This is a genomic window from uncultured Sphingomonas sp. (genome assembly GCF_964243315.1).
Classification (GTDB): Bacteria; Pseudomonadota; Alphaproteobacteria; order Sphingomonadales; family Sphingomonadaceae; genus Sphingomonas.
The window spans coordinates 1-53,302 of the sequence record NZ_CAXTEM010000013.1 but is presented as its reverse complement, the minus strand read 5'-3'; the positions used below and the strand labels follow the sequence as shown (position 1 = coordinate 53,302).

Here is a 53,302-nt window from a genome sequence, read left to right as displayed (position 1 = left end):
TCCAGGGCGGGACGATCGGAGGCTCCGCCGAATCGAGCGCCTCCGGGAGCAGTCGGTCGGTCGGCTCCCATTCCGCGCGGACCGCGCGGACAATCGCGGCGCGGTCGATCGCGCCATTCAGCGCGGCACGATTGGCGGGATCGCCGAGGAACCCCGTGCGGCTCGCGATCGCGAGACCGAACACCCCCGCTGCCGGATCGATTCGAACGTTGGTCGGCGCGATCGTCGCATAGGCGAGCAACGGCCAGTCGACGAAACTGCCCCCCGCGACCAGATCCGATTCGCGGCCGGCGAAGCGCATGATCGCGCGCGATGCCCGCTCGCCGATCAGCCGGACATCCTGCTCGGGCGGTGTTTCGCGCCGATCCTCGGGATCCGCGCGATTGGGATCGAAGGCGGGGCGGAGCAACGGACTGCGCCCGGCGATCGCGATCCGCATCGGACCACCGCCGCCGGTCGCCCGATTGCGAAACAACGCGAGTTCGGGCTGGGCGAAGAGCTTGAGGAGGTCGGGCCGCGGGCGTTTCAGCCGGATTTCGATGACCTGCGGGGTCATCACGACGATCTCGTCGACCGCGGTCAGGAAGGGCCGGAGCGGGTTGTTCGATCGCGAGGCGAGCTGGCGTTCGAGGATCTCGACGACCTGCGTCGCGGTTACCGGCTCGCCGTCAGCCCATTGCGCCTCGCGCAGGCGGAAGATGTAGCTGGCGCCGTTATCGATCACGATCCAGCGTTCGGCCAGCCCCGCCTCGATCTGCCCGCCGGCATCGTAGCGGACCAGCCCTTCCGCGGTGGCATCGGCAAGCAGCCGCGCGGGCGTATCGGCGACGCCGCGCGCCGGGTCGACCAGCACCGGAGGCTCGCCGAGCGCGCTGACGATCACCGGCCCCGTGTCGGCGCGACGATTGCAGCCGGCGACCGTCAGGCCGGCGACGGCGACGAGCGCGATGGTGCGGACGGCGGGACTCGAACCCGCACTCCAGGGGAAGCGGATTTTAAGTCCGCTGCGTCTACCGGTTTCGCCACGTCCGCACACCCGCGCTACGAAGACGAGCGGGTGAGCGAGGTCAAGCCCGCTTCCGCGGGGTCAGTACCGCTGACCTCGCATCCTCAGACGTTGAGGCGCGCGCGCATTTCCTTGCCGGGCTTGAAATAGGGGACGCGCTTGGCGTCGACGTCGACGATCTCGCCGGTACGCGGGTTGCGCCCGGTGCGGGCGTCGCGGGCACGCGTCGAAAACGCGCCGAAGCCGCGGAGTTCGACCCGGCCGTTGGCGGCGAGCCGCCGCGTGATCTCGTCGAAGAAGGTGGTGACGATGGCTTCGATGTCTTGCGCCGCAAGATCGGGATGTTCGCTCGCCAGTTTCTGGATCAGCTCAGAACGAATCATCGAAGGGCCCCCGCCGGTTGTTAACGTGACGATCGTACGCGCCACCCCCCGTGGCGAATAGGATCGAACCGACATGTTTCGGTCTAGCGCAAACAAACGGCCGATGCGAGACTATCCCGCATCGGCCATGTTGCTTACTTCTTGTCGGCCTCGGTCCGCGCCTTCAGCGCTTCGCCGAGGATGTTGCCGAGCGTCGCGCCCGAGTCGGACGACCCGTACTGCGCAACTGCCTGCTTCTCTTCGGCGATCTGCATCGCCTTGATCGAGAAGGTCGGCTTCTTGGACCGATCGAAGCCGGTGACCATCGCGTCGAACTTCTGCCCGACCTGGAACCGCTCCGGACGCTGCTCGTCGCGGTCGCGGCCGAGATCGGTGCGCTTGATGAAGCCGGTCGCGCCGTCGTCGCCCTGCTGGACTTCCAGACCGGCGTCGCGGACCTCGAGAACGGTGACCGTGACGGTCGCGTTCTTGTTGAGGCGATCGCCTGCCGCTGCGGTGCCGCCGGCCGCGGGGCCGCCGCGCTCGAGCTGCTTCATGCCGAGCGAGATGCGCTCCTTCTCGGCGTCGATGTCGAGCACCACGGCCTGGACGGTCTCGCCCTTGCGGTGGAGGTTGAGCGCGTCCTCACCCGACACGCCCCAGGCGATGTCGGACATGTGGACCATGCCGTCGACGTCGTTGTCGAGGCCGATGAACAGGCCGAATTCGGTGGCGTTCTTGACTTCGCCTTCGACGGTCGAGCCGACCGGGTGCGCCGCGAGGAACGCATCCCACGGGTTCGCCTGAGCCTGCTTGAGGCCGAGCGAGATACGACGCTTTTCCTGATCGACCTCGAGCACGACGACATCGACTTCCTGCGAGGTCGACACGATCTTGCCCGGATGGACGTTCTTCTTGGTCCAGCTCATCTCGCTGACATGGACCAGGCCTTCGATGCCCGCTTCCAGTTCGACGAACGCGCCATATTCGGTGATGTTGGTGACGCGGCCCGACAGCTTGGCACCGACCGGATACTTGGTCGACGCGCCGTCCCACGGATCGCTCTCGAGCTGCTTCATGCCCAGCGAGATCCGCTGCGTGTCCTTGTTGATGCGGATGATCTGCACCTTCACCGTGTCGCCGATGTTGATCATCTCGGACGGGTGATTGACGCGCTTGTAGCTGAGATCGGTGACGTGGAGCAGGCCGTCGATGCCGCCCAGGTCGACGAACGCACCGTAATCGGTGATGTTCTTGACCACGCCGTCGATGATCTGGTCCTCGTGCAGCGACTGGATCAGGCCCGAACGCTGCTCGGCGCGGGTCTCTTCGAGCACCGCGCGACGCGATACGACGATGTTGCCGCGCTTGCGGTCCATCTTCAGGATCTGGAAGGGCTGCGGGATGTCCATTAGCGGGGTGACGTCACGCACCGGACGGATGTCGACCTGCGAGCCCGGCAGGAACGCCACGGCGCCGCTGAGATCGACGGTGAAGCCGCCCTTCACGCGGCCGAAGATCACGCCCTCGACACGTGCGGTCTTGGCGAATTCGGTTTCCAGCTTGTCCCAGGCGGCTTCGCGACGGGCGCGATCGCGCGACAGCATCGCTTCGCCGTGCATGTTCTCGACGCGGTCGACATAGACTTCGACTTCGTCGCCGACCTTCAGCTCGGCCTTCTGACCCGGTGCGGCGAATTCGCGCAGCGGCACGCGGCCTTCGGACTTCAGGCCGACGTCGATGACGGCGAGATCATTCTCGATGGCGGTAACGGTGCCGTGGACGACGCGACCTTCGAAGCTGTCGGCGCCGCCGAACATCTCGTCGAGCATCGCGGCGAAATCGTCACGGGTGGGAAGGGCTTGGGTAGCCATATAAGAACTGTTTCCTAAACGGTATTTCCGGCCAGCCGGTTGGATCCGGCGGTCTTGGCCTACATTGTCGCGACGGCCGAATACCGCACGCGACATCCTGGCGAACGGATAGGCGGAGGACCTCGACGCTGGTGGCGAAAAGGGCGCGTGAGTTTACGGCTCCGCACCTTCCTCCGCGGGCACCAGCCCGTCGGACCGGCGGCGCATACTCCCGACCTCCGCATAAAGCAAGATGGCGTGGGTGATCGTGCCCCTCAGCGAGCGACGCGTCGCCAGGGCAATCGTCTGGTCTCCACCAGCGAGCGCCAGGCCCATTCCACGGGCGCGATCGCGAAGCGGCGGAACCATAGGATCACCGCGAGGAGCAGCACCGCGTCGACCGCGAGCGCCACCAGCATCAGCTGCGCCCAGCCGAGTCGCGCATACCAGCCGAGCGCGAAGGGCGGGAAGATCAGCCACAGGCAGATCAGCGTCTGCGCGACGTAGATCGTGAGCGCGGCGCGCCCGGCCGCCGCGAACGGGCGAAGCAGGCGCGCGCCGCCGGCGGTCGACACCAGCAGATTGACCAGCGCGAGGTGGCCGAGAGTCGTCGCCAGTCGCGCGATCTCGTAGGTCGCCCAGATCGTCCGCGGCGCGTCGGCCGGCCCGATCGTCTCGGCGGCGCCGACGATGCGCAGGGGCAACCCGATCGCATAGCCCCCGATCATCGCCGCAAGATACCAGCGCCGCGAGCGGCTACCCTGCAAGATGCGGAGCTTGAACAGCGCGGCGCCGATCAGCATCACGCTGGCGGACTGCCAGACGAAGAGCAGCTCGATGCCGTCGCGCTGGAGATCGATGAAATAGCGCCACGCGGCCTGCGCCCAACTCGCAAAGCTTTCGGTCCGCGCCGCGTCTTCGCGGGCGATGTCCGCCTTCGTTCGTGCGCGTTCTACCGCGATCGCGCGTTGCCGCGTGGCCTCGCGGGATGCGATCCGGCGATCGTCGGCGGATGGCGTGGCTTGGGCCTGGATCTGCGCGACCTGCGCACGCGTCGCTTGCGTCTGCTGATAGGCGATACCCGAGACCGACAACTGCCACAGCGCGCAGACCAGCCCGATCGCGAGCAAGGCGCGCGGGGCCAACCGGCGGAACAGCACCGCGATCGTCGCCGCGATCGCATAGGTGTGGAGGATGTCGCCCGGCCACAGCAGCACGAAGACATGGACGAGGCCGAACGCGAAGAGCACGAGGTTCCGCGCGCCATAGCTGCGGCGGACCGCGGGCTCGTCCATCAGCCGGTCGGCGCGATCGGTAAGGATGACCATTCCGGCGCCGAACAGCAGCTCCAGCACCCCCCGCGCGGTGCCGGCGGCGACCACCTCGCGCAGCCACCAGGCGACCCGGTCCGCCTTCGTCCAGCCGAGATGGCGGATGTCGAGCGACGCAGCGACGATCGACCCGCCCATGTCGGCGACGTTCATGAACAGGATGCCGAGGATCGCCAGCCCGCGCAGGATGTCGAGCACCGCGATTCGCGGCGCGCCGTCGGGTTCGGGTGAGGTAGGGGAGGGTGGCCTCAGTCTACAGCCTGTCGTTGCCGGACGCGGTCCTCGACCAGCGCGACCGCGCGCTGGATCGACGCCTCGATCGACAGGAAGCTGGTGTCGAGCAGGACCGCGTCGGTCGCCATGACCAACGGCGCGGTCGAGCGGCTGCTGTCGCGGGCGTCGCGGGCTCGGATGTCGGCGAGCACCTTGTCGAAGCTGAGCGTCGATCCGTTGGCGTGAAGCTCGGTATGCCGCCGCCTTGCACGGATCTGCGGGGTGGCCTTCACGAACAGCTTGGCGTCGGCGCCGGGTGCGATCACCGTGCCGATGTCGCGGCCGTCGAGCACCGCGCCGCCGGGCTGGTTGGCGAACCGCTTCTGCCGGTGGATCAGCGCCGCGCGCACCAACGGGTGCGCCGACACGATCGAGGCGAGCTGCCCGGTCTCGTCATCGCGGAGCGACGGGTCCGCGAGCAGCAGGTCGTCGAAGCCGCATGCCGCGACCGCATCGGCTTCCTTGCTGGGGTCCAGCTCCATGCGCTGCACGGTGGCAGCGACCGCGCGGTAGAGCAGTCCGGTATCGAGGTGGGGCAGTTGGTAGCGGCGGGCGAGCGCCCGGGCGATGGTGCCCTTGCCGCTCGCCGCGGGGCCGTCGACTGCGATGATCAATTTACGCTTCCACCCGAGTTGCCCGTCGCCGTCGTCAGCGCGTCGAGCGACCGGTAGAATGCCGGGTAGCTGGTCGCCACGGGCGCGATGTCGTCGATCGTGACCGGCGCGCGGGCGTGAAGTCCAGCGACGCTCAGGCTCATTGCGATGCGGTGGTCGAGTTTCGCGGCGATCCGAGCGCCACCGGGGATGGCCTCGCCGCCGGTGCCGGTGATCGCCATACCGTCCTCGAACTCCTCGCAGGCCACGCCGCACGCGGTCAGCGCCGCGTGCATCGTCGCGATCCGGTCCGACTCCTTCACCCGCAATTCGTGCGCGCCGCGCGCGACGGTGCGGCCCTCCGCAAAGGCGGCGGCGACGAACAGCACCGGATATTCGTCGATCATGCTGGGCGCGAGATCGTGCGGGACCTCGATCGCATTGAGCGGCGCGTGACGGACGTGGAGATCGGCGACCGGCTCGCCGCCGACCTCGCGGCGATCGAGCTCGACGATGTCGGCGCCCATCATCCGCAGCGCGGCGATCAGCCCGGTGCGCGTCGGGTTGAGCCCGACATTGGCGACGACGACGTCGGACCCCGGCACCACCGACGCCGCGACCAGCCAGAAGGCGGCAGACGACGGATCGCCGGGCACGGTGATCGATTGCGGCGTCAACTCCGCCTCGCCGGTCAGCGAGATCACCCGGCCTTCGGCGCCGGATTCGACCGTCAGCGTCGCGCCGAAGCCGCGGAGCATCCGTTCGCTGTGATCGCGGGTGGCGATCGGCTCGATCACGCGCGTGATGCCGGGCGTGTTGAGCCCGGCGAGCAGTATCGCAGACTTCACCTGCGCCGATGCGACCGGCAAGGTGTAGGCGATCGGCACCGCGGGGCAGATCCCGCGCATCATCAGCGGCAGGCGCCCGCCGGGGCTCGCGGTGATGTCGGCACCCATCAGGGCGAGAGGATCGATCACCCGGCCCATCGGCCGCCCCGACAGCGAGGCGTCGCCGACGAAGGTCGCGGTGATCGGGTGGCTCGCGACCAGCCCCATCAGCAGCCGCGTCGACGTCCCCGAATTGCCCATGTCGAGCGCGGTCGCGGGCTGGAGCAAGCCGCCGACCCCGACGCCCGAGACTCGCCACACCGCATCGCCGCCGCGCTCGATCTGCGCGCCCATCGCGCGCATCGCCGCGGCGGTGGCGAGCACGTCCTCGCCCTCGAGCAGCCCGTCGATCCGGCTTTCGCCGACCGCGAGCGCGGACAGCATCAGCGCGCGGTGGCTGATCGACTTGTCGCCGGGCACCGTGACGCGGCCGGTCAGCGGGCCGCGTGCAGCGATGTCGAGGGAGTGGGGAGCGTCGTGCGGCATCGCGGCGGGGCTTTGACAGCCGGCTCGCGCTATGGCAAGGCGCGCCCCACTTCGCAGGGCAGGGGTTCTCCTATCCTGTCGAAACCCAATTCCGAAAGGCACGACACGGCATGATCAAGCCGGAATGGGGCACGAAGCGTACGTGCCCGAAATGCGCGACGCGTTTCTATGACCTCGAAAAGGACGACCCTGTCGGCTGCATCAACTGCGGCTATGCGTGGCAGCCCGAACCGATCCTGAAATCCAAGCAGCCGCTGCCGTTCGAGGTCGCCAAGCCGGACAAGGAGCCGGATGCCGATCTGGAAGGCGAGGACGAGGATCTGCAGGTCCCGGCCGAGGACGAAGAGCCGTCGGCGGACGACGAGGTCGATCTCGGTGGCGACGACGATCTCGGGGTCGAGACGTCGAACGACGAGGACGAGCACTAAGTTCGTTCGGACTATCCAGGTACGGCAGGCGGCGTTCGCGCCGCTTGCCAAGCCCGGCGCGCCTCGCTAGGGGACGCGCCTTCCCGGGAAGGTTGGGGGCCGTAGCTCAGCTGGGAGAGCGCTGCAATGGCATTGCAGAGGTCAGGGGTTCGATCCCCCTCGGCTCCACCATCCCGCGATTTTTCAGGCGATTGACTGCACTGTCGTCACCCCGGGCTCGATCCGGGATCGTGCTGGCGCGTGCGAAAATGATTGAGCGGGACTCCGGATAAATTCGCTGGTCATCCCCTTTGAGCATGTCGGTGAGATGTCGCGATCCCCACGCGACCTATTTGTGCTCCCGCGAAGGCGGGAGCCCAGTACTGGGTCCCCGCCTTCGCGGGGACACAAGGGGGTTTCGGTCGGAACGGTATAAGCACCGGCTAAGTCCGGCGGGCGGCGTGAGCGGCGGCGATCTGGCCCAACGCCGCGATCCTCGCCTTGCTCCCGGCGCTGCTTGCGCCGAAGGATGCCGCGATCTTCTGGTGACAAGGAACGCGCGATGGCCGGGATGCAGTTCGACGATGTCATCCTCGGGCGCAGGAGCATCCGGGGCTACAAGCCCGATCCGGTGCCGCGTGCGCTGGTCGAGGAGATCATCGCGCTCGCGATGCGGTCGCCGTCTTCGATGAACACCCAGCCCTGGAGCTTCTATGTCGTGACCGGCGAGCCGCTCGATCGCATCCGTGCGGGTAACACCGAGCGGATGACCGCGGGCGTGCCGCAGTCACGCGAGTTCCGTACCGGCGAGGCCTTTGCCGGCCATCATCGGGAGAGGCAGGTGGGGGTGGCGAAGCAGCTGTTCGCGGCGATGGGGATCGCGCGAGAGGACAAGGCGCGGCGCGACGACTGGGTGTTGCGCGGTTTTCGTCAATTCGACGCGCCGGTGTGCGTGATCATCACCTACGACCGCGTGCTCGACGGCAGCGACGACACGCCGTTCGATTGCGGCGCGGCGGCGACCACGCTGGTCAATGCCGCCTGGTCGCGGGGAATGGGCGCTGTGATCAACAGCCAGGGAATCATGCAGTCGCCGGTGGTGCGCGAGCATGCCGGGATCCCCGACGATCAGGTGATCATGAAGAGCATCGCGCTGGGCTGGCCCGATCACGACTTTCCCGCGAATGCAGTGGTGTCCGAGCGCAAGTCGATCGCGGATGCCGCGGTGTTCGTCGGCTTCGGCGACTGACAAGCCGGATCAGAGGCGCTCGCGTGGAACGACCTCGACGATCTGGTCGCCATCCTGCAGCTTGCCGGCTTCGATCTCCCAGAACCCGAAGCTCCGATCGCCGCGGTAGATGCGGTGGCCGAGCCCGGTGCCGATCTGCGCCAGCGGGCGGCCGACCTCATCCGCGGTCACCGCGCGCTGGCGCAGCGCGACCTGGCCGCCCGTGGCGGCGAGATCGGCCATATATTCGGCGATGTGCGCGCCCTGCGTCGATCCCGCGAGCAGCAGACCGGCAAAGCTCGCCGGGTTGATCACGGTGCTGGCGCCGGCCTGATGCGCGATCGGTTCATTGTCCTCCGATCGGATCACGACGCTGATCGGCACGGTCGGCGCGAGGCGGCGGGCGGTGAGCACGATCAGGATCGAGGTGTCGTCGCGGCCCGCGGCGACGATGATCGATCGCGCGCGGGCGACCTGTGCCGCCTCCAGTGCCGCATTGCGGGTCGCGTTCCCCTCCATGACCGCGACGTCGCAGGCTTCGGCGGCGCGCAGTGCGGCGGCATTCTCGTCGATGACCACGATCGTCTTGGGATCGGTGCCGCGCTTGATCAACTCGCCGACGGCCTCGGATCCGCTCAGGCCATAGCCCGCGACGATGATGTGGCCGTCGAGGTTGCGCTGGATCATCGTCATGCGCCATTTCTCCCAAACCTGCTTCAGCAGGAAATTATACGCGGTGCCGAGGAAGATGAGCCACACGAACAGGCGGATCGGCGTGACCACGAAGGTGTCGAACATCCGCGCCTGCTGGGTCACCGGCACGATGTCGCCATAGCCGACCGTGGTGACCGTGATCATCGTGAAGTAGAGCACGTCGAGGAAGGTGATCGGCGCGCCGTTCGCCTGGCGGAGCCCGTCGCGATCGAACCAATGGACCGCCAGCGCGATACCGATCAGCGCGAAGGCGAGGACGATCCGCCACGACACGTCGACCCAGGCGGGGGTCCGGTCGCGACGCCGCAACGTATAGTGACGAGGCTCGAGTTGGCGACGGCTGTGGCGCATGCCGGCTAGCGAACCGCGAGGACCGCGACCGCATCCTCTCGCCCCGCAAAGGCAACGGTCTCGCCCTTCTCAGCGCCGATCAGCGCGCGGGCGAGGGGCGCGGAGAAGGCGAGCCGATCGGCCTTGGGATCGGCTTCGTCATCGCCGACGATCGCGATCGTGCGGGGCTTGCCGGCAAGCAGGATGTCCACCGTCGATCCGAACCCGGCGGTGCCGTCGGTCGGCGGCGCGGTGAGTTGCGCGGTCGCGTGGCGCGTCTGCCAATAGCGCAGGTCGCGCGCGATCCGTTCGCGGTCCTCGGCGTCCTCGGCCGCATCGCGTGCTGTTTCAAGAGTGGCGATGCGCTCTCCGATCATCTCCATGCCACGCTCGGTGACCAGATTGGGGCCGGCGGGGATCGGCAGTTCGAAGCGGGGCTCCTTGTGCTCCTCATCGCTTTCCCGGCGGAATGCCACGCTCATCTTGCCAATGTCCCCATCATCGTCGCGTCGGCGATCGTCCCATTGTCGGACGGTACGATCTTAACCATTATTAACGCTAGTCGATTTCCTAAACGCGGCGTTAACACCTCGCCATGACCAGACGCCTAGTGCTTTCCAACGAAGCTGCCCGCCATCCGTTTCGCGCGTCGCTGCCGCCGCCCGTCATCCTGCGTGATCGGCGGAACGACGATGGCGATTGGAAGCTGTTCCTGTTGAGCTTCGCCGCGTTCTTCACCTGCTTTTACACGCTGATCGCCTGATCAGTCGCAGGCGAGGTGAAGGCGTTGGGCGATCCATGCCGAAATCAGGCACATCGCCGCGACCACCAGCAGCATGTTCTCGGGCGTGACGCCTAGGTAGCTGATGCCGATGACCGCGATCGAGCCGATCGTCATCGCGCCCGAATTGACGACGTTGTTCGCCGCCACCGTACGCGCGGTCTGGTCCTTTTCGACCGTGGTCGTCAGGAAGGCGTAGAGCGGCACCACGAACATCCCGCCGGTGATCGCGATCGCGGCGAGCGTCAGGATGATCGGCACCGCACCGGGCTGCGCCATGAAAGCGGAGAGGCCGTAATAGGTGCCCGTCGGCGCCGGGGTCCACGCCCGCGCGAGGATCGAGAACAGCACGATGAACCCGCCCATCGCGATCACCGATAGGGGTGAATAGCGCGCCGAGATGCGGCCCTTCAGCATCGTGTTGATCACGACCGAGCCGATCGCCACCCCGACCGAGAACACCGCGATCGTCAGGCTGGCGACGCGCTCGTCGGCGCTCAGCACGTTCTTCACCAGCGGGGGGAACACGATGATCAGCATCGCGCCGATCGTCCAGAAGAAGCTGATCGCGCAGATCGCCAGGAACAGCCGGGGGATGTGCATCGTCGCGCCGATCAGCCGCCACGATGCGGTGAAGGGATTGTAGTTGAGCTTGAGTTTCGGCCCCTCGCGCGGGGCGGGGGGGACCATGCGGCCGATGAACCAGCCGGCGACCGCGATCAGGATCACCAGCGCGGCGGCGATCTCGATCGAGACCCAGCCCGCGACGACGGTGCCCATCAGGATCGCGAGATAGGTGCCCGCCTCGACCAGCCCGGTGCCGCCGAGCACGTCGCCGGGGGGCAGATGCTGCGGCAGGATCGCGTATTTGATCGGGCCGAAGAACGTCGAATGCGTGCCGAGCAACAGCACCGCGCCGAGCATCAGCCCGATGCCGAGGTTGGTGTGCCCGGCCTTCGCGACCATCAGCCCGGTGGCGCCGAGCAGCATGATCGCGATCTCCGCGGTCTTGACGATGCGGATGATGCGGGCCTTGTCGTGGCTGTCGGCGAGCTGCCCGGCGAGCGCGGACAGCAGGAAGAACGGCAGGATGGCGATGCCGGTCGCGATCGCATTGAAGTTCGCTTCCACCTTGGGATCGTTGAAGATCTCATAGGTCGCGAACAATACCATCGAGGTCTTGAAAAGATTATCGTTGAAGGCGCCGAAGAATTGAGTGGTGAACAAGGGCAGGAAGCGGCGTTGCTTCAGCAACCCTAAGGCGTTGATCATGACGGGAAACGGCCTTGGTCGTGGCAGGATTGTCGTCCGTGATAGCCGAGCTTTGGTGGTGAACCAATGTCCAAAAGCGGTTCCCGCCGCGGCGCCTGGCGGGTAAGGGGGGATAATGTGGACGCTTCCCAATCTGCTGACCCTGTCGCGCATCGTCGCGGTGCCGCTGCTGGTCGGCCTGCTGTGGTGGCCGCATTGGGAGGCGGGCTTCGGCATCGCCTTCGCGCTCTATTGCCTGATGGGGATCACCGACTATTTCGACGGCTACCTGGCACGGGCGCAGGGTACGGTGTCGAAGCTGGGCGTGTTCCTCGATCCGATCGCGGACAAGATCATGATCGCCGCGGTGATCCTGATGCTGGTGTCGGCGCGCCACGACGACACCGCGTCGATCACCGGCGTGCACGTGATCGCGGCGCTGATCATCCTGCTGCGCGAGATCGCGGTGTCGGGCCTGCGGGAGTTTCTCGCCGGGCTGCAGGTGTCCCTGCCGGTGTCGCGGCTGGCGAAGTGGAAGACCGCGCTGCAGCTGGTCGCGTTCGGCGCGCTGATCCTTGCGGGCGCGCTGCCGATGCTGGTCTGGATCAAGCAAGTCGGGCTGGTCTGCCTGTGGGCGGCGGCGGTGCTGACGGTGCTGACCGGGTGGGATTACCTGCGCGCCGGCGTGCAGCATATGGACTGATCATGGCGACACGGATGCTGTATTTCGCGTGGGTCCGCGAACGGATCGGGGTCGGCGAGGAGACCGTCGACCCGCCCGCATCGGTGAGCGACGTGGGCGCGCTCGTGGCGTGGCTGGCGACGCGGGACGAGGCGCATGCAGCGGCGTTCGCGGATCCGGCGCGGTTGCGTGCGGCGGTCGATCAGGCGTTCGTGGCGATGGATGCTCCGATCGCAGGCGCGCGCGAGATCGCGATCTTCCCCCCGGTGACCGGCGGATGATCCGGATATCGGTGCAGCCCGAGCCGATCGACTTGGCCGCAGAGATCGCGGCGGCCGAAGCGGCGGGGGCGGGGGCGGTCGCGACCTTCACCGGCATCGTGCGCGGCGACGACGGCGTCGAGACGCTGGAGCTGGAACATTATCCGGGCGCCACCGAGGCGGCGTTACGCTCGGTCGCCGAGGGCGCCGTGACGCGCTGGTCGTTGAGCGGCGCGACGATCGTCCACCGCGTCGGGCCGATGCGACCGGGCGAGCGGATCGTCTTCGTCGCCGCTGCGGCCCCGCACCGTGGTGCGGCGCTCGACGCGTGCGCGTACCTGATCGACCGGCTGAAGACCGATGCGCCGTTCTGGAAGCGGGAAAGCCGAGGGGGAGCCGCGACCTGGGTCGAGGCGCGGGTTGGGGATCATGACGCGGCGGCGCGGTGGGGGGATTGAAGGGGTAGCCTCTCCCCAATCGTCCGTCATCCCCGCGTAGGCGGGAATCCATACTGGCTATCGTTAGCAATCGATGCGGGTAGCTTCGCCAGTATGGATCCCCGCCTGCGCGGGGATGACGGGAGGAGTAGGGCATTCGTGTCCCAGGAGAGGGGGCACCGGCCGTGACCAGCGCCCCATCACCCTCAGAGCGTTGGCACCAGCACGCCGTTGACGACATGCACGACGCCGTTCGACTGGCGGACGTCGGCGACTTCGACATAGCTCTTGTTGCCGGTCGCACTGGTCAGCGTGACGACATTGCCGGTCATCGTCGCTGTGATCGGCTGGCCTGCCACAGTGGTCAGCGTCGCGGTGCCGTTGCCGGCCTTGATCTGCTCGATCAGCTGCGCGGCCGATACGTTGCCGGCGACGACGTGGTAGGTCAGCACCTTCGTCAGCGACGCCTTGTTCTCGGGCTTCAACAAGCTCTCGACCGTGCCCGGCGCGAGACGGCTGAACGCGTCGTTGGTGGGCGCGAATACCGTGAAGGGGCCGGGGCCGGACAGCGTCTCGACCAGCCCGGCTGCCTTCACCGCGGCGACCAGCGTCGTCAGGTTCGGCGCGGCCGAGGCGTTCTCGACGATCGTCTTGGTCGACAGCATCGCGGCGCCGCCGACCGTAGGGTTGCCGCTGGCGGACGCGGTGTTGGTGGTGGCGGCGTCCGGCGACGTGGCGGGCATGCTGCTGTCGCCGGCGGTCGTCGACGTGGCGGTGTCTTTGGTGCCCATCGTCGTGCAGGCCGCGAGCGCCATCGCAGTGGTAACGGCAAGAAGGTGCTTGGTCGACATCATCGCAAATCTCCATTGACTGCCGGCGTCTTCGCGCCTGGGCAATGCAGGTACGGGGCGACACCGCGATAGTTGCGTTAGCCGTCTCACGTCAGGGCAGGCGCGCCTCCGCCAGGATGTCGGCGAGCAGCTGGAAGTCGCGTTCGCGCGGGGAGGCACGGCGCCATACCAGCGCGATATGGCGCATCGCGTTGGGCGCATCGAGCGGCCTTGCGATGACGTTGGTATGGTCGAGGATCCCGCCCTTCAGCGCCATCTCCGGCAGCATCGTCACGCCCAGGCCGTTATCGACCATCTGCACGATGGTGTGCAGCGACGTGCCGAGCATCGTCGCCTCGGCGCGCAGTTCCGGCCGGTTGCACGCCGACAGCGCGTGGTCCTTCAGGCAATGTCCGTCCTCGAGCAGCAACAGCCGGGTCTCGTCGATCAGCGCCGCGGGGATCATCGGCGGTGCGCTCGCCATGTCGGGGGGCTGGTAGGCGACGTAGAGGCGGTCGTCGAACAGCGCCTGGCTCGCGACCTCGCCGCACGCGAACGGCAGGGCGAGCAGCACGCAATCGGTGCGGCCGTTGTGCAGCCCTTCGCAGGCGGGGCCGCTGGGTTCCTCGCGCAGGTAGAGTTTGAGGTCGGGATAGTCGGCCCGCAGTCGGGGCAGGATCCGCGGCAGCATGAACGGCGCGATCGTCGGGATCACGCTCATCCGCATGTCCCCCGACAGCGGCCGTCCGGCGGCACGCGCCATGTCGCCCAGCTCCTCCGCCTCGCGCAGCACGCGTCGCGCCTTGTCGGTCATCGCCTCCCCCAGCGGGGTGAAGCGGACCACGCGGCGGGTGCGTTCAACCAGCGTCACCCCGATCAGAGTCTCTAGCTCGCGCAGCCCCGCCGAGAGGGTGGACTGGGTGACGAAGCAAGCCTCTGCGGCACGCCCGAAATGGCCGTGGTCGCGGAGCGCAACCAAATATTGGAGCTGTTTCAGCGTGGGCAGGTAGGTCGCGGCCATCGGGCCGGTCCCTAGATCATCCAGCGTGGTGGCGCATCACCGCATTCCACAGGCCGAACAGGCTGGTGATCGTCAGGATGATGCCGACCAAGAACATCAGCCGCTTGGGCGCGATGCGTTTCGCGAGGATCGCGCCGACGGGGGCGGCGATCGTGCCGCCGATCAACAGGCCGACCGTGGCGATCGTGAACGCCGCCCAGCCGAGTTGGGTGATGAAGGTGATCGAGATGGTGAGCGTGAGGAAGAACTCGGCGGTGTTGACGGTGCCGATGGTGGTCCGCGGCGATGCGCCCTGGACCAGCAGGTTCGACGTGACCACCGGTCCCCAGCCGCCGCCGCCGGCCGCGTCGAGGAAGCCGCCGATCAGCCCCAACGGCTCGACGATCTTGGGCTCGCGGATCGTCGGCGGGTAGCGCAGCGAGCGCCACAGCAGATAGACGCCGATCGCCGCAAGGTAGGCGAGGATGAACGGCTTCGCGACCGCAGCGTCGATGTTCGACAGCAGATACGCACCGCAAATGCCGCCGATCACGCCGGGAATCATCAGCCGCAGGAACAGCGTCCAGTTGACGTTGCGGTGAAGCGCGTGACTGATCCCCGACACCGCCGTCGTGAAGGTCTCGACGGTGTGCACACCGGCTGACGCCGCGGCCGGCGGCACCCCGATCCACAGCAGCATGGTGTTCGAGATCACCCCGAACGCCATGCCGAGCGCACCGTCGACGACTTGCGCCGCGAAGCCGACCGCAATGAACGGCAGCAGGGCGGAAAAGTCGAAATTGCTCAGCGCGTCCAAGTCGATCTCCCGGTGACCGTGTCGATGTGGCGCACCCGAACAAATCCGACAACAAAGATAGACTTTACTCGGTCGCGTTCGTGCGAGGCCCGCTTCTAGTAATCCGCCCTTCTAAGGACTAAATCCCGCACTTGCGCGTAGGGGACCGCCGATGGCGAATCGTTTGACTGCCTATCTCGATTCGATCCGCGCGCGCGATCCGGCCCCGCATTCCCGTCTCGAGGTGCTGACCTATCCGGGGGTCTGGGCTCTCGCCTGGCACCGGGTGGCGCACCGCCTGTACACGGCACGGCTGTTCTTCCTGGCGCGGCTGGTTAACCACCTGTCGCGGATGACGACCGCGATCGACATCCATCCGGGCGCGACGATCGGGCGCAACTTCTTCATCGACCACGGCTTCGTGGTGATCGGAGAGACCGCGGAGATCGGCAACGACGTCACGATCTACCAATGCGTCACGCTCGGCGGCACCAGCCCCGACAATGGCGTCGCGGGCAAGCGCCACCCGACGCTGGCGGACGGGGTGATCATCGGATCGGGCGCGCAGGTGCTCGGGCCGATCTACGTCGGCCCCAGGTCGCGAGTCGGGGCCAATGCGGTGGTGACGAAGGACGTGCCGGAAGGCGCGGTGATGGTCGGCATTCCGGCGCGCGCGACGATGGTCGAGGGCACCGCCGCCCCGTCGCGCTTCCTCCCCTATGGGACATCATGCAGCGAGATGTTCGACCCCGCGACGCAGAAGATGGAGCTGATGCGCTGCGAGCTGGAGACGATGCGCAAGCGGCTCGATGCGCTGCTGGCCGAGAGCAACCCCGACGCCGATCGGGAGCGCGACCGCGCCTGATGGGAACCGTCACGCCCTTTCCCGCCGCGGCCGGCACGCCGACGCAGACGGGCTTCGACCGCGCCGAACTCACCCGCATCCTCGACCTGTACGGTCGCATGGTCGCGGCTGGGCATTGGCGCGACTATGCGATCGAGCTCGGGCGCGACGCCGCGGTATTCGCCGCGTTCCGGCGTGCGGCAGAACGGCCCGAGTTTCGGATCGAGAAGCGCCCGGCGCTGCGCAACAAGCAGGGGATGTGGGCGCTGATCGGGGAACAGGGCGTGGTGTTGAAGCGCGGGCACGAGCTGGGGCCGGTGCTGGCGCCGGTGGAACGGCGGTTGATGAAGGTGGTGGGGGATTGAGGGAGTGGGGACTTGCGGCCTAGCTGTGTCTCACCCTCAAGTTCCTACCACCGCGGCGCAGGCCGGGGCCCTGTCGCGAAGGTCGAGGTAACGTAGCGTAGCCCCTGCCAAATGGCGTCTCCCACCCGGGCCCCGGCCTCCGCCGGGTAGTGGTAGGGCAGGGGGATATCGAGAGGTGGCGAGCCTCCCGATCCTTAACCCGCCATCAGCAGCTTGCCGATCAGCATCCCCTGCTCGGCACCCGATTGCGGCACGATCTCGCCGCTGCGGTCGGTGATCTGCTCCCAATGCGCCGCGACGCCTTCGGGGGACAGATCGTCGCCGGTCAGCAGCTTGCCCTGGGTCAGCGTGACGTACGACGCCTGGAACACCCCGGCACCGGCACCGATGATCGCGTTCGACGGTGCATCCTCCGACACCAGGAACAGCGCTGCGGGCATCACCTTTTCCGGGGCGAAGGCGGCGAAGGCTTCCGCCGGGAACAGGTCTTCGGTCATCCGCGTGCCGGCGACAGGGGCCAGCGTGTTCACCTTGATGTTGTTCTTCGCGCCTTCGAGGTACAGCGTCTTGGTCAGCCCGGCGAGGCCGAGCTTGGCGGCACCGTAATTGGCCTGGCCGAAATTGCCGAACAGCCCGGTAGACGACGCGGTCATCAGGATTCGGCCGTAATTCTGCGCGCGCATCGTTTCCCAGCACGCCTTGGTCGCATTCGCCGATCCGATCAGGTGGACCTTCACGACGAAGTCGAAATCCTCAGGCGTCATCTTCGCGAAGCTCTTGTCGCGAAGCACCCCGGCATTGTTGATCAGGACGTGGACGCCGCCCCAGGCTTCGGTGGCCTTGGCGACCATCTCGACCATCTGGTCATAGTCGGCAACGTTGCCGCCGTTCGACATCGCGGTGCCGCCCGCCGCCTCGATTTCCTCGACGACCTTCAGCGCCGCATCGGAATGACCGGTACCGTCGCGTGCGCCGCCGAGGTCGTTGACCATGACCTTGGCACCGCGGCGGGCGAGTTCGAGCGCATAGCCGCGGCCCAGTCCACCGCCCGCACCGGTGACGATGGCGACACGCCCCTCGAAGCTGATGGCGTCGACACGATTGGACATAGGAAAAGGCGCTCCTTCACGCGAAGATGGAGCGCCTTCCCTAATCGGTATCGAGCGGCGTGCAACCGCCCGGCTAGCGCGTCACCAGGGGCGCCCGCCAATCGGCCTTAACGGCCGCCGCGCTGCATGCACTTGTCGTACTGACCCTTCTTGCAGATCGGGTACTTCGCCATCGGTGCCGGGGCGGGATAAGCCTCGGCCGGGGTCGGTGCTGGACGGAAGGTCGGGGTCACGCCGGCCTGTGCCGTGCCGGTGATCGCCGAGCCCGAGGGTGCGTAGCCGCCGGCGGGCGTCGGTGCGCTGGCATCGGCTGCCGCGGGCGCGGTCGACGCTGCAGGCGCGGTCGTTGCCGGATCGGCGGCGGCGGCGGGATCGGCTGCCGGTGCTGCATCCGTCGTCGTTGTCGCAGGCGCGGCGGCATCGGCGGGCGCGGTCGCCTGTGCCGGATCCGCGGCTGGATCAGCCGTCGTGGTCGTGGTCGGCGCGGTCTGCGCGGCGGGGTCCGCAGGCGTCGTCTGGGCGATCGCTGGGATCGCGATAACGGCTGCTGCGGCAAGCAGGATGAACTTCATGCCAGTCTCCTAAATCTCTTGCGCGAAAGCGTCTGCGCCCCCGCCCAACGCACGTCGCCCCGGATGGCTCCGTCGTTTCGCAGCCGATTCAAGTCAGGGTCTGTTTGGAAACGCGCAAGCGCGTTTCGCGGTGCCAGCCCGCTCCCCCTCCCGGCCTCCCATCAGAATACCGTGTGGGAGGTCGGGTGGGGGAGCGGGCCGGCACCGCCTGCGAAACTCGCTCTTTCGCGAGTTTTCAAAGAACCTCTGACGTCATGCTCCCGAATCGAGCGCATAGCCGGCGGAACGGACGGTGCGGATCATGTCGGGGCGATCGCCGGTGTTGATCGCCTTGCGCAGCCGGCGGATGTGGACGTCGACGGTCCGGCTCTCGATATCGCTGTCGTGGCCCCATACCGCGTCGAGGAGCCGTTCGCGGGAGAACACCCAGCCGGGATGTTCGAGGAAGTGCTTGAGCAGCCGGAACTCGGTCGGCCCGAGCGGCACGACCTCGCCCGATCGGCGGACCTTGTGGGCGACCGTGTCCATCTCGATGTCCGCATAGATGAGGGCCTCGCCGGCCAGCCCAGGACGGACCCGCCGCAGTACCGCGCCGACCCGCGCCACCAGTTCGCGCGGGGAGAAGGGCTTGGTGACGTAATCGTCGGCGCCGGTCTCCAGCCCGCGGACCCGGTCTTCTTCCTCGCCGCGCGCGGTGAGCATGATGATCGGCACGTTGGCGGTCTCGGTCATCCGCCGCAGCCGGCGGCAGACCTCGATCCCAGACAGCCCTTCGACCATCCAGTCGAGCAGGACGATGTCGGGCGCATTCTCCTTGGCGAGCAGCAGGGCTTCCTCGCCGTCGGGAGTCTGCACGATGTCGAAATCCTCGCGCTTGAAATGATAGGTGAGCAGCTCCGCCAGGGCGGCGTCGTCCTCGACGAGAAGCATGCGGGCACGGGCCATGATCGTTACTCCCGGTTGTCGCTGCCGCCGCGGTCGCGGTCGGCCATCTGGGTGCCGGTCGCCGCGAAATAGACCATCTCGGCGACGTTGGTGGCGTGATCGCCGATCCGTTCGAGGTTCTTCGCGACGAACAGCAGGTGCGCGACCTGGCTGATCGTGCGCGGATTCTCGACCATATAGGTGACCAGCGTGCGGAATATGCTGTCGTAGAAATCGTCGAGCGCGGCGTCGCTTTCGCAGACCCGCACCGCGGCCTCCGGATCGCGCGCGGCGAACGCGTCGAGTGCGCTGCGCACCATCGCGCTCGCGATCGAGGCCATTGCGGGCAAGGTCGAGATCGGCTCGATCCGATGTTCGCTCTCGATCAGCGGCACCCGCTTCGCGATGTTCTTGGCATAGTCGCCGATCCGTTCGACCACCGCGGCGATCTTGAGCGCGGCGACGACCTCGCGCAGGTCGACCGCCATGGGCGCCCGCAGCGCGATGATCCGCACGACGAGCCGTTCGACCTCCGCCTCGATCGCGTCGATCGCCTTGTCGTCCGCGCGCACCTTGCGAGCGAGTTCCGGATCGGGGCGCTGCAACGCCTTCATCGCCTGTGCGATTGCATCTTCCGCCAGCCCGCCCATCTGCGAGATGAGCCCGCGGAGCTGGCCGATATCGGCGTCGAAGGCCTTCACGGTGTGTTCCATATTGGTGGTCCTGCTCAGCCGTACCGGCCGGTGATATAGTCCTTGGTGCGTTCCTCGCGCGGATTGGTGAAGATGTCCGAGGTCGCGCCGAATTCGATGAGGGTGCCGAGATGGAAGAACGCGGTGCGCTGGCTGACCCGCGCCGCCTGCTGCATGTTGTGGGTGACGATCACGATCGCGTAGCGGCCCTTCAGCTCGTGGATCAGCTCTTCGATCTTGGCGGTCGCGATCGGATCGAGCGCGCTGCACGGTTCGTCCATCAGGATAACCTCGGGATCGACCGCGATCGCGCGGGCGATGCACAGCCGCTGCTGCTGTCCGCCCGACAAGGCGGTGCCGCTGTCGGTGAGCCGGTCCTTCACCTCGTCCCACAGGCCGGCGCGGCGGAGCGAGCGTTCGACGATGCCGTCGAGATCGCCCTTCGACGCGGCGAGGCCGTGGATGCGCGGGCCATAGGCGACGTTCTCGTAGATCGATTTCGGAAACGGGTTGGGCTTCTGGAACACCATGCCGACCCGCGCGCGCAGCTGCACCACGTCCATCGCGGGCGAATAGATGTCCTCGCCATCGAGGTGGATCTCACCTTCGACACGGGCACTGGCGACGGTGTCGTTCATGCGGTTGAGGGTGCGCAGGAAGGTGGATTTGCCACAGCCCGACGGACCGATGAACGCCACCACCTCGTCCTGGGTGACGTCGATCGACACGTCGTCGATCGCGCGCGTCGCGCCGTAATAGACGCTGACGTTGCGCGCGGTGATCTTGGGGGAGGAGGTCACCAGCGGGTCTCGAATCTGTTGCGGAGATAGATGGCCAGCCCGTTCATCGCGAGCAGGAACACGAGCAGGACGATGATCGCGGCCGAGGTCTTCTCGACGAAGCCGCGGCTGACCTCGTCGGACCACAGGAAGATCTGCACCGGCAGCACCGTCGCGGGATCGTCGAGGCCGCCGGGCGGCGCGGCGATGAAGGCGCGCATGCCGATCATTAGCAGCGGCGCGGTCTCACCCAACGCGCGCGCCATGCCGATGATGGTGCCGGTAAGGATGCCGGGTAGCGCGAGCGGCAGGACGTGGTGGAACACCACCTGCACCGGCGACGCGCCGATGCCGAGCGCGGCATCGCGGATCGAGGGCGGCACCGCCTTGATCGCGTTGCGTCCTGCGATCACGATCACCGGCATCGTCATCAGTGCGAGCGTCAGCCCGCCGACCAATGGCGCGGATCGAGGCAGGTGGAAGGTGCCGAGGAACACCGCCAGCCCGAGCAGGCCGAAGATGATCGAGGGCACCGCGGCGAGGTTGTTGATCGACACCTCGATCAGGTCGGTCCAGCGGTTCCGTGGGGCATATTCCTCGAGATACAGGGCGGAAAGCACCCCGATCGGAAAGGCGAGCGCGAGCGTGACGATCATCGTCAGCAGCGATCCCTTGAACGCGCCCCAGATCCCGACGCGCGTGGCGTCGGTCGAATCCGCGCCGGTGAGGAAGCCCGCGTCGAAGCCCGAGGACAGCAGCCCCCGCACCTTCAGCCGCGCCACCGCCGCCTCCGCCGCGGGATCGCCGTCGTGCTTGGCGGCGATGTCGATCGGGCTCGATGCCGGGACCTCGATCGTCGCGCGGCGATCGAGCAGCGAGGGATCGCGCTTGACCGCGTCGCGCACAACCAGCCACGCGCCGTCGGAGATCATCTCCGCGCCCTCCGGGCCGAGCGCCTCGCCCGCGGCGGCGTCGACCGCGTTCTCCAGTCCCGCACCCGCCAGCGCGAGATCGGCGCCGCGCCCGGCGAGCCGGCTGCGGTCGATCGGCAGCTTCGCCGCGGCGAGATCGATCGGCAGCGCGATCCGGGTCTCGCGGAACCCGCTGGCGCCTTGCAGCAGCATCGACCCGAGCAGGAAGGCGAGAAATCCTGCAGAAAGCCACACTGCCGCGAGCCCCATCAGCTTGAAGCGGCGCTCGGCGGCATAGCGCGCGCGAATCCGCTTTTGCAGCGCCGCGGTGCGCCAGTCGGTAGGTGCGCGAGGAGCCACGGGCCGGGGGCTATTCATAGGCTTCACGGTAGCGTTTGACGACCGAGAGCGCGACGATGTTGAGCAGCAGCGTGACGATGAACAGCGTCAGCCCGAGCGCGAACGCGGCGAGCGTCTTGGGGCTGTCGAACTCCGCCTCGCCGGTCAGTAGGTCGACGATCTGCTTGGTCACGGTCGTGGTGCTCGCGAACGGGTTGGCGGTCAGCGTCGCGACGCCGCTCGCCGCCATCACCACGATCATGGTTTCGCCGATCGCGCGGCTGATCGCGAGCAGGACGCCGCCGACCACGCCCGGCAGTGCGGCGGGGAGCAGAACCTTGCGTATCGTCTCGGATGGGGTCGCGCCCATCGCCAGGCTGCCGTCGCGCATCGACGACGGCACCGCGGCAATCGAGTCGTCGGCCATCGACGAAACGAACGGAATGATCATGATCCCCATCACCAGCCCCGCCGCGAGTGCGCTCTCCGACGACGCCCAGCTGATCCCCAGCCACACGCCGAGATCGCGCACCGCGGGTGCGACCGTCAGCGCCGCGAAATAGCCGTAGACGACGGTCGGCACCCCCGCGAGCACCTCCAGGATCGGCTTCATCCATTTGCGGGTGGCGGGGCGCGCATATTGGGTGAGGTAGATCGCGCTCATCAGCCCGAACGGGATCGCGACGATCATCGCGATCACCGCGCCGATGAAGAACGTCCCCCAGAACAACGGCACCGCGCCGAGGCTGGCGCCTGGATCGCGTGCGTCGATCACCTGCGGGCTCCAATGCGTGCCGAACAGGAAATCGGTTATTGGCACCATCCGGAAGAAGCGCGTCGCCTCGTACAGCAGCGATGCGACGATGCCGACGGTGGTGAGGATCGCGATCAGCGACGCGCCGAGCAGCAGCAGCATGACGAGGCGCTCTACCTGGGTCCGGGCGGAGAAGCTGGGGCGGATGCGGGTGAAGGAGAGCGCGCCGCCGGCGAAGGCGAGCAGCAACGCGACCGCGCTAGCGATCCAGTCATAGCGTTGTTGCGCGGCCGCATAGGCGGGGGCGAGCGTGCGGGCGAGTTCGTGGAAGGCGCCGTAGCTCCGGCCCTGCGCTAGGCTGCGCGCCTCCGACAGGATCGACGCGCGGTCGAAGCCCGGCGGCGGCAACTGCATCGCCGCGGGGGTGCCGAGCACCGCATCGGTGACCAGCGCGGGCGATGTCAGCGACCAGATGCCGAGGAACAGCAGCGGCGGCACGATCGTGCATAGCGCGACGAACCAGCCATGATGCACCGGCAGCGAACTGAACCGCGCGGTGGTGCCGACCCGGAAGGTCGTCGCCCGCATCCGCGCGGAAAGCCAGCCGATCAGCGCGAAGCCGATTACGAGGAAGAAGAGACCGAGGGTGCTCATCTGGAGCGCATCCCCCATTTTCCACCACCCCGGCGGAGGCCGGGGCCCAGGTGGGAAGGCCAGAATAATGAAGCGCCGTCCGTTGTTACGCACGTCTCCCACCTGGGCCCCGGCCTTCGCCGGGGTGGCGGCAGAGAGGGGACGAACTGCGCGCTCATGACAGCGTCACCGGATCGAGCGGCAGTTCGCGCGCGATGATCGCCGCCGATCGTGCACGCACCGCAGTCGGGGCTGCGATCAATCCGCGGCGGACCAGCGGGCCATCCGGCCCCCATGCCGACGCGTACAGCTTCACGAAGTCGCGCAGGCCGGGGATCGCGGTCAGGTGCGCCTTCTTCACGTAGATGTAGAGCGGCCTGGATCCCGGATAGGCGTTGCTCGCGATCGTCGCATAGGTCGGCGCGACGCCGTTGATCCGCACGCCGTTCACTGCGCCGGCATTCTCCTCCAGATAGCTGTAGCCGAACACCCCGATCGCGTTCGGGTTCGACCCCAGTTTCTGGACGATGAGGTTGTCGTTCTCGCCCGCGTCGACATAGGCGCCGTCCTCGCGGATGCGGGTGCACAGCGCCTTGTGCGCGTCCGGGTTCGCGGTCGAGAGCGCCTTGGCGCGCGAGTCGCTCGCCTCGCAACCTGGCGTCAGGATCAGTTCGGTGAGCGCGTCGCGGGTGCCGCTGGTCGCGGGCGGGCCGTAGACCTGGATCGCGGTCGCGGGCAGCGCCGGATTGATGTCGCGCCAGGTCCGCGCGGTATTGGGTTTCCCGCCGGGCGTCGCGGCGAGCGCACGGTAGAGGTCGGCGGGGGTCAGCGACATCGCCGGCCCGCGCTTCGATTCGGCAAAGGCGATGCCGTCGATGCCGATCTGGATTTCGATCACGTCGCGCACGCCGTTGCGCGCGCAGGCGGCGTATTCGACCGCCTTCATGCGCCGCGACGCGTTCTCGATATCGGGATGACCGGCCCCGATCCCGGCGCAGAACAGCTTCATGCCCGCGCCGGTGCCGGTCGATTCGATCACCGGTGCGCGCGCGTCGGCGTTGCTGCCGACGAACTGTTCGGCGACGATCGTGGTGAACGGGTAGACGGTCGACGATCCGACCGCCTTGATCTGGTCGCGCGATCCGGCGCCACCGCCGTTGGCCTGGTCCTGGCACCCCGCCAGCGCCAGCCCGATCACGAGAAGCAGAACGCGCATCGATACCCCGCCGGCGACCACCGGGTCGCTACGCCCGAGCCTGTGTGACATCCGCGTTACCCTTTGATGACACGGCCTCGGCCGCGGGGAGGGTGACCGACACGGTGGTGCCGACCCCGACCCGGCTGGCGATGTCGAGGCGCCCGCGATGCCGCTCCGCGATGTGCTTGACGATCGCGAGGCCAAGGCCGGTGCCGCCGAGCGAGCGGCTGCGCCCGGCATCGACGCGGTAGAAGCGTTCGGTGAGGCGCGGGATATGTTCCGGCGCGATGCCCTCGCTCTCGTCGGCGATCGACAGGCGGATCGTGTTCGGCCGGTCCGCCGCCAGTCTGATCGTCACCGGGGTGCCGCCACGCCCGTATTTCATCGCGTTGCCGATCAGGTTGTGGAGCATCTGCGACAGCTGCGCGCGGTCGCCGACGATGCCGTGGACGCCCGGATCGATCGTGGCGGCGATGTCGCGCGCGCGGTCGCCTGCCACGTCGAGCAGCTCGGCGCGGACGTCGGCGATCAGCACGGCGAGATCGACGATCTCGGCGGGCAGACGGTATTTCTCCGCTTCGATCCGGCTCAGCGAGATCAGGTCCTCGACCAGTCGCTGCATGCGTCGGGCTTCGTCGAACATGACCTTCAGGAACCGGGTGCGGACCGCGGGATCCTCCCCGGCCTCGTCGGTCAGCGTTTCGATGAAGCCGAGGATCGATGCCAGCGGCGTGCGCAGTTCGTGGCTGGCGTTGGCGACGAAATCGACCCGCATCCGCTCCGCTGCATAATTGCCGGTCTGGTCGATGAGGTGGACGATCCGCGCGCCATCGGAGGTGTCGCCGGTGCGCATCTCCCAGCGCTGGTCGGGGGAGCCGAGACCGACCAGCTCGACCGGGCGATCGGAGGCAGGCACGGACGAGGCGAGCCGGTCCGCCGCGGCGGGGTGGCGGATCGCGACGCGGACGTCCTCGCCGACGATGTGGCTGCCGAGCAGGGCGCGCGCGGCGCCGTTGCCGAAGGTCACGGTGCCGGCACGGACCAGCAGCACGGGCTCGACGATCGCGTCGAGCACTTCGCGGACGAGGATGCTGCCGTCGGCATCCTCGGCGGGCGGTGGCGCGGGCCCGTCCTCGCGCGTGCCGATCGCGGCGAGCAGTACCGCGATCGCACCGACCAGCGTGATCGCGGCGCCGTCGATCCGGCCATCGACCAGGAAGACCGCGAGCGCTGCGCCCGCGGCGATGATCATGCCACCCGTCAGGCGTTGGGCGAATCGGGAGGTCATGTTGCCGCCCCTACGCGAATTCGCAGGTCGTCACACCGGGCGTTCGTCCCACCACGGAACTTAACCCATGATTGCTCCTGATAACGCTTTGTGAAAGGGATGTGGCGCAAGGGGCCCGCATGACCGACGAGACGCGATCCGATGGCCCGGGCAAGGGCGGGGGCGAGGCAACGCGCCGGCGCGTGCTGCAGCTCGGCGCGGTCGGTGCGGGCGCGATCGTGTCGATCCGGCCCGCGCTCGCCCAGACCGCGGGATCGGTGATGAACTGCCAGATCGCGGTGCCCGAGGCGGGGCGCGCGGGTAGCTACATCGCCGCCGACGGAACGCTGGTGCCGTCCGGCACGCAGGGCGCGTTCGCGCCGTCGCCGCGGCCGTTCAAGGCGGAAGAGATCAAGCGCGCGCTGAACGGCAGCCAGCTGCCGGGCACGACCTGGGAGAGCAACCGCGCCTATGTGAACTATATCCGCCGCCTGCAACGCGGGCAGGGCGGCTTCACCTGCTTCGCCTCGTTGCAGATGCCGCGCGGCTGACAGCGTGCCGGTGCGGTACGCGGCGCCGCCTGCCGACGCGATCCTGGTGGCCGAGCTCGATGCGTTCACCGCGTTGTTCCACCGCGCATCGGGCATCACCCATTTGCTGGTGAGCCCTGCGCCGGAGATCATCGGCGCGCTATCCGTCGAGCCGCTTTCGCTCGACGCGCTGCTCGCCGCCCTGACGCGCGACTACGACCTTGCCGTTGCCGATCCCGTCGCGCTGGCGGCGCGGGTCGACGAGCTGGTCGCGGCGGGGCTGGTGAGCGTCGCATGAGGCATCAGGTCTCGATCCGCATCGGGCCGGTGGGTTTTCGCATAGGCTCCGATTGGCCGCAGCCGATCGCGGCGCTGCGCGACCTGTATCGCGACTATCCGACGCCGGAGATCGCGGACTTCACCGTGCGCCTGTTCGCAGCCCGTCCGTGGCGGCGCTGGGTCAGGCCGTCGGTGATGATCGGCGGCGACTATATGCTGCCTGAAGCGGCGCCGCTGCCCTTGGCGCAGGGGGTGTTGGCGGCGGAGATGGGGATGAACCTCCAGCTGGCGCTGGGCGGGCGGCGTTATCTGCTGCTCCACGCCTCGGCGGTGGAACGCGATGGGCGCGCGATCCTGATGACCGGCGAGTCCGGCGCGGGCAAGTCGACGCTGGCCACGCTGCTGGGGGCGGCGGGGTGGCGGTTCATGGGGGACGAGTTCGCGCTGGTCGATCCCGCGACGGGCGACGTCCACGCCTTTCCCCGGCTGATCAGCCTGAAGAACGAGGCGATCGCGGCGGCACAAGCGGCGTGGCCGGGCGCGCGGTTCGGCCCGCTGCTGGCGGGGACACCCAAGGGCGACATTCGACACATGGTCCCCGATGCGCGCGCGGTCGCGGCGATGGACGTGCCCGCGCGGCCGGCCGCGATCCTGTTCCCGCGCTTCGGTTTCGAACCCGCGGTCCGCGCGGTGCCGCCGAGCGAGGCGTTCGTGCGGCTGACCCAGGCGTCGACGAACTATGTCGCGCTCGGCGAGACCGGGTTCGCCGCCCTGACCGGGCTGGTGCGCGACGTTCCGTCGATCGCGATCGACTATCCCGACGGCGCGACCGCGATGTCGCAGGTCGAGCAGCTGTGGCGCCAGCTATGAGCGACGCCGCGCTGCTGGTGCGCGCGTTGCGCGATCCGTCGAGCCTGCCGCCGGAGACCGACTGGCTGTCGTTGCTGACGATCGCACGCGCAGAGCAGTTGATCGGAACGCTCGCCCACCGTCTCGCCGGGTTGCCACTGCCGGAAATCGTCGCGGCGACGCTGCACGATGCGCGCGCCTCCGCGGAGGCCGGGCGCCGTGCGGCCTTGTGGGAGGCGGAGATGGCGCGGCGCGTGCTGGCGCCTATCGGTTGCAGGATCGTGCTGTTGAAGGGGACAGCCTTCGTCGCTGCGGGGCTGATGGCGGGGCAGGGGCGGTCGATCGGGGATCTCGACATCCTCGTGCCCCGCGATGCGCTCGGCGCGGCCGAGACGGCTTTGCTGGCGGCGGGGTGGGAGTGGGTGAAGCCGGATCCGTATGACGACGCCTATTACCGCGAGCACATGCATGAGCTGCCGCCGCTGATCCACCGCGAGCGCGATCGGATGATCGACGTCCACCACGCGATCCTGCCGCTGACCGCGCGGATCAGGCCGAACTCGGCGGCGTTGATCGGGAACGCGCAGGCGTTGGCGAACGGGCTGTTCACGCTCGCGCCCGCCGACATGATCGTCCACGCCGCCGCGCATCTGCTCGCCGACGGCGATCTCGCCGGGGGCCTGCGCAACCTTTGGGACATCCACTGCCTAATCGAGGAGTTCGGCAGCGAGGGGCTGGAGGATCGTGCGCGGTTGCACGGGCTCGAGGCGCAGGTGCGGCAGGTCGCGCGACAGGCGCACCGCCTGTTCGGAACTGCGATCCCGACGGAGTGGAGCCGCTGGACGATCGCGGATCGGCTGATCCGGCGGCGGCTGCTGGCGCGCGACGGCTGGGGCAGGCCGACCCGGTCGGCGACGCGGCTCGGCTTCTATGTCCGCTCGCACTGGTTGCGGATGCCGCCGATGATGTTGGCACGGCATCTGTGGGTCAAGGCGCGGCGAGGCGCTCCAGCGTCGGGATCAGCTCGTCATAATGATCGATGATCGCATCGGCGCCGAGTTCGGCGACCGGCTGCATCAGGAAGCCGAAGCTGCACGCGATCACCGGTAGGCCGGCGCGCTGCCCCGCCTGCACGTCGTAGATCGAATCGCCGACGAACGCCGCGGGTCCGCCGCCGGACCGTTCGACCATCGCGTAGATCGGCGCCGGCGAGGGCTTGGCGTTGCCGGGGCCGAGCGTGTCGCCCCCGACGATGGCGGCGAACCGGTCGGTCAGGCCGAGTTCGCCGAGCAGGCGGCGGGCGAGGGCCTCGAGCTTGTTGGTCATGACCGCGACCTTCGCACCCCGCGCGACGATCGCGTCGAGCGCATCGAGGCACCCCGGATACGGCCTGGTCAGTACCGCGATATTGGCCTCGTAATAGGCGAGCAGCTTGGCCTGCAGCTGGTCGAGCATCGCCTCGTCATAGCCGCCGGTCGCGGTGAGGCCCTGCGCGAGCATATGGCGCGATCCGCCGCCGATCATCGGCTTGACCTGCTCGACCGTCAGCGGCGCGCGGCCGGCGGAGGCGAGCGCGTGATTGACCGCGGCGGCCAGGTCGCCGCTGGTGTCGAGCAGGGTGCCATCGAGGTCGAAGCCGACCAGCGCGAATGAAAAATCGGTCATGTTCGGGGCGAGTGCCACCGCCCCTATGGAATTGCCAATCCAATCGTGGCAGTCGGCGCGGATGACGACCCCCTTAGCCGTGATCATCCTCGCTGCCGGCAAGGGCACGCGGATGAAGTCAGACCTGCACAAGGTGCTCCACCCGATCGCGGGTCGACCGATGCTGCTGCATCTGATCGACACGCTCGGCGCGCTGAGCCCCGAACGGATCGTCGTGGTCACGGGTGCCGGACGCGAGCAGGTCGAGCAGGTGGTCGCGCCGATGGGCGTCGAGACGGTGCTTCAGGCCGAGCAGTTCGGCACCGGTCACGCGGTGCGGCAGGCGGAGGCGGCGCTGGCGGGGTTCTCGGGCGATGTCCTGATCCTCTACGGCGACGTACCGCTGGTTGCCGCGGGGACGATGACGCGGATGCTCGCGGTGCTCGATCGCGATCACGCGGCGGCCGCGGTGGTGCTCGGGTTTCGGCCTGCCGATCCTGCCGCTTACGGCCGCATCGTCGCGGATGACGACGGGCGCATCGCGAAGATGGTTGAGTTCAAGGACGCGTCGGACGCGGAGCGCGCGCTGACGCTGTGCAACTCGGGGCTGATGGCGTTGCGGGCGCCCGATTGCTGGCAGCTGCTGGCGCGCGTCGGCAACGACAATGCGGCGGGCGAATATTATCTGCCCGACGTCGTCATGCTCGCGACCGGCGATGGCCGGGTGGCGACGGTGATCGAGACCGGGGCGGGCGAGGTCGCGGGGGTCAACAGCCGCAGCGAACTCGCGGTGCTGGAGGCGACGTGGCAGGCGGCGCGCCGCCGGCAGGCGATGGACGACGGCGCGTCGCTGGTCGCGCCGGACACCGTGTGGTTCGCGCACGACACCGTGATCGGCCGCGACGTGACGATCGGCGCGAACGTCGTGTTCGGGCCGGGCACGACGGTTGCCGACGGGGCGACGATCCACGCCTTCAGCCATATCGAGGGGGCGACGATCGGCCCCAAGGCGGAGGTCGGGCCCTATGCGCGGCTCCGCCCCGGCGCGGTGCTCGGGGCGAAAGCCAAGGTCGGCAACTTCGTCGAGATGAAGAAGGCGGTGCTCGGCGATGGCGCCAAGGCGAGCCACCTGACCTATCTCGGCGATGCCGAGGTCGGTGCGGGCGCCAACATCGGCGCGGGGACGATCACCTGCAATTACGACGGCTATTTCAAATACCGCACGGTGATCGGCGAAGGCGCGTTCATCGGGTCGAACAGCGCGCTGGTGGCACCGGTCGCGATCGGCGCGGGGGCGATCGTCGCCGCGGGGTCGGTCATCACCAAGGACGTCGAGGCCGATGCGCTCGCGCTGGTCCGGCCGCCGCAGACGGCGCGCGCCGGATGGGCGAAGCGCTTCCGCGATACGATGCTCGCCCGCAAGCAGCGCGACTGACCCTAATCACCTCTGACTGACGAGACGTAGAAATGTGTGGAATTGTCGGGATCGTGGGACGCGAGGATGTCGCGGATCGTCTGCTCGACGGGCTCAAGCGGCTCGAATATCGCGGCTATGACTCGGCCGGCATCGCCACCGACGTCGATGGCGCGATCGAGCGCCGGCGTGCGTCGGGCAAGCTCGTCAACCTCGCGCGCGAATTGGCGGCCGATCCGCTGCCCGGCACCACCGGGATCGCGCATACCCGCTGGGCGACCCATGGCGGCCCGACCACCAACAACGCACACCCGCATGCAACCGATCACGTCGCGGTGGTCCACAACGGCATCATCGAGAATTTCAAGCCGCTGCGCGAGGAACTGATCGCGCGCGGCCGGGTGTTCACCAGCGAGACCGACACCGAGGTCGTCGCGCACCTGATCAGCGAGAAGGTCGAGGCGGGGGCCGCGCCCGCCGACGCGGTGCGCGAGGTGCTGCCGCGGCTGCACGGCGCCTTCGCGCTCGCGATCCTGTTCCGCGATTCCCCCGAACTGCTGATCGGTGCGCGGCTCGGATCGCCACTGGTGGTGGGTTACGGCGACGGCGAAACTTATCTGGGGTCGGACGCGCTGGCGCTCGCGCCGCTGACGCAGCGGATCGCCTATCTGGACGAGGGCGATTGGGTGGTCTGCACCCGCGACGGCGCCGAGGTGTTCGATCGCGACGACCGGCCGGTCGAGCGGGCGGTGACGATATCGGGCGTGACCGGCGCGTTGATCGACAAGGGCAATCACCGTCACTTCATGCAGAAGGAGATCTACGAGCAGCCGATCGTCGTCGCCCAGACGCTGCGCTCGTACCTCCAGCGGATGGACGAGCGGATCACGCTGCCGATCCCTGACTTCGACCTGTCGACGATCAAGCGCGTGACGATCGTCGCGTGCGGCACCAGCTTCTATGCGGGGATGGTCGCCAAATACTGGTTCGAACAATTCGCGCGGGTGCCGGTCGATCTCGATGTCGCAAGCGAGTTCCGTTACCGCGCGCCGGTGATGGAGCCGGGCGGGCTCGCGCTGTTCATCTCGCAATCGGGCGAAACCGCGGACACGCTCGCGGCGCTGCGCCACGCGAAGGCCGAGAGCCAGACGATCGCGGTGGTCGTCAACGTGCCGACCAGTTCGATGGCCCGCGAGGCCGATCTGCTGCTGCCGACGCATGCCGGGCCCGAGATCGGGGTGGCTTCGACCAAGGCGTTCACCTGCCAGCTGGCGGTGCTCGCGGCGCTTGCCGCCAATCTCGCCAAGGCCAAGGGTCATCTGAACGAGGCACAGGAACGCGAGATCGTGCGCCACCTGGGCGAGGCGCCCGCCGCGCTGAACGCGGCGCTCGCCTATGACGAGGCGATCGAGGCGATGGCGCACAATGTCGCCAGCGCGCGCGACGTGCTCTATCTCGGGCGTGGGACGGATTACCCGCTGGCGCTGGAAGGCGCGCTGAAGCTGAAGGAGATCAGCTACATCCATGCCGAAGGCTATGCCGCGGGCGAGATGAAGCACGGGCCGATCGCGCTGATCGACGAACATGTGCCCGTGATCGTGATCGCGCCGTCGGGGCCGCTATTCGACAAGACGGTGTCGAACATGCAGGAGGTCCAGGCGCGCGGCGGCAAGGTGGTGCTGATCAGCGATTACGACGGCATCCAGTCCGCGGGCGAGGGGTGCATCGCGACGATCACGATGCCGAAGGTCCACCCGCTGATCGCGCCGCTGGTCTATGCGGTGCCGGTGCAGTTGCTGGCCTACCACGTGGCCGTTCTTAAGGGCACGGATGTGGATCAGCCGCGCAATCTCGCCAAATCGGTGACGGTGGAGTAGCGGGCAATCAGCCGACGATGCGGACGCGGGCGAACAGCATGTAGCTGGTCGGGTTCGATCCGTAGGCGGGCTCGATCGCAGTCGGCAGCGCATATTTGCTGACCAGCCCGCCGAGGTCGAAGGCGAGTGGCCCGACCGGCAGCGAGTGGTAGCCGCCGAGGCTCAGCTTGGAGACGGTGAACACGCGCCCGCCGAGCGCGTCGTCCTCCGCGAACAGCTCGTCCTTGTCGACATTCTCCGCGCGGCCGAACATCGTCCAGCGTCCGAGCTGGATCGCGCTGTCGAACAGGAAGGCGTCGGTGGCGTGGGCGTGATCGCCCCCGGACGGGTCGTTGCGGCCCCAGGCGAGGGTCGTCTGCCAGTTGCGGCGGGTGCCGAGCGGCAGATTATGGGTGATCGACGCGGTCGTGCGGTGGACATCCTCTTCGGGATGCAGTCCTTCGGGACTGTGGAGGAAGCCGTGGCTCACCTGCATCGACAGGTTGGCGGTCGGGTTCCAACTGCCGCGGACCGACCAACTGTCGAAGCGCGGGCGTTCGATGTTCCAGCGTTTCTCGTCGGGTTCGCGGCCGGTGAACAACGAGGTCTCGAGCTTCAGCGTGTCGGTCGCCACGCCGATGGTCGCGACGCCGAAGGTGACATGGGTCGCGTCGAGCCAGTGATGCCCGATCGGCGCCTCGGGACTGGCCATGCCCGAGAAGCGGTGCATGTACGTCGCGGGTCCGAGCGCGGGCTCGCCCGGCAGACCGACATAGACAAAGGCCGACAAGCCCGGCGCAAGCGGACGGCTGTAGGTCGCGGATAGCTCCATGGCCGCGTCGTGGGGATGCTGGCGATCGACCAGTTCGGTGCGGCCGTCCGCGGTCTCGCCGGTCGCGAGCAGCAGCGGGTAGCCGTCCCGGCCCATCAGCGGGTCGAGGCTGCCCATCGCCTTAAGCGTCAACGTGCCGCCGCCGAGGTCGCGCTGGCCAACCGCCATCAACATCGATGCGACGAAGGTCTTGTCGTCACCCCGCGGGCCGCCCTGATCGTCATAGGCGAGGGTGGCGAAGCCGTGGAACATCGTCGACCAGTCACCGAGCCGGCCCATGATCGCCAGCATCGGTGAGCTGTCCGGCTGCCACGCGGTGCCCGACGCGTCGCGGGTCATCGGATAGGGACCAAGCATGCCCTTCATGCTGCTGCCAGCCATGTTCATGCCGGGCATGACGTGACCCATCGCGGCGTGATCCATGGCGGCGTGGTCGATCGGCGCTTCGGTCCGCGTTCCGTGACCCATCGCTTGATGAGGATCCTGGGCCTGGACCGGCGGGTCGGCGGCGGGAGGCGTTCTCATGTCCATGCCCGGCATTGCCTGTGCGCCGGCAATTTGTGGCGTGAGCACGGTCGCGGCGGCGAGAAGCAGGAGGTATCGCATCAGAATTCCGACCAATATTGCGGGCAGCCGACGCTTGAACGGCTCAGGAAGTATCGCCTATAGCCTCCGTACCATAGTCCGGAGTCAACCCCGATGCTCGAACTCACGATCGCGAGGCTTGCAGAGGCCGGGGGCGTTGGGGTCGAGACGGTTCGATATTACCAGCGCAGGGGCCTGATGGCGCAGCCCGATCGGCCGGCGGGGGGCGGGTTCCGGCATTATGGGGAGCGGGATGTCCGAAGGTTGCGCTTCGTCCGCGAAGCGCAGACCGCGGGGTTCAAGCTGGAGGAGATCGCCGAACTGCTCGCGCTGGATGCGACCGATGACCGCGACCGGGTGCGTAAATTGGCGCGGGCTCGGATCGCGACGCTGGATGAGCAGATCGCTGCGCTTCGGGGGGCGCGCGATGCGCTGGAGCGGCTTGCAGACGAATGTGGCTCGGGATCGGCGGGTCCGTGCCCGATATTGGCGGCATTTGACCGTGGGTGATCTACCTCGTCGTGCCCGTGAGGAACGGCGCTACTCATCGACAAAATGCCAACACTGGCGTCAGTCGATGAAGTCCAGATAAGGTACCACGTCGTCGCTGGTTTGCAGGAACAGCGATGCCTGGGTTTCTTCGTCCTGTTGCGCCGCCATCGTGAGAGCTTCCGCCATCGTGCCGTACATCAGCGTCGTCGCGCCGCCGCCTTCCGCCTCGCACAGGTGGTAGAGCCTGACCGATGCCCCATCCGACACGGTCCTCATGACGGCATCTCGAGCGCGTCGCCGCGGCAGAAGCCCTCGACCAGGTGCATCGACTTGCCAAGAAAACTGCGCACTGCGGCGAGGCCCAGCGCGCGCAGCTTCACGCGGTCGCCTTCGATGCCGATGTGCGAGACGCCTTCGAGATGGTTGAGCCAGCGGCCGGTGACCGCGGGATTGCTGTTGCCGATGGTCAGGATCGTGGTGCGATCGACCGACCCGTGCTCGGCATGCGCGACGAACAGGTTGAGCAGGATCTCGAGCGGGTGATCCAGCACGCTGTACGCCTTGAACTGTTCGCGCCGGATCGCGTGGAGGCCAAGGATCAGGATGGCCACGCGGCGGCGGTCGGAATCGGTAATCATGGCCACTTTCGCGTCGGTTCGGCTGCCCCGCCTTGGGCTCGGTTCACGGCGTCCGATAGGAGGCGATACTGATCGCCGTCAACCTGCAAGGTCATGATCCCGGACCTATTCTGCCCGTCTTGCGACGGTCGTGCGGATCATTTCACCAGGTAGGGGATCGAGATGCTGAGCGACGAGGATGCGGCCATGCTGCCCTTGGGGCTGAAGCGCACATGCGTGACCGCACCTTGGCTCGCGAGATTGCCGGCGACCGGGACATAGGCCCAGGTCGCGCCGTTGTCGGACGAGAATTCGACATCGTCCGTGAGGTTTGACGGGGCGACATAAGCGACGGTCAGCGCGGAGGCGGTGCTGCCCTGCTGGGTCTGGACGACCGCACCGGCACCGGTGCCGTCGCCGTCGAGCGCCAGGACGGTGCCCGCGCCGGTCGGCAGCGCGAGACGCAGCGTGTTGAGGTCGAGCGGGACGATGTCCGGATTGACGACGGTGAGCGCGGTCCGGCGACGGCTCTGCGGGATTGCCTTGGGCGCGGTGGTGGCGGAGACCGGGTCCCAGGTGGTGATCGACGAAATCGTCACGGTGGCTGGCTTGGCCGCGACTTCAAGCCGGAAGTTGATCGTCGCTGTCCGACTGTTGCTGTCCTCCGTGCCGATGCAGGCGTTGAGAACGCCGAGCAGCGAGCAGAAGTACCAATCCCACTTGATCGACACGCTACCGGTGTAGATGCCCGGCGCGACTGCCTGGGCGGCGGAAGGCTTCACGTAGATAGGCACGTTGACGGCGCCAGGACCGAACAGGCCGAGCACGTTGAGCACCGTGCCGTTGATGTAGAAGAATGAGGTGCCGGGTACGAGCGGCGCGCTGCCGTTGGCAGTGGCGGACAGACTGTAGCTGATCGTGTCCGCGGTGGTCGTCGAGGTGAGCTTCAACGTCGAGCCAGAAGCGACCGTCGCCTTCAGGTAATTACCGCTGAGCAAGACCACCAGCGGCGCCGTCGGACAGGAGAAGCCGCCGGCCACGCCGACATAGGGCGGCGCGCCGGCCTTCAGCGCCTGGGGCGACTGGCTGCCGAGGTCGCCGCTGGTGGCGACCGCGACACCGCACGCCGCCTGCGCGCTGCCCGCGACGAGGAGGCCGGCCAGCAGCATGAGGCCGCGCCAAGCGTTGATGAAACCCCGGCCTCGCGTCACCCCAGCCCCTCTTGTCGCCCGTGAGCGTTCCGGATGCGCGTGCAGGTTTAAGCAAAGGCTAAGGAACCGTAACGGGCGATCATGGTCCCGGAACGGGTGTTATTCTTTTTCGGTGGATTTCTGCGGTCGTTACTCGATAGTCCCGCGGGACGCTGCTTGGTTCATTGGGATACCGTCATGGATAGAACGATCTTGGTCGTCGAGGACGAGCCCACCGTCCTGATGTTCCTCGAAGAAGCGCTGGCGGAGAGTGGCTACACCGTGGTGAGCGCGCGCAGCGGGGGCGAGGCGCTCAACATCCTCGGCGACGGGCTCAGCGATTTCTCGGTGCTGGTCGCGGACATCCGGATCGGCGACGGGCTGGACGGCTGGGAGATCGCCCGGTGCGCGCGCGAGATCATTCCCGACCTGCCGATCGTCTACGTCACCGGCGACAGCGCCGTTTCCTGGGCCGAAGAGGGTGTGCCGAACAGCGTGTTGATCCCGAAGCCGTTCAACCGCTCTCAGCTCGAGAGCGCGATCGAGAAATTGCTCAATCCGACCGAGTCGACCGCCAGCGGCTGACGCTGCGGCATCCGCAGCTTTACCCGCTGCGCAAACTTTGCCATCGGACGCGCCGAGCGGGACCGATCGTCGCGCGCTGAAGAGGATTGCGACCCGATGGTCGAAGCGCCGCTGATCGCCGGGATCGAACTCGGGGGTACGAAGATCAATTGTATCCTCGCCCGCGGGCCGGACGATATCCTGGACGAAGTCCGGATCCCGACGACGCGACCGGACGAGACGCTGGCGGCGGTGGAGGCGGTGCTCGACCGTTGGCGCGGCTTCGTCGCGCTTGGCATCGCGAGCTTCGGTCCGGTATCGATCGATCACGGCGCGGGCGATTACGGCCACATCACCTCGACCCCGAAGCCGGGCTGGGCAGGAACCGACGTCGCGCGACGGCTGGAACGACATGCGGGCGTACCGACCGGCTTCCACACCGACGTGGTCGGCGCGGCGCTCGCGGAGGCGCGGTGGGGCGCGGCGAAGGGACTGCGCGATGTCGCTTATGTGACCGTTGGAACCGGGATCGGCGTCGGGCTGATCGCAGGAGGGCGCCCGGTGGACGGGCTAACCCATGCCGAGTTCGGGCATATCCGCCCGGTCCGCGCGCCCGGCGACGAGTGGGTCGGCAACTGCCCGTTCCACGGCGCCTGCATGGAAGGGCTGGCGGCGGGCACCGCGATCGCGGCGCGTACGGGGCAGCCGGCGTCGGAACTGTCTGCGGATCACCCCGCCTGGGACGGGGTCGCGCACGCGCTGGGGCAGCTGCTCCATACGCTCGTGCTTACCGGGGTGCCGCGGCGGATCGTCATGGGCGGGGGCGTCATGGTCGGGACCACGCACCTGTTCCCGCGGGTGCGCGCGGCGATGACCAAGAGCCTGGCGGGCTATATCGCGCTACCGGAGGTCGCGTTGGCGGAAACGTTCGTGGTGCCGCCCGCGCTCGGCGGCAATGCGGGGCCGCTGGGCGCAATCCTGCTCGGCGAGCAGGCGCTGGATGCGCATCCGGCCAGCTAGGCCAGCGCGCGGCTATTCCGCGGGGCCGCCGGCTTCCTGCACCGCCTGGCGCTTGCGCCAGCGCTTGAAGACCTTTTCCTGCTCGGGCGTGGCGCGGCGATAGCCGTAATAGTCGGGCACCATCAGCGTCTTGCAGCGGCCGCATGTCGTCCACGCGCTGTACGGCCCGGTCTTGCCACGCGGCCTGACCGGCTTGTGGCCGAACAAAGAGCACCAGATCCGTTTCATCTATTGTCCCAACGATCCAGCGGTGGGTCTTAGCTTATCGGCCACTGTTCGCATCCGCAACATTTGGGTGCTCCTAACCGCTTTGTGCCGCTCTGGCACGCCTTCATCCACGCTTCAGCCGAACCAGCGCAGCGTCCAGCGCGGAGAGGAAACGCGAGCGATCGGTTTTCGCGAACGGCGCCGGCCCACCGACGATGTCACCGCCCGCGCGCAGATCGGCCATGATCGCGCGAGTCGCGATCGCGCCGCCGATCGAGGCGGCAGTGAACGGCTTGCCGGTCGGGGCGAGCACGGTGGCGCCCGCCTTCAACGCGCGATCGGCGAGCAGGATGTCCGCGGTGATCACGATCGCGCGCGGGTCCGCGGCTTCGGCGATCCAGTCGTCCGCGGCGTCGAAGCCGTCGCTGACGACGACGCGCTCGATCAGCGGGTGGATCGGGACGCGGAAATGGCTGTTGCTGACGATCGTCACCGGCACCTCGTGCCGCCAGGCGACCTTGTAGATCTCGTCCTTCACCGGACAGGCGTCGGCGTCGACGAGGATGCGGATCGTCCCGGTCACAGCGCCTGCCCCGCGGCCCAGCCGCTCGCCCACGCCCATTGGAAGTTATAGCCGCCTAGCCAGCCGGTGACGTCGACCGCCTCGCCGATCGCGTAGAGACCGGGCACGCGCCGCGCCGCCATCGTCTGCGACGAGAGGTCCGCGGTGGCGATGCCGCCGCTGGTGACCTCGGCCTTTGCATATCCTTCGCTGCCGTTCGGGGTGAAGGACCAGTTCGACAGGTTGCGGCTCGCATCGGCGAGGCGGCGATCGGTCTGTGCGCCGAGCTCGCCGTGCAGGTCTAGGCGATCGGCCAGCTTTTCGGCGAGGCGATCGGGCAGCGCGGAGGCGAGCGTGCGGCGCAAGGTCGCGCGGGGGGCGGCGCGCTTGGCGGCTACTAGCCAGTCGGGCGCGGCGTCGGGCACGAAGTCGATCGCGATCGACTCGCCATGCCGCCAAAAGGAGGAGATCTGGAGGATCGCGGGGCCGGACAGGCCGCGGTGCGTGAACAGGGCGGCTTCGCGGAACCGGGTCTTGCCCGCGGCGGCGACCACGGGGGCGGCGACACCCGACAACTCGCGGAACAGCAGGTCTTCGGCGCCGAGCGTCAGCGGGACCAGGGCGGGGCGGGGCTCGACGATCTTGAGGCCGAAGCGCCGGGCGACGTCATAGGCGAAGCCGGTCGCGCCCATCTTCGGGATCGACGGACCACCGGTGGCGAGGACCAAGGCGGGTGCGGTCGCCTGCCGATCGCCGAACGCGACGCGGTATCCGGTGCCGTCATGTGCGATGTCGCCGATCGAGCGCCCCAGCGCGAGATCGACCGACCCCGCGGTGCATTCGGCGAGCAGCATCGCGACGATCTGCCGCGCCGATCCGTCGCAGAACAGCTGGCCGAGCGTCTTTTCGTGCCAGGCGATGCGGTGGCGATCGACCAGCGCGACGAAATCCTGCGCGGTGTAGCGGCCAAGCGCGGACTTCGCGAAATGCGCGTTGGCGGAGAGATAGCGATCGGGCGCCGTATGGATGTTGGTGAAGTTGCACCGGCCGCCGCCCGAGATCAGGATCTTCTTGCCGGCTTCGTCGGCGTGGTCGATCAGCAGCACGCGGCGCTCGCGCTGGCCCGCGATGGCCGCGCACATGAGGCCCGCGGCACCCGCACCGAGGATGATGGCGTCGTACGCGTCACTTGGCATCGGCGCGCTGTAGCGGGTGGTGGCGAGGGCGTCCAATGGGGAGGGTATGAAGCACAACGTCGTTCTTTCACTCCGTTAGCCCTGAGTAGGGATTGAGTAGCTGCGAAGCAGCGTATCGAAAGCCCGTATCGAAGGGGCAGGTTAGTGCGCGTAACCTGTCCTTCGATACACGCCTTCGACTTCGCTCAGTCGCTACTCAGGACGAACGGGGTGGGTGGGGCCGCATCATCGCCACTCAAATTTCGTATTCGAGCTGCCAGCCGGGTTCCTCGAACGCCGGCGGGCGCGCGGCGTGGTGGGGCTGGCGGGCCTTCATCTCTGCGTAGAGCTGCTTGATCGTCGTGCTGCCGGTGCGGACGCAAAGCGAGGGGACGATCGCGTGGACCAGGCAGGCGGCGCCGCCGAGCATCATCCGTGCGCCGATCGTCGATGCCGCGACCGCGTGCTCGGCATAGCTTTCGCCGACGCTGCGGGGGTGTTCGAACAGCAGGCGGTCGATCATACGGGGCATCCTTGTCGCGATCCGGGTAGAGGCTTCCTTACAGCAGGTCGGCGGCGTTCCCAATTACGGCTACTACGTAGGACAGCCTTGCTAGCTGGCCATGTCGACGCAGCGAGCTAGGGTAGGCGCATGACCAGGCGATTTCCGTTCTCCGCACAGGTGCTCGTCGGCATGGCCGTCGGGTTGCTCCTCGGCTTCTTCGCGCGCTCGCTCGATCCGGCCAACCCGGCGGGCGCGGCGATCGCGGAAGGGCTGCGGATCGTCGGCGAAAGCTTCGTCCAGTTGCTGAAGGCGCTGGTGGTGCCGCTGGTCTTTACCGCCATCGTCGCGTCGATCGCGGCGCTGCGCGACCTCGGCGACGCGGCCAAGCTGGTGACGAGCACGTTGTTGTGGTTCGCGATCACCGCGCTGATCGCGGTGCTGATCGGACTGGCCCTCGGCACGATCATCCAGCCGGGCATCCAGGCGGGGATCGAGCGGGTCGCGGCGGTGCGGCCGTCGACCACGGGGTCGTGGCTCGATTTCCTGCGCGGGCTGATCCCCGCGAACATCCTGGGCATCGGCGCGTCGACCAAGATCGTCGACGGCGCTGCGACCACGTCGTTGTCGTTCAACGTGCTCCAGCTGATCGTGATCGCGATCGCGGTGGGAGCCGCGGCGGTGAAGGTCGGCGATGCGGGCGCGCCGTTCCTGACCTTCAATGCATCGGCGCTGGCGATCTTCCGCCGCATTCTGCGCTGGGTCATCGCGCTGACCCCGATCGGCAGCGCGGCGCTGATCGGCCATGCGATCGTCGCCTATGGCTGGGCGTCGCTGTCCGCGCTGGGGGCGTTCGCGGCGGCGGTGTATATCGGTCTCGCGCTGGTGTTGTTCGTGGTCTATCCGCTGCTGTTGCGCAGCCAGGGGCTCGGCGTGCGACAATTCTTTGCGGATGCATGGCCCGCCATCCAGTTGGGCTTCGTGTCGCGATCGTCGATCGGCACGCTGCCGGTTACCGAGGAAGCGGTCGAGCGGATCGGCGTGTCGCGCAGCTATGCGGCGTTCGCGGTGCCGTTCGCGGCGACCACCAAGATGGACGGGTGCGCGGCGATCTATCCCGCGGTGTCGGCGTTGTTCGTGGCGCAATATTTCGGGATCGCGCTGCATGCGACCGATTACCTGCTGATCGTCGCGGTGTCGGTGGTCGGATCGGCGGCGACCGCGGGGCTGACCGGCGCGGTGGTGATGCTGACGCTGACGCTGACGACGCTCGGCCTGCCCTTGGAGGGCGCCGGGCTGCTGCTCGCGATCGACCCGATCCTCGATATGGGGCGTACCGCGGTGAACGTCGCGGGGCAGGCGCTGGTGCCGACCATCGTGGCCAAACGTCACGGCCTGCTCGGGGTGCCTGCCGAGGCGCCGGCGGGGGCGGCAGCGTTGCAGGCCGCCTGACCGGACGGCATGCTAACCTACTATTCTGGTTCGATAATGACCCGCATCGGCTCTTTAACGCTCCGTTAGAGCATCGCGCGGGAAAGCGGGGCATGCCCGCAAACTTCTCCATCAACGTAGATGCCGCGCAGGCGGTGGTTCGGATCACGCTAAGTGGCTTCTTCGGCGCCGCCGACGTGGCCAGCTTCGCCGAAGCGCAGGCGAAGGCTTATGCGATGTTGCCGCGGAGTGGTGCGCGCCATCTGACGCTGTGCGACATCGGGGCATGCAAGATCCAGTTGCAGGAGGTGGTCGACGCGTTCCGCCGGCTGCTCGACGACCCGGCACTGATGTCGCGCCGGATCGCGTTCGTCACCGGGAACTCGCCCGCCAAGATGCAGATCCGCCGCCTCGTCAACCGCGACACCGCGCGTGCGTTCGAACGCGTCGAGGATGCGGAGCGCTGGCTGCTGGCGTGCGAGTCGCGCGCCGCCGCCTAGCGAATCCCGTCGCGGGCGAGCACCGCGTCGATCCCCGCCACCATCGCGACATAGCGCGGGTCCTGGACGCTGCCGTAGCGGCGGACGAACTCGGCATTCGTCAGCCGCTCCCGCCGGTCGAGCAGCGACGGCGGCAGGATGGTCGCAGGGGTCGCCCGCGCCAGCCGTGCTCCGATCCGCTCCGCCTGGTCGGGATCGGATGCCGCCTGCGCGATCGTGAAGCCGGATCGATCCGCAGACAGATCGACGAACGAGAAGCCGGTGGGATCGCCGACCGCGAACTCGGATTGCTGGGCCAAGCTGTCGGCCAGTTCCTTCCACTCGCCGAGCGCCTGCGCCAATTGCCCGCCCGCGCCCGCAGACAGGGCGGCGGAGAGCGCCCAATGCTTCGACAGGTCGGCGCGGCCGTGGAGCGTGACGACGACCGGATCGATCCGGCAGCCGGCGGTCGCGGCCTGCGCGCCCCCTGCCAGATCGCCCGCACGCGGATCGACCAGCAGCATCGCCAGCGCCACGAAGGCCGCGCGGTTGTATGCTGCCGGGTTGGGCTGCGCCGCGGCACCCGCAAAGGCGCGGTTGACGTGGTGGGCCAGATCGTCGCTGGGGTAACGTCGTTGCGCGGCGGCGAGGCCGCAATAGAGCCGTTTCACCGCGACCGCGTCGACCGGATCATTCTCGAGCTTGGCAAGCCGATCGGCCAGCATCTCGCGCGGCGGCAAGGCGATCGTGGCGGCGACGGCATCGCGTTCGACCGCGATCGAACGGACCAGCTTGTCGAGCGGCGGCAGCGCCAGGCCGCGGCGATTGGCGGCGTAGCGCAGGAAATCGACGATGCGGCGGCTGATGGCGGGGGGAAGGGGGATCGCACCGATGCGGATGCGGATCACTGGGAACCCCTTGCTCGTGCCGCTGGTCACCAGCCGGACGTTGAGCCAGCGGCCGAACCACCAGGGGCGGCTGCCGGTGACGGTGAGGACGCCGCTGCGAACTTCCATCGCCAATCGATCGGGCGCGAAGCCGTCGCTCACCAGCGCACCGATGCCGTCGAGTTCGGCGCGCCCGAAGCGTACCGCATTGCCCTGTGGCGTCGCGATGCCGCCGGGCTGGAGCTGGGCGACGGCCGCCCGCCCGGCGCCGACCTGTTGCGCGGTCACGGTGCCGCGCGGCGCGACCCAGGGCGATCCGCTGGTCACCGCGAGCAGCAACGACAGCGCGATCGCGACCAGAACCGCGAGGATCACAGGCCATCGCCGCCGTCGCACAGCGTGGGGAGCGGCTTGTGCTGCCGGGGAGGCTGTCGTCATGGCGGTGCGCCCTAGGGATTTCACGGCGCACGGGCAACGGCCATGCGCGCCTAGGGGTCGGACCGGGGCGAGGCGCGGGCGATCAGCGGCAGGAAGAGGATTGCCGCGAGGCTCAGCGTTCCCGACAGCGTGAAGAAGCCGTCCCAGCCGATCTGCTTCTGGATGCTGCCCCCGGCGCCGGCGAGCAGCCGCGGCAACAGGAACGCGAAGCCCGACAGGAAGGCATATTGTGCCGCGGGGTATCGCGGGTTCACCAGCATCGACAGATAGACGACGAACACCGCGCCTTCGAGCCCGTGCGCGAACTGATCGAGCGCGGTGGCGATGTAGATCACATGGCCCGCGGGCGGGGCATACCAGAGCCATACGAAGATCCAGTTGCCGAACGCCGACCCGACCGCGCCGATCGCCAGCGCCCAGAGCAGCCGGAGGCGGACGGCGAGCCAGGCGCCGATTGCCACCCCCGTCATGCTCGCGGGCAAGGCAACCGCACCGTCGGCTATACCCATCGTCGTCAGATCGTACCCCGCGGCTATCTGCAACGGCTTCGACAGTGCGAGCGTCAGCACGTCGCCCATCCGGTAGAAGGTGACGAAGCCGAGGATCGGTAGCGCGCGGTAGCCGAACCGCCAGAAGATATCGATGTACGGACCGATGACCGTCGAGCGGCGCGCGTAGGCGGTCGCAGGCAGGCGGACGATCCACGGCAGCGCGGCGGCCATGGCGACGAACGGCAGCAGGCAAACGATCAGCACCCCTCGGGTGGCGTCGGTCTTGGCGCCGACCCCCGCGGCATTGGCGAGCCCGAGGATCACCGAGCCGACGACCGCGACCACGACCAGCGATCCGCCGAGGATCGCCGCCGCCGCGCCGAGGCCGGTCGACAGGGCGCCACCGCGCGTGCCGCGGCCATCGGCTTCCCGTCGCATCGACGTGAGGATCGGCAGCGGCAGGAACGCAGCCGCGGCGATCGCCAGATAAGCCCATGTCCAGGTCGCATGATCGGCGACGATCAGCGCGCCGCTGCCCGCGGCGACCATCGCGCTGCGGTAACCCCACAGGTTCGCCGCGACCAGCGGGCCTTGTTCGGCCGGGGTCGGCGCAAGCTCGATCCGCCACGCATCCGCGGCGATCTCCAGCGTCGTCGTCCAGAAGGCGAGCAGCACCGCGAACAGCGCGGTGATCGGCAAGCTGGCGTCGCCCGAGGTGAACGCCATCGCCACCATCGACAGGAAGATGCCGAGTTGCGCGACGATGATCCAGCCGAGCCGCTTGCCGAAGAAGCGGCCGAGCCCCGGCACCGCGAACCGGTCGAGCAGCGGCGCCCAAGCGAACTTGCAGGTCGGCAATAGCTGGACCCAGCCGAAGAAGCCGATGATCACGAGGTCGACACCGTGGGTCGTTAGTCGCGCGGAGAGCACGGTCGAGAACATGTAATAGGGCAGGCCGGCGGAGAAGCCGAGCAACGCGAACAGCAACAGGCGTGTCGCAGGCGCGGTGGGCGCAACGGGGGCCGCGTCGGCTGTCATGCGAGGATCCGGATCGAAAAGGAGTGCCACCGTCAGGCTTCCGGAGATCCTAGTCAACGAGCTTGCCCCGGCGCCGGTGCGGGAGGATCGCATCGTTAACTATTTTTCCCTGGACGACCTGCGATTAACAGTAGATTCAGGTAAGCATTAGTCCCGGTTCGATGTCGGGAAGCTGGAGGTGTCATGAAGAGTTTGCTTCTCGCGGCCGCATTGGCGTTCGCACCGACCGCAGCACAGGCCGCGGTAACGATCAACTTTAGCGGCCTGACGTTGCCGTACCAGTCGGATACATCCGAGTTGGGTTCCTATGAAGTCGTAACCACGTCGGCGGATATAACGCGTTCTATCGATACGGAGGCGCAGGCGGTATCTGGCAGCATCGTTATCGACACGACTAAGATCGGCCCGAACCAGGCAGTCGGTCCCGACGTATTGTACAGTGGCAAGAACTTCGTGACGCTGACGTTCGCATCCACTGGTGTGACCCCGACGATCCTAAAGGGCGCGTTGAGCGAGCAGTCGATCGATAGCGTCAATGGTTTGTCCTTCCGGCTGTTCGACGAAGCCGGCACTTACGGGTACACCTTCCTGCTTGCAGGCATCGAGCCACTCGAGACGAGCATCTTCGACGGCATTCTGCTTCCGGACTTCACCAAGGCCAGTGCACTGATATTCGTCGGCTTTAGCGATCAGGATGTCGGCGACACGTCGACGCGGCGCGTGTCGTCCGGGGTGGTGACCACGATCACCCAGGCGGTTCCCGAGCCTGCGACTTGGGCAATGATGCTGGTCGGCTTCGGTCTGGTCGGAACAGCGCTTCGTCGCCGCGAGCGCGTCACCGTCCGGTTCGCCTGACACCATCTCGCCGGTCACTCTGGACCCTCGTCGTCGCGGTCGATCGGGTCGCTGCGACGATGAATGGTCCAGCGGTGTTCGCCGGTAACGACGTCGGGAACCGGCCGGCCCTGCGCATCGAGCGTCGGGCGATAGCGTAGGCGTTTCTTGATCAGGCGGCAGGTGGTCTCGTCGAGATCGGCGCTGCCGCTGGACCGGGTGACGACGCACTCGGTCACGCGGCCCTTGATGCCGACGATGAAGCGCAAGCCCACGGTGCCGCCGATCCCCGCCGCTAGCGCGCCGCGCGGATAGTCGTCGTCGTCGAGGCCACCCGAGATCAGCCGCAGCGGCGTTCCGCCGTCGCCATCTCCAGCCCCGCCGCTGCCCATGCCATCGCCTACACCGCCGCTGCCGGTGCCCGGTCCGGGTATCGGCGCGGCGCCTGCGGACGGCGCGCTAGCAGTTCCCGCGATCGGTGCGGTCACCATGATCGGCGGGGTCGGCACCGCGATCACCGACACCGGTGCGACCAGCGGGGTCGGCTCGGCAACGAGGTTCGGTGCCGACGCCGCGCCTGCGCGTCGGGTATGCTTGCGCGGCTTGGGTGGTGGCGGGACGGTACGCGCAAGTGGCGGCAGGGGGCGCAGATCAATCAAGGTCGGCGCCCGATCGACCGCGGCTGGCGCGGGCACTCGCAGACCGACGATCAGCGCGTAACCGAGGAGCGCGTGCGCTGCTGCGGTGAAGGCGAGCACGCGTGCCTGCTCACGCCGGTTCGATCTAACGGCCAGCGACATCGAATCTTCGCGAGCCGAGGGCTCGTCCGGTCGTCAATGAGTTCTGGCGGAAAGAGGCAGGAACGATGGCATGGCCGGGGGTTTGCACCCGCGCGCCTGTACAATTCCTTGCCAGACGTGGCGCTTCGGTCAGCGCTCGTCGGCGCCCATCTCCTGGGATCTTTTGGCGAGTTTCAGCGCCTCGTCGATCAGGTCGGCGGCGAACGCAGTTTGGCTGGTGCTGACCGCTAGCGCGACGCAATTGGAGGCCTCGCGACGAAGACGAGCGGCTCTCAAGCTCTTTTTCTCTGGAACGACCATACGCAACACGAGCGGTAGAAAGCGTCCGTCGGTCGCCGGTTCCCTTTCATCGGCCGAAGCGTTCACGGTTCGTCGCATCCGCGGCCGGTGCGGGTGCGGAGGGGCGGGTGACCGTATCGACGTGGGACTGCGACCGGTGGTTCCTTGGCGATGGCGAGCGCCTAAAGGCAGACGCTGTCGTTGGTCGAGGGGAGCAGGATGTCCGCCGTTTCGTTTTCCGTCGCCAAGAACGCGATCCACCGCCGCGTCGCGTGGGTGGCCCTCGCGCTGGTGGCACTGACCGGCCTGACCAATTGCAAGCGCAGCGAGCCTCCGCCAAAGCCCGATCGGGTCGAGCGCGTGGTGCCGCCACCGATCGCGCAGGCGGTGCCGGTGATCGCGCCGGTGGAATATCGGCCGGTCACGGTCGATCAGGCGCTCGCGATCAATGCCGAACCAACGGTGCCCGAGCGTGCCGGACCGGCGGCGCGGCCGTTCCTGGTAGCGCGTCCGGGCACCGCGCTCGATTGCCTCACCAGCGCGGTCTATTACGAGGCCGCATCGGAGAGCGACGACGGCGAGCGTGCGGTCGCGCAGGTGGTGCTCAACCGGGTCCGCCACCCGGCGTTCCCGGCATCGGTGTGCGGGGTCGTCTACCAGGGTGCGGAGCGCACTACCGGGTGCCAATTCACCTTCGCCTGCGACGGCGCGCTGCTGCGGGTGCCGTCCGCCCGGGGCTGGCAACGCGCGCGCCGGATCGCGGCCGAGGCGCTGAAGGGCTATGTCTTCAAGCCAGTGGGCGTATCGACGCATTATCACGCGAACTGGGTGGTGCCGTATTGGGCGAGCAGCCTGGACCGCGCCGCGACCATCGGCGTGCACATCTTCTACCGGTGGAGCGGCAGCTGGGGCACGCCGCGTGCGTTCTTCCAGCGATATGCCGGGATCGAACCCGATATCAGCGCGTCGATCGCGCGCTGGACCGCCGCCGGAGCGCCTGGTGTCGCGGCGATGGGGTCCGCCGATGCGCCGGTCCTGCTGGAGGACGCCAAGCTGCTCGCGGTGCGGCCGACCAAGCCCGTCAAGCCGCAGATCCTGGCGGCAGATCTCGAATCGGGTGGCCTGGTGTCGGGACTGCGCAAGCCGCCGCGGCTGGAGGCGGACCGCGGCAAGGTTAGGCTGAAGATCGACGCGGATCGCCCCCAGTAGCGTTGACCTGCCCGTGGACGCGGCCTAAGCGCCGCCGGGTGAAGGGTCCCCGTCAAAGGGGTCAAAATGGGAAGCCGGTGCGCGGGGGTATGTCCGCAAGACCGGCGCTGTACCCGCAACTGTGACCGGCGAGCGGTCTCCTCAATCAGCCACTGGGTCGCACGACCTGGGAAGGCGAGGGGGCTCGCGACGACCCGGAAGTCAGGAGACCTGCCCCTCACGGTCGATCCACTGCGCGGGCGGGAGCTCCCGGGCGGACGAGGGACCTCCTCGAGCGAGCGACATCCGCCGCTCGCGAATGGTCGCGTGCGGCACATGAAGGATGTGTCGTGATGAAATACCTGTTTCTGCCCGCCGTGCTGATCGCCGGCGCCGCGTCCGCGCAGACATTGCCGGACGACGAAACCGACGTCGTGGTCACCGCGACCCGCGTCGAACAAGCCGCTGCCGAAGTCGGCCAGGCGGTGACCGTGATCAAGCGCGACGAGATCGAGCGCCGGCAGACGACCATGGTCGCTGACCTGCTCGCGACGACGCCCGGCGTCACGGTGACGCGGAACGGCGGCCTGGGCGGGGTCACCGGCGTCCGCATCCGCGGCGCGGAGGCCGATCAGACGCTGGTCGTGATCGACGGCGTCCGCGTCAACGATCCGTCGTCGCCGGGCGGCGCGTTCGACTTCGCCAATCTCCTGTCGAGCAGCGTCGAACGGATCGAGGTGGTACGCGGGCCGAATTCGGTGCCGTGGGGGAGCCAGGCGATCGGCGGCGTGGTGAACATCATCACCGCGCAAGCCCGCGAAGGGTTACAGGCGCGTGCCAGTGCGGAATATGGCTACGCCGACACCGCCTTCGCCAATGCCGGGATCTCGGGCGCGAAGAATGGCCTGTCGGGGTCGCTCAGCGGCGGCTATCTGCGCACCGACGGGATATCCGCTGCGGCAGCCGGCGCCGAGCGCGACGGTTACCGCCAATACGGCGCGAGCGGGCGGATCGGGTATGAGGTCACACCGGGGATCGGCATCGACCTGCGCGGCTATGCCGCGGACAGCCGTACCCAACTCGATGGGTTCCCCGCACCGGCGTTCACGTTTGCCGACACGCCCGAATATTCGACCACGCAAGAGCTGTACGGCTATGCCGGTGTCCATGCGAACACCGCCGATGGACGGTTCAACAACCGCCTCGCATTCACGATCGCCGATGTGAACCGCGACAATTTCGACCCGACCTTCGGCGACGAACCGTCGTTCATCGGCCGGGGGCGGACCGAGCGGTACGAGTATCAGGGCGATCTCCGCCCGATCGACCGCGTCCGACTGGTCGTCGGTGCCGAGCATGAGACGAGCCGCTACGCCGATGGCACCGATCGCTTCGATGTGGGGATCACCAGCTTCTACGGTGAGGCGATCGTCAAGCCGATCGAGATGCTGACGATCACCGGCGGTGTGCGTAACGACGATCATGAGGCGTTCGGCAACCACACCACATTTGGCGCGGATGCGGCACTGGCGCTCGCCACCGGGACGACGGTCCGCGCGAGCTATGGCGAGGGCTTCAAGGCGCCGACCTTGTACCAGCTCTACGGGCCGTTCGGAACGCGGACGCTGGAGCCGGAGACCGCGCGCAATTACGATGTCGGCGTCGAACAGGCGCTGCTCGGCGGGCGGGCGATCGCGTCGGCGACCTATTTCAACCGACGGACGCGCAACCAGATCGACTTCGATCTCGGCACCTTCACCTACGCCAACATCGCGCGGACGAGAGCCGAAGGCGTCGAACTGACGCTGGCGCTGCGTCCGGTCGATGCGCTGACCTTCTCCGCGAACTACACCTATATCGGCAGCCGCAACCGGTCGCCGGGTGCGAACTTCGACAATGATCTGGCGCGCCGGCCGCGGCAGACGATCAGCGCGAACGTCGACTACCGGTTCCCGTTCGGGCTGTCGCTAGGCGGGACGCTGAGCCATGTCGGCGACAGCTTCGACAATGCCGCGAATACCGTGCGGCTCGACGGCTATGTGCTCGCCAGCGTGCGCGCCGAGATGCCGATCGCCGAGCGGCTGTCGATCTATGGGCGGGTCGAGAATATAGGCGACGAACGCTACCAGGTCGTGCGCGGCTACGGGACCTATGGCCGCGCAGCCTATGGCGGCGTGCGGTTCCGGTTCGACTGATGCGCGGTGCGATCCTCCTGGTGACGGCACTGGCAGGCTGCGCGCAGCAGCCGCCGGTGCCGGTCGGGGGGGTCGTGTCGACCAACCCCTGCGCCGACGCGATCCTGGTGCGGCTGGTGCCGGCATCGCGGATCGCGGCAATCAGCCATTATTCGCAAGACCCGGTCGCGGGGTCGTTGCCGATGTCGGTGGCGCGTCGATTCCGCGCTACCGCGGGCACCGCCGAAGAGGTGATCGCCTTGCGGCCGTCGCTGGTGCTGACGAGCAGCTTCACGCCGATCGCGACGCGGGACGCTTATGCCCGAGCCGGTCTCAAGACGCTGGTGCTCGGGTCGCCGACCAGCGTAGCGGCGAGCAAGGCGCAGGTGACGGAGATCGCGACCGCGGTCGGCGTCGGGGCGGGTGGACAGGCGATGGTTGCCGACATTGATGCTGCGGTGCGTGCTGCACGCCCGGCGTCGCGCAGCAAACCCGCAGCATTGTTGTACATCGGGGGCGAACTGGCCAACGGATCGGGGACCTTGCTCGACGAGATGATGACGATCGCTGGCTTCACCAACGCCGCCGCGTCTTACGGGCTGGCCTATACCGGCACGCTGTCCGCCGAGACGATCGTGGCGCGTCCGCCAGCGATCGTGATCGCGCCGCCGGGCGACGGTCGGGCCGCCACGCTGCGACGCTCGTTGCTGAGGCGCACGCCCGAGGCGGCGTTCGACCGGCAGCTGGTGAATTGCGGCGGGCCGGCGATCGTGCCCGCGCTGGCGCGGCTCGCTGCGATCCGGGCGACACTGCAGTGAGCAGGTCGGTACGTATGACGCTGCTCGCTTTGGTCGTGGTGCTGTTCTTTGCCGCATCGCTGCTCTGCGGAAAGACGTGGGTTCCGGCCGGAGCGTTCTTCTCGGACGATCCGCGCTGGTGGATCATCCTGCAATTACGGTTGCCGCGTGCGGTGCTGGGGGCCGCACTTGGCGCGACGTTGGGGCTGTCGGGGGCGGTGCTGCAAGGCTATCTGCGCAATCCGCTGGCGGACCCGGCGGTCGTCGGGGTGTCGTCCGCAGCGGCGCTCGGCGCGGTGGCGGCGATCGTCGCGGGTGCGGCAACGGGTCCGATCGTGTTCGTCGCGGCGATGATCGGCGCGGGCGGCGCGATGGCGCTGCTCGCGGCACTGACCTGGCGATCGGGGAGCGCGATCGGCTTCGTGCTCGCGGGAACCGTGCTGGCGAGCCTCGCGGGGGCGCTGACCGCGTTCCTGATCTCGATCGCGCCCAACCCCTATCTGGTCGCGGAAGTGATCGATTGGCTGATGGGCGCGCTGACCGATCGCGGCTGGAGTGACGTGACGATGGCGCTGTCGCCGATGGCTGTCGGTGCGGTGCTGTTGCTGCTGACCGCGCCTTCGCTCGATGCGCTGTCGCTCGGCGAGGCGGCGGCGCGGACGCTGGGGGTGAGGCTCGGCCGGACGCGGTTGCTGGTAGTGGCGGGGACCGGGCTGGTGGTTGGCGCGGGGGTGGCGGTGACCGGCGTCGTCGGGTTCGTCGGGCTGGTCGTGCCCCATCTGCTGCGCCCGGTGTTCGGCCATCGCCCAGCGGCGTTGCTGGTGCCGAGCGCGCTGGGCGGTGCGGCGCTGGTGCTCGCTGCGGACAGCCTGGTGCGGTTGGCGCCGGGGGCGGGCGAAGTGCGGCTCGGCGTGGCGATGGCGTTGATCGGGGCGCCGTTCTTCCTCGCGCTGCTGCTGAAGGAACGGGGGCGGGCGTGGATCTGACCTTCGAGAGGGTCGAGGTGGTGCTCGGGGGGCGTCCGGTGCTGACCGCGATCGACGCCGTTCTGCGGCCGCGCAGGGTCACCGCGATCCTCGGGCCGAACGGCGCCGGCAAGAGCACGCTGGTGAAGGCGGCGGCCGGGCTGCTCGTACCGAATCGCGGGCATGTACGGCTCGACGGCAGCGACGTGGCGGCGATCGATCCGCGATCGAGGGCGCGCGCGATCGGTTACCTGCCGCAGGAGGCGGTGGTGCACTGGAACATCCTGGCGCGCGAGATCGTCGCGCTCGGGCGGATGCCGCACGTCTCGACGCCCGCGGAGGATAACGCCGCGATCGACCGGGCATTGGCGGAGACGGACACTGCGCATCTCGCGGATCGCCCGGTCGGCGAACTGTCGGGCGGCGAGCGGGCGCGGGTGCTGCTGGCGCGGGTGCTCGCCGGCGAGCCCGCGTGGCTGCTCGTCGACGAGCCGCTCGCGAGCCTCGATCCCGCGCATCAGTTCGACCTGCTCGATCGGCTGCGCGCGGTCGCGACGGCGGGCGCGGGGGTGGTGATGGTGCTCCACGACCTCGCGCATGCCGCGCGGATCGCCGACGACGTGCTGGTGCTCGACGGCGGGCGGCTAGCTGCCACGGCGTTGACTCCGGCGGTCGCCGCTACGGTGTTCGGAGTGGCGGTGGCGGAAGTGACTGATGAGGACGGGCGGATGCGGCTGGTGCCCGTCGGGCGGGTCCGACCGGCGGGTCCGGGGGTTGTACGCCAGGAAGCGCGGTGAGATAGACGCCGCAGCCATCGAGCCTGGAGAGTGGAATGCGGATCATCGACCATCACATCGTCGGGAATCCGAGCGATAGTGGGGCTGGCGGCGGCGGCGGTCGGACCGGCGAGATCTTCGATCCCAACACCGGCAAGGTGCAGGCGAGCGTGACGCTCGGCACCCAGGCCGATCTCGACCGTGCGGTGGTGGCGGCGCAGGCCGCGCAGCCGGCATGGGCGGCGACCAACCCGCAGCGCCGCGCGCGGGTGATGTTCGCGTTCAAGGCGCTCGTCGAGGCGAACATGGACGAGCTGGCACGGCTGCTCTCGTCCGAACACGGCAAGGTGATCGCCGACAGCAAGGGCGACATCCAGCGTGGGCTCGAGGTGATCGAGTTCTGTTGCGGGATCCCGCACGTGCTGAAGGGCGAGTACACGCAAGGCGCGGGGCCGGGGATCGACGTCTATTCGATGCGCCAGCCGCTCGGCATCGGAGCGGGGATCACGCCGT

At 68.1% G+C, this 53,302-nt stretch carries 60 protein-coding genes, 2 tRNA genes and 1 riboswitch (1 of these 63 cut by a window edge); of the genes, 27 read left to right on the top strand and 35 right to left on the bottom strand.

Annotated elements, in window-relative coordinates:
- From ACFE77_RS06520 to aroA, 7 genes are all read right to left on the bottom strand, one after another.
- Positions 1-883: the 5' portion of an ABC transporter substrate-binding protein gene (locus ACFE77_RS06520; RefSeq protein WP_375420817.1), read on the bottom strand. 488 nt of this gene lie to the left of the window's left edge; only the first 883 of its 1,371 coding nucleotides appear in the window; the start codon lies at positions 881-883; its stop codon lies off the left edge, out of view.
- Between the two features lie 65 nt (positions 884-948).
- Positions 949-1,032 (bottom strand) — tRNA-Leu (locus ACFE77_RS06515).
- Positions 1,033-1,110: 78 nt separating this feature from the next.
- A complete protein-coding gene (gene ihfB / locus ACFE77_RS06510) occupies positions 1,111-1,389 on the bottom strand; it encodes an integration host factor subunit beta (protein WP_375420816.1) in 279 nt (92 codons plus the stop codon).
- A gap of 134 nt (positions 1,390-1,523) precedes the next feature.
- A complete protein-coding gene (rpsA, locus tag ACFE77_RS06505) occupies positions 1,524-3,242 on the bottom strand; it encodes a 30S ribosomal protein S1 (protein WP_375420815.1) in 1,719 nt (572 codons plus the stop codon).
- A gap of 254 nt (positions 3,243-3,496) precedes the next feature.
- Positions 3,497-4,750, bottom strand: a complete 1,254-nt coding sequence (locus ACFE77_RS06500) for a DUF418 domain-containing protein (protein ID WP_375420814.1) — start codon at positions 4,748-4,750, stop codon at positions 3,497-3,499.
- Between the two features lie 50 nt (positions 4,751-4,800).
- Positions 4,801-5,439, bottom strand: coding sequence for a (d)CMP kinase (gene cmk, locus ACFE77_RS06495; RefSeq protein WP_375420813.1), 639 nt, complete (start codon positions 5,437-5,439; stop codon positions 4,801-4,803).
- Positions 5,436-6,791: a 3-phosphoshikimate 1-carboxyvinyltransferase gene (gene aroA, locus ACFE77_RS06490; protein WP_375420812.1), complete on the bottom strand. Its 1,356-nt coding sequence runs from the start codon at positions 6,789-6,791 to the stop codon at positions 5,436-5,438. The genes cmk and aroA overlap by 4 nt, the downstream gene beginning before the upstream one ends.
- A 110-nt stretch (positions 6,792-6,901) precedes the next feature.
- Here aroA and ACFE77_RS06485 point away from each other — a divergent pair, with 110 nt between their 5' ends.
- The 3 genes from ACFE77_RS06485 (at position 6,902) to ACFE77_RS06475 (ending at position 8,447) form a co-directional block, all read left to right on the top strand.
- A complete protein-coding gene (locus ACFE77_RS06485; protein WP_375420811.1) occupies positions 6,902-7,219 on the top strand; it encodes an FYDLN acid domain-containing protein in 318 nt (105 codons plus the stop codon).
- Positions 7,220-7,314: 95 nt separating this feature from the next.
- A tRNA-Ala gene (locus ACFE77_RS06480) sits at positions 7,315-7,390 on the top strand.
- A gap of 379 nt (positions 7,391-7,769) precedes the next feature.
- Positions 7,770-8,447 carry a nitroreductase gene (locus tag ACFE77_RS06475; protein ID WP_375420830.1) on the top strand — a complete coding sequence of 226 codons (678 nt, stop codon included), beginning with the start codon at positions 7,770-7,772 and terminating at the stop codon, positions 8,445-8,447.
- A gap of 9 nt (positions 8,448-8,456) precedes the next feature.
- Here the strand turns inward: ACFE77_RS06475 and ACFE77_RS06470 are convergent, their stop codons facing one another.
- Positions 8,457-9,491 carry a potassium channel family protein gene (locus ACFE77_RS06470; protein ID WP_375420810.1) on the bottom strand — a complete coding sequence of 345 codons (1,035 nt, stop codon included), beginning with the start codon at positions 9,489-9,491 and terminating at the stop codon, positions 8,457-8,459.
- 5 nt (positions 9,492-9,496) lie between these two features.
- On the bottom strand, positions 9,497-9,952 hold the full coding sequence (locus tag ACFE77_RS06465; RefSeq protein WP_375420809.1) for a GreA/GreB family elongation factor: 456 nt from the start codon (positions 9,950-9,952) through the stop codon (positions 9,497-9,499).
- A 113-nt stretch (positions 9,953-10,065) separates the two neighbouring features.
- On the opposite strand from ACFE77_RS06465, the gene ACFE77_RS06460 reads away from it, so the two are divergent.
- Positions 10,066-10,233 (top strand): hypothetical protein, encoded by a 168-nt coding sequence (locus tag ACFE77_RS06460; RefSeq protein ID WP_375420808.1) that lies wholly within the window; start codon positions 10,066-10,068, stop codon positions 10,231-10,233.
- Here the strand turns inward: ACFE77_RS06460 and ACFE77_RS06455 are convergent, their stop codons facing one another.
- Entirely contained in the window at positions 10,234-11,523 is a 1,290-nt protein-coding gene (locus ACFE77_RS06455) for an MFS transporter (RefSeq protein WP_375420807.1), read from the bottom strand. It lies immediately after the preceding gene.
- A gap of 115 nt (positions 11,524-11,638) precedes the next feature.
- On the opposite strand from ACFE77_RS06455, the gene pgsA reads away from it, so the two are divergent.
- Genes pgsA through ACFE77_RS06440 form a run of 3 tightly spaced genes read left to right on the top strand, consistent with a single transcriptional unit; the run spans position 11,639 to position 12,902 of the window.
- Positions 11,639-12,205 (top strand): CDP-diacylglycerol--glycerol-3-phosphate 3-phosphatidyltransferase, encoded by a 567-nt coding sequence (pgsA, locus tag ACFE77_RS06450; protein WP_375420806.1) that lies wholly within the window; start codon positions 11,639-11,641, stop codon positions 12,203-12,205.
- Positions 12,206-12,207: 2 nt separating this feature from the next.
- Positions 12,208-12,465 carry a molybdopterin converting factor subunit 1 gene (moaD, locus tag ACFE77_RS06445; protein ID WP_375420805.1) on the top strand — a complete coding sequence of 86 codons (258 nt, stop codon included), beginning with the start codon at positions 12,208-12,210 and terminating at the stop codon, positions 12,463-12,465.
- The gene (locus ACFE77_RS06440) at positions 12,462-12,902 is read left to right on the top strand and encodes a molybdenum cofactor biosynthesis protein MoaE (RefSeq protein WP_375420804.1); all 441 of its coding nucleotides are present in this window, start codon (positions 12,462-12,464) and stop codon (positions 12,900-12,902) included. Before moaD ends, ACFE77_RS06440 begins: the two co-directional genes overlap by 4 nt.
- 185 nt (positions 12,903-13,087) lie before the next feature.
- On the opposite strand, the gene ACFE77_RS06435 is transcribed toward ACFE77_RS06440, so the two are convergent.
- The 3 genes from ACFE77_RS06435 to ACFE77_RS06425 all read right to left on the bottom strand — a co-directional run bounded on the left by ACFE77_RS06435 (position 13,088) and on the right by ACFE77_RS06425 (position 15,528).
- Positions 13,088-13,735 (bottom strand): fasciclin domain-containing protein, encoded by a 648-nt coding sequence (locus tag ACFE77_RS06435; RefSeq protein ID WP_375420803.1) that lies wholly within the window; start codon positions 13,733-13,735, stop codon positions 13,088-13,090.
- 88 nt (positions 13,736-13,823) lie between these two features.
- Positions 13,824-14,732, bottom strand: a complete 909-nt coding sequence (locus tag ACFE77_RS06430; protein WP_375420802.1) for a hydrogen peroxide-inducible genes activator — start codon at positions 14,730-14,732, stop codon at positions 13,824-13,826.
- Between the two features lie 16 nt (positions 14,733-14,748).
- Complete coding sequence (locus ACFE77_RS06425) at positions 14,749-15,528, bottom strand: sulfite exporter TauE/SafE family protein (RefSeq protein ID WP_375420801.1); 780 nt, start codon at positions 15,526-15,528, stop codon at positions 14,749-14,751.
- A gap of 151 nt (positions 15,529-15,679) precedes the next feature.
- On the opposite strand from ACFE77_RS06425, the gene epsC reads away from it, so the two are divergent.
- Both epsC and ACFE77_RS06415 read left to right on the top strand, forming a co-directional pair.
- A complete protein-coding gene (epsC, locus tag ACFE77_RS06420) occupies positions 15,680-16,372 on the top strand; it encodes a serine O-acetyltransferase EpsC (protein WP_375420800.1) in 693 nt (230 codons plus the stop codon).
- A complete protein-coding gene (locus ACFE77_RS06415) occupies positions 16,372-16,716 on the top strand; it encodes a DUF2794 domain-containing protein (RefSeq protein WP_375420799.1) in 345 nt (114 codons plus the stop codon). The genes epsC and ACFE77_RS06415 overlap by 1 nt, the downstream gene beginning before the upstream one ends.
- A gap of 194 nt (positions 16,717-16,910) precedes the next feature.
- Here the strand turns inward: ACFE77_RS06415 and ACFE77_RS06410 are convergent, their stop codons facing one another.
- The 9 genes from ACFE77_RS06410 to ACFE77_RS06370 all read right to left on the bottom strand — a co-directional run bounded on the left by ACFE77_RS06410 (position 16,911) and on the right by ACFE77_RS06370 (position 25,915).
- Positions 16,911-17,825, bottom strand: a complete 915-nt coding sequence (locus ACFE77_RS06410; protein WP_375420798.1) for an SDR family NAD(P)-dependent oxidoreductase — start codon at positions 17,823-17,825, stop codon at positions 16,911-16,913.
- Positions 17,826-17,932: 107 nt separating this feature from the next.
- Entirely contained in the window at positions 17,933-18,397 is a 465-nt protein-coding gene (locus ACFE77_RS06405; protein ID WP_375420797.1) for a hypothetical protein, read from the bottom strand.
- Between the two features lie 252 nt (positions 18,398-18,649).
- Positions 18,650-19,342, bottom strand: coding sequence for a phosphate regulon transcriptional regulator PhoB (gene phoB, locus ACFE77_RS06400; RefSeq protein ID WP_375420796.1), 693 nt, complete (start codon positions 19,340-19,342; stop codon positions 18,650-18,652).
- A 5-nt stretch (positions 19,343-19,347) separates the two neighbouring features.
- Complete coding sequence (gene phoU / locus ACFE77_RS06395) at positions 19,348-20,034, bottom strand: phosphate signaling complex protein PhoU (protein ID WP_375420795.1); 687 nt, start codon at positions 20,032-20,034, stop codon at positions 19,348-19,350.
- Positions 20,035-20,048: 14 nt separating this feature from the next.
- On the bottom strand, positions 20,049-20,816 hold the full coding sequence (gene pstB / locus ACFE77_RS06390; protein ID WP_375420829.1) for a phosphate ABC transporter ATP-binding protein PstB: 768 nt from the start codon (positions 20,814-20,816) through the stop codon (positions 20,049-20,051).
- Positions 20,810-22,081 carry a phosphate ABC transporter permease PstA gene (gene pstA / locus ACFE77_RS06385; protein ID WP_375420794.1) on the bottom strand — a complete coding sequence of 424 codons (1,272 nt, stop codon included), beginning with the start codon at positions 22,079-22,081 and terminating at the stop codon, positions 20,810-20,812. The genes pstB and pstA overlap by 7 nt, the downstream gene beginning before the upstream one ends.
- Entirely contained in the window at positions 22,074-23,450 is a 1,377-nt protein-coding gene (gene pstC, locus ACFE77_RS06380; protein ID WP_375420793.1) for a phosphate ABC transporter permease subunit PstC, read from the bottom strand. Before pstC ends, pstA begins: the two co-directional genes overlap by 8 nt.
- Positions 23,451-23,604: 154 nt before the next feature.
- Positions 23,605-24,645, bottom strand: coding sequence for a substrate-binding domain-containing protein (locus ACFE77_RS06375; protein WP_375420828.1), 1,041 nt, complete (start codon positions 24,643-24,645; stop codon positions 23,605-23,607).
- Between the two features lie 28 nt (positions 24,646-24,673).
- Entirely contained in the window at positions 24,674-25,915 is a 1,242-nt protein-coding gene (locus tag ACFE77_RS06370) for an ATP-binding protein (RefSeq protein WP_375420792.1), read from the bottom strand.
- Between the two features lie 119 nt (positions 25,916-26,034).
- On the opposite strand from ACFE77_RS06370, the gene ACFE77_RS06365 reads away from it, so the two are divergent.
- From ACFE77_RS06365 to ACFE77_RS06350, 4 genes are read left to right on the top strand one after another with little or no spacing between them, the layout of a single operon-like run.
- Complete coding sequence (locus ACFE77_RS06365; protein WP_375420791.1) at positions 26,035-26,445, top strand: hypothetical protein; 411 nt, start codon at positions 26,035-26,037, stop codon at positions 26,443-26,445.
- A 4-nt stretch (positions 26,446-26,449) separates the two neighbouring features.
- Complete coding sequence (locus ACFE77_RS06360; RefSeq protein ID WP_375420790.1) at positions 26,450-26,722, top strand: HPr-rel-A system PqqD family peptide chaperone; 273 nt, start codon at positions 26,450-26,452, stop codon at positions 26,720-26,722.
- Entirely contained in the window at positions 26,719-27,573 is an 855-nt protein-coding gene (locus ACFE77_RS06355; protein WP_375420789.1) for an HprK-related kinase A, read from the top strand. The genes ACFE77_RS06360 and ACFE77_RS06355 overlap by 4 nt, the downstream gene beginning before the upstream one ends.
- Positions 27,570-28,595, top strand: a complete 1,026-nt coding sequence (locus ACFE77_RS06350) for a nucleotidyltransferase family protein (RefSeq protein WP_375420788.1) — start codon at positions 27,570-27,572, stop codon at positions 28,593-28,595. The genes ACFE77_RS06355 and ACFE77_RS06350 overlap by 4 nt, the downstream gene beginning before the upstream one ends.
- Here ACFE77_RS06350 and ACFE77_RS06345 read toward each other — a convergent pair.
- A complete protein-coding gene (locus ACFE77_RS06345; protein WP_375420827.1) occupies positions 28,540-29,217 on the bottom strand; it encodes an HAD-IA family hydrolase in 678 nt (225 codons plus the stop codon). The genes ACFE77_RS06350 and ACFE77_RS06345 overlap by 56 nt on opposite strands.
- 61 nt (positions 29,218-29,278) lie before the next feature.
- Here ACFE77_RS06345 and glmU point away from each other — a divergent pair, with 61 nt between their 5' ends.
- Positions 29,279-30,631 (top strand): bifunctional UDP-N-acetylglucosamine diphosphorylase/glucosamine-1-phosphate N-acetyltransferase GlmU, encoded by a 1,353-nt coding sequence (glmU, locus tag ACFE77_RS06340; protein ID WP_375420787.1) that lies wholly within the window; start codon positions 29,279-29,281, stop codon positions 30,629-30,631.
- A gap of 32 nt (positions 30,632-30,663) precedes the next feature.
- Positions 30,664-32,487 (top strand): glutamine--fructose-6-phosphate transaminase (isomerizing), encoded by a 1,824-nt coding sequence (glmS, locus tag ACFE77_RS06335; protein ID WP_375420786.1) that lies wholly within the window; start codon positions 30,664-30,666, stop codon positions 32,485-32,487.
- Between the two features lie 7 nt (positions 32,488-32,494).
- Here the strand turns inward: glmS and ACFE77_RS06330 are convergent, their stop codons facing one another.
- Complete coding sequence (locus ACFE77_RS06330; RefSeq protein ID WP_375420785.1) at positions 32,495-33,904, bottom strand: hypothetical protein; 1,410 nt, start codon at positions 33,902-33,904, stop codon at positions 32,495-32,497.
- Between the two features lie 93 nt (positions 33,905-33,997).
- Between ACFE77_RS06330 and ACFE77_RS06325 the strand changes: the two genes are divergently transcribed.
- Positions 33,998-34,393 (top strand): MerR family transcriptional regulator, encoded by a 396-nt coding sequence (locus tag ACFE77_RS06325; RefSeq protein WP_375420784.1) that lies wholly within the window; start codon positions 33,998-34,000, stop codon positions 34,391-34,393.
- A gap of 60 nt (positions 34,394-34,453) precedes the next feature.
- Here the strand turns inward: ACFE77_RS06325 and ACFE77_RS06320 are convergent, their stop codons facing one another.
- From ACFE77_RS06320 to ACFE77_RS06310, 3 genes are all read right to left on the bottom strand, one after another.
- The gene (locus ACFE77_RS06320) at positions 34,454-34,651 is read right to left on the bottom strand and encodes a hypothetical protein (RefSeq protein ID WP_375420783.1); all 198 of its coding nucleotides are present in this window, start codon (positions 34,649-34,651) and stop codon (positions 34,454-34,456) included.
- A complete protein-coding gene (locus ACFE77_RS06315; RefSeq protein WP_375420782.1) occupies positions 34,648-35,013 on the bottom strand; it encodes a hypothetical protein in 366 nt (121 codons plus the stop codon). The genes ACFE77_RS06320 and ACFE77_RS06315 overlap by 4 nt, the downstream gene beginning before the upstream one ends.
- 137 nt (positions 35,014-35,150) lie before the next feature.
- Positions 35,151-36,161, bottom strand: a complete 1,011-nt coding sequence (locus ACFE77_RS06310) for a spore coat protein U domain-containing protein (RefSeq protein ID WP_375420781.1) — start codon at positions 36,159-36,161, stop codon at positions 35,151-35,153.
- Between the two features lie 219 nt (positions 36,162-36,380).
- Here ACFE77_RS06310 and ACFE77_RS06305 point away from each other — a divergent pair, with 219 nt between their 5' ends.
- Positions 36,381-36,767 (top strand): response regulator, encoded by a 387-nt coding sequence (locus ACFE77_RS06305; RefSeq protein WP_375420780.1) that lies wholly within the window; start codon positions 36,381-36,383, stop codon positions 36,765-36,767.
- A gap of 96 nt (positions 36,768-36,863) precedes the next feature.
- Positions 36,864-37,766, top strand: coding sequence for an ROK family protein (locus ACFE77_RS06300; RefSeq protein WP_375420779.1), 903 nt, complete (start codon positions 36,864-36,866; stop codon positions 37,764-37,766).
- Between the two features lie 12 nt (positions 37,767-37,778).
- Here ACFE77_RS06300 and ACFE77_RS06295 read toward each other — a convergent pair whose 3' ends face one another.
- The 4 genes from ACFE77_RS06295 to ACFE77_RS06280 form a co-directional block, all read right to left on the bottom strand.
- Entirely contained in the window at positions 37,779-37,994 is a 216-nt protein-coding gene (locus ACFE77_RS06295; protein WP_375420778.1) for a hypothetical protein, read from the bottom strand.
- 103 nt (positions 37,995-38,097) lie between these two features.
- A complete protein-coding gene (locus ACFE77_RS06290; RefSeq protein ID WP_375420826.1) occupies positions 38,098-38,544 on the bottom strand; it encodes a YaiI/YqxD family protein in 447 nt (148 codons plus the stop codon).
- An 8-nt stretch (positions 38,545-38,552) separates the two neighbouring features.
- Positions 38,553-39,731, bottom strand: coding sequence for an NAD(P)/FAD-dependent oxidoreductase (locus ACFE77_RS06285; protein WP_375420777.1), 1,179 nt, complete (start codon positions 39,729-39,731; stop codon positions 38,553-38,555).
- 235 nt (positions 39,732-39,966) lie between these two features.
- Positions 39,967-40,233 carry a DUF6356 family protein gene (locus ACFE77_RS06280; RefSeq protein ID WP_375420776.1) on the bottom strand — a complete coding sequence of 89 codons (267 nt, stop codon included), beginning with the start codon at positions 40,231-40,233 and terminating at the stop codon, positions 39,967-39,969.
- A gap of 129 nt (positions 40,234-40,362) precedes the next feature.
- Between ACFE77_RS06280 and ACFE77_RS06275 the strand changes: the two genes are divergently transcribed.
- Both ACFE77_RS06275 and ACFE77_RS06270 read left to right on the top strand, forming a co-directional pair.
- Positions 40,363-41,664 carry a dicarboxylate/amino acid:cation symporter gene (locus ACFE77_RS06275; protein ID WP_375420775.1) on the top strand — a complete coding sequence of 434 codons (1,302 nt, stop codon included), beginning with the start codon at positions 40,363-40,365 and terminating at the stop codon, positions 41,662-41,664.
- 92 nt (positions 41,665-41,756) lie between these two features.
- On the top strand, positions 41,757-42,143 hold the full coding sequence (locus ACFE77_RS06270) for a hypothetical protein (protein WP_375420774.1): 387 nt from the start codon (positions 41,757-41,759) through the stop codon (positions 42,141-42,143).
- Here ACFE77_RS06270 and ACFE77_RS06265 read toward each other — a convergent pair.
- Both ACFE77_RS06265 and ACFE77_RS06260 read right to left on the bottom strand, forming a co-directional pair.
- Positions 42,140-43,384 (bottom strand): hypothetical protein, encoded by a 1,245-nt coding sequence (locus tag ACFE77_RS06265; protein ID WP_375420773.1) that lies wholly within the window; start codon positions 43,382-43,384, stop codon positions 42,140-42,142. The genes ACFE77_RS06270 and ACFE77_RS06265 overlap by 4 nt on opposite strands.
- A 113-nt stretch (positions 43,385-43,497) precedes the next feature.
- Complete coding sequence (locus ACFE77_RS06260) at positions 43,498-44,976, bottom strand: permease (protein ID WP_375420772.1); 1,479 nt, start codon at positions 44,974-44,976, stop codon at positions 43,498-43,500.
- A gap of 192 nt (positions 44,977-45,168) precedes the next feature.
- Between ACFE77_RS06260 and ACFE77_RS06255 the strand changes: the two genes are divergently transcribed.
- Complete coding sequence (locus tag ACFE77_RS06255) at positions 45,169-45,831, top strand: PEPxxWA-CTERM sorting domain-containing protein (protein WP_375420771.1); 663 nt, start codon at positions 45,169-45,171, stop codon at positions 45,829-45,831.
- Between the two features lie 14 nt (positions 45,832-45,845).
- On the opposite strand, the gene ACFE77_RS06250 is transcribed toward ACFE77_RS06255, so the two are convergent.
- Positions 45,846-46,610, bottom strand: a complete 765-nt coding sequence (locus tag ACFE77_RS06250) for an energy transducer TonB (protein ID WP_375420770.1) — start codon at positions 46,608-46,610, stop codon at positions 45,846-45,848.
- Between the two features lie 129 nt (positions 46,611-46,739).
- Entirely contained in the window at positions 46,740-46,976 is a 237-nt protein-coding gene (locus tag ACFE77_RS06245; protein ID WP_375420769.1) for a hypothetical protein, read from the bottom strand.
- A 132-nt stretch (positions 46,977-47,108) separates the two neighbouring features.
- On the opposite strand from ACFE77_RS06245, the gene ACFE77_RS06240 reads away from it, so the two are divergent.
- The 6 genes from ACFE77_RS06240 to ACFE77_RS06215 form a co-directional block, all read left to right on the top strand.
- Entirely contained in the window at positions 47,109-48,098 is a 990-nt protein-coding gene (locus ACFE77_RS06240; protein WP_375420768.1) for a cell wall hydrolase, read from the top strand.
- Between the two features lie 26 nt (positions 48,099-48,124).
- Positions 48,125-48,331: riboswitch (cobalamin riboswitch) on the top strand.
- Positions 48,332-48,430: 99 nt separating this feature from the next.
- Positions 48,431-50,272, top strand: coding sequence for a TonB-dependent receptor plug domain-containing protein (locus tag ACFE77_RS06235; protein WP_375420767.1), 1,842 nt, complete (start codon positions 48,431-48,433; stop codon positions 50,270-50,272).
- Between the two features lie 20 nt (positions 50,273-50,292).
- Positions 50,293-51,069, top strand: a complete 777-nt coding sequence (locus ACFE77_RS06230; protein WP_375420766.1) for an ABC transporter substrate-binding protein — start codon at positions 50,293-50,295, stop codon at positions 51,067-51,069.
- A 14-nt stretch (positions 51,070-51,083) separates the two neighbouring features.
- Positions 51,084-52,034, top strand: a complete 951-nt coding sequence (locus ACFE77_RS06225; RefSeq protein ID WP_375420765.1) for a FecCD family ABC transporter permease — start codon at positions 51,084-51,086, stop codon at positions 52,032-52,034.
- Positions 52,025-52,810 (top strand): ABC transporter ATP-binding protein, encoded by a 786-nt coding sequence (locus ACFE77_RS06220; protein ID WP_375420764.1) that lies wholly within the window; start codon positions 52,025-52,027, stop codon positions 52,808-52,810. The genes ACFE77_RS06225 and ACFE77_RS06220 overlap by 10 nt, the downstream gene beginning before the upstream one ends.
- A 35-nt stretch (positions 52,811-52,845) precedes the next feature.
- Positions 52,846-53,302 (top strand): aldehyde dehydrogenase family protein (locus ACFE77_RS06215; RefSeq protein ID WP_375420763.1); only part of this gene is annotated, 457 nt, incomplete at its 3' end.

What these genes read in the sequence shown, in the direction of transcription:
- ACFE77_RS06310 (WP_375420781.1), bottom strand. Translation starts at nt 36,161, where the DNA reads ATGCTGCTGGCCGGCCTCCTCGTCGCGGGCAGCGCGCAGGCGGCGTGC.
- rpsA (WP_375420815.1), bottom strand. Translation starts at nt 3,242, where the DNA reads ATGGCTACCCAAGCCCTTCCCACCCGTGACGATTTCGCCGCGATGCTC.
- pstA (WP_375420794.1), bottom strand. Translation starts at nt 22,081, where the DNA reads ATGAATAGCCCCCGGCCCGTGGCTCCTCGCGCACCTACCGACTGGCGC.
- epsC (WP_375420800.1), top strand. Translation starts at nt 15,680, where the DNA reads ATGGCGAATCGTTTGACTGCCTATCTCGATTCGATCCGCGCGCGCGAT.
- glmS (WP_375420786.1), top strand. Translation starts at nt 30,664, where the DNA reads ATGTGTGGAATTGTCGGGATCGTGGGACGCGAGGATGTCGCGGATCGT.
- ACFE77_RS06280 (WP_375420776.1), bottom strand. Translation starts at nt 40,233, where the DNA reads ATGATCGACCGCCTGCTGTTCGAACACCCCCGCAGCGTCGGCGAAAGC.
- ACFE77_RS06435 (WP_375420803.1), bottom strand. Translation starts at nt 13,735, where the DNA reads ATGATGTCGACCAAGCACCTTCTTGCCGTTACCACTGCGATGGCGCTC.
- ACFE77_RS06485 (WP_375420811.1), top strand. Translation starts at nt 6,902, where the DNA reads ATGATCAAGCCGGAATGGGGCACGAAGCGTACGTGCCCGAAATGCGCG.
- ACFE77_RS06235 (WP_375420767.1), top strand. Translation starts at nt 48,431, where the DNA reads ATGAAATACCTGTTTCTGCCCGCCGTGCTGATCGCCGGCGCCGCGTCC.
- ACFE77_RS06225 (WP_375420765.1), top strand. Translation starts at nt 51,084, where the DNA reads ATGACGCTGCTCGCTTTGGTCGTGGTGCTGTTCTTTGCCGCATCGCTG.
- ACFE77_RS06370 (WP_375420792.1), bottom strand. Translation starts at nt 25,915, where the DNA reads ATGACCTCCCGATTCGCCCAACGCCTGACGGGTGGCATGATCATCGCC.
- ACFE77_RS06240 (WP_375420768.1), top strand. Translation starts at nt 47,109, where the DNA reads ATGTCCGCCGTTTCGTTTTCCGTCGCCAAGAACGCGATCCACCGCCGC.
- ACFE77_RS06325 (WP_375420784.1), top strand. Translation starts at nt 33,998, where the DNA reads ATGCTCGAACTCACGATCGCGAGGCTTGCAGAGGCCGGGGGCGTTGGG.
- ACFE77_RS06260 (WP_375420772.1), bottom strand. Translation starts at nt 44,976, where the DNA reads ATGACAGCCGACGCGGCCCCCGTTGCGCCCACCGCGCCTGCGACACGC.
- pstC (WP_375420793.1), bottom strand. Translation starts at nt 23,450, where the DNA reads ATGAGCACCCTCGGTCTCTTCTTCCTCGTAATCGGCTTCGCGCTGATC.
- ACFE77_RS06375 (WP_375420828.1), bottom strand. Translation starts at nt 24,645, where the DNA reads ATGCGCGTTCTGCTTCTCGTGATCGGGCTGGCGCTGGCGGGGTGCCAG.
- ACFE77_RS06415 (WP_375420799.1), top strand. Translation starts at nt 16,372, where the DNA reads ATGGGAACCGTCACGCCCTTTCCCGCCGCGGCCGGCACGCCGACGCAG.
- ACFE77_RS06365 (WP_375420791.1), top strand. Translation starts at nt 26,035, where the DNA reads ATGACCGACGAGACGCGATCCGATGGCCCGGGCAAGGGCGGGGGCGAG.
- ACFE77_RS06440 (WP_375420804.1), top strand. Translation starts at nt 12,462, where the DNA reads ATGATCCGGATATCGGTGCAGCCCGAGCCGATCGACTTGGCCGCAGAG.
- moaD (WP_375420805.1), top strand. Translation starts at nt 12,208, where the DNA reads ATGGCGACACGGATGCTGTATTTCGCGTGGGTCCGCGAACGGATCGGG.
- aroA (WP_375420812.1), bottom strand. Translation starts at nt 6,791, where the DNA reads ATGCCGCACGACGCTCCCCACTCCCTCGACATCGCTGCACGCGGCCCG.
- ACFE77_RS06275 (WP_375420775.1), top strand. Translation starts at nt 40,363, where the DNA reads ATGACCAGGCGATTTCCGTTCTCCGCACAGGTGCTCGTCGGCATGGCC.
- ACFE77_RS06350 (WP_375420788.1), top strand. Translation starts at nt 27,570, where the DNA reads ATGAGCGACGCCGCGCTGCTGGTGCGCGCGTTGCGCGATCCGTCGAGC.
- glmU (WP_375420787.1), top strand. Translation starts at nt 29,279, where the DNA reads ATGACGACCCCCTTAGCCGTGATCATCCTCGCTGCCGGCAAGGGCACG.
- ACFE77_RS06470 (WP_375420810.1), bottom strand. Translation starts at nt 9,491, where the DNA reads ATGCGCCACAGCCGTCGCCAACTCGAGCCTCGTCACTATACGTTGCGG.
- ACFE77_RS06355 (WP_375420789.1), top strand. Translation starts at nt 26,719, where the DNA reads ATGAGGCATCAGGTCTCGATCCGCATCGGGCCGGTGGGTTTTCGCATA.
- ACFE77_RS06430 (WP_375420802.1), bottom strand. Translation starts at nt 14,732, where the DNA reads ATGGCCGCGACCTACCTGCCCACGCTGAAACAGCTCCAATATTTGGTT.
- ihfB (WP_375420816.1), bottom strand. Translation starts at nt 1,389, where the DNA reads ATGATTCGTTCTGAGCTGATCCAGAAACTGGCGAGCGAACATCCCGAT.
- ACFE77_RS06305 (WP_375420780.1), top strand. Translation starts at nt 36,381, where the DNA reads ATGGATAGAACGATCTTGGTCGTCGAGGACGAGCCCACCGTCCTGATG.
- pgsA (WP_375420806.1), top strand. Translation starts at nt 11,639, where the DNA reads ATGTGGACGCTTCCCAATCTGCTGACCCTGTCGCGCATCGTCGCGGTG.
- ACFE77_RS06270 (WP_375420774.1), top strand. Translation starts at nt 41,757, where the DNA reads ATGCCCGCAAACTTCTCCATCAACGTAGATGCCGCGCAGGCGGTGGTT.
- ACFE77_RS06315 (WP_375420782.1), bottom strand. Translation starts at nt 35,013, where the DNA reads ATGATTACCGATTCCGACCGCCGCCGCGTGGCCATCCTGATCCTTGGC.
- ACFE77_RS06300 (WP_375420779.1), top strand. Translation starts at nt 36,864, where the DNA reads ATGGTCGAAGCGCCGCTGATCGCCGGGATCGAACTCGGGGGTACGAAG.
- ACFE77_RS06330 (WP_375420785.1), bottom strand. Translation starts at nt 33,904, where the DNA reads ATGCGATACCTCCTGCTTCTCGCCGCCGCGACCGTGCTCACGCCACAA.
- ACFE77_RS06465 (WP_375420809.1), bottom strand. Translation starts at nt 9,952, where the DNA reads ATGAGCGTGGCATTCCGCCGGGAAAGCGATGAGGAGCACAAGGAGCCC.
- ACFE77_RS06320 (WP_375420783.1), bottom strand. Translation starts at nt 34,651, where the DNA reads ATGAGGACCGTGTCGGATGGGGCATCGGTCAGGCTCTACCACCTGTGC.
- phoU (WP_375420795.1), bottom strand. Translation starts at nt 20,034, where the DNA reads ATGGAACACACCGTGAAGGCCTTCGACGCCGATATCGGCCAGCTCCGC.
- ACFE77_RS06405 (WP_375420797.1), bottom strand. Translation starts at nt 18,397, where the DNA reads ATGAAGTTCATCCTGCTTGCCGCAGCAGCCGTTATCGCGATCCCAGCG.
- ACFE77_RS06345 (WP_375420827.1), bottom strand. Translation starts at nt 29,217, where the DNA reads ATGACCGATTTTTCATTCGCGCTGGTCGGCTTCGACCTCGATGGCACC.
- ACFE77_RS06295 (WP_375420778.1), bottom strand. Translation starts at nt 37,994, where the DNA reads ATGAAACGGATCTGGTGCTCTTTGTTCGGCCACAAGCCGGTCAGGCCG.
- ACFE77_RS06285 (WP_375420777.1), bottom strand. Translation starts at nt 39,731, where the DNA reads ATGCCAAGTGACGCGTACGACGCCATCATCCTCGGTGCGGGTGCCGCG.
- ACFE77_RS06250 (WP_375420770.1), bottom strand. Translation starts at nt 46,610, where the DNA reads ATGTCGCTGGCCGTTAGATCGAACCGGCGTGAGCAGGCACGCGTGCTC.
- ACFE77_RS06455 (WP_375420807.1), bottom strand. Translation starts at nt 11,523, where the DNA reads ATGATCAACGCCTTAGGGTTGCTGAAGCAACGCCGCTTCCTGCCCTTG.
- ACFE77_RS06460 (WP_375420808.1), top strand. Translation starts at nt 10,066, where the DNA reads ATGACCAGACGCCTAGTGCTTTCCAACGAAGCTGCCCGCCATCCGTTT.
- phoB (WP_375420796.1), bottom strand. Translation starts at nt 19,342, where the DNA reads ATGGCCCGTGCCCGCATGCTTCTCGTCGAGGACGACGCCGCCCTGGCG.
- ACFE77_RS06410 (WP_375420798.1), bottom strand. Translation starts at nt 17,825, where the DNA reads ATGTCCAATCGTGTCGACGCCATCAGCTTCGAGGGGCGTGTCGCCATC.
- ACFE77_RS06475 (WP_375420830.1), top strand. Translation starts at nt 7,770, where the DNA reads ATGCAGTTCGACGATGTCATCCTCGGGCGCAGGAGCATCCGGGGCTAC.